Source organism: Nocardia sp. FBN12 (assembly GCF_054031145.1).
In genome coordinates, this window is the sequence record NZ_CM132926.1 from 2,564,574 (window position 1) to 2,622,244 (window position 57,671).

49 protein-coding genes and 7 pseudogenes (2 of these 56 cut by a window edge) are annotated in these 57,671 nt (G+C 64.5%); 34 read left to right on the top strand and 22 right to left on the bottom strand.

From position 1 onward, the window contains the following. The 4 genes from ACWZHB_RS12460 to ACWZHB_RS12475 all read right to left on the bottom strand — a co-directional run. Window positions 1-276, bottom strand: partial view of an NAD-binding protein gene (locus ACWZHB_RS12460; RefSeq protein ID WP_427908094.1) — the 5' portion only. Its footprint begins 132 nt before the window's first position; 276 of the gene's 408 nt are visible here — the first part of the coding sequence; it begins with the start codon at window positions 274-276; the stop codon falls past the left edge of the window. Continuing rightward, complete coding sequence (locus tag ACWZHB_RS12465) at window positions 176-1,054, bottom strand: hypothetical protein (protein ID WP_427908095.1); 879 nt, start codon at window positions 1,052-1,054, stop codon at window positions 176-178. The genes ACWZHB_RS12460 and ACWZHB_RS12465 overlap by 101 nt, the downstream gene beginning before the upstream one ends. A gap of 23 nt (window positions 1,055-1,077) precedes the next feature. After that, entirely contained in the window at window positions 1,078-2,346 is a 1,269-nt protein-coding gene (locus ACWZHB_RS12470) for an alpha-hydroxy acid oxidase (protein WP_427908096.1), read from the bottom strand. A gap of 240 nt (window positions 2,347-2,586) precedes the next feature. After that, on the bottom strand, window positions 2,587-3,276 hold the full coding sequence (locus ACWZHB_RS12475; RefSeq protein ID WP_427908097.1) for an SMP-30/gluconolactonase/LRE family protein: 690 nt from the start codon (window positions 3,274-3,276) through the stop codon (window positions 2,587-2,589). 621 nt (window positions 3,277-3,897) lie between these two features. Here ACWZHB_RS12475 and ACWZHB_RS12480 point away from each other — a divergent pair. The 4 genes from ACWZHB_RS12480 (at window position 3,898) to ACWZHB_RS12495 (ending at window position 8,667) form a co-directional block, all read left to right on the top strand. Then, on the top strand, window positions 3,898-4,926 hold the full coding sequence (locus tag ACWZHB_RS12480) for a DUF3068 domain-containing protein (protein ID WP_427908098.1): 1,029 nt from the start codon (window positions 3,898-3,900) through the stop codon (window positions 4,924-4,926). A 121-nt stretch (window positions 4,927-5,047) separates the two neighbouring features. Further along, window positions 5,048-6,199: a thiolase family protein gene (locus ACWZHB_RS12485; RefSeq protein ID WP_427908099.1), complete on the top strand. Its 1,152-nt coding sequence runs from the start codon at window positions 5,048-5,050 to the stop codon at window positions 6,197-6,199. A gap of 130 nt (window positions 6,200-6,329) precedes the next feature. Beyond that, window positions 6,330-7,829 carry an AMP-binding protein gene (locus ACWZHB_RS12490; RefSeq protein ID WP_427908100.1) on the top strand — a complete coding sequence of 500 codons (1,500 nt, stop codon included), beginning with the start codon at window positions 6,330-6,332 and terminating at the stop codon, window positions 7,827-7,829. Continuing rightward, on the top strand, window positions 7,822-8,667 hold the full coding sequence (locus ACWZHB_RS12495; protein WP_427908101.1) for an enoyl-CoA hydratase: 846 nt from the start codon (window positions 7,822-7,824) through the stop codon (window positions 8,665-8,667). The genes ACWZHB_RS12490 and ACWZHB_RS12495 overlap by 8 nt, the downstream gene beginning before the upstream one ends. A gap of 522 nt (window positions 8,668-9,189) precedes the next feature. Here the strand turns inward: ACWZHB_RS12495 and ACWZHB_RS12500 are convergent. After that, on the bottom strand, window positions 9,190-10,620 hold the full coding sequence (locus ACWZHB_RS12500; RefSeq protein ID WP_427908102.1) for a short-chain fatty acyl-CoA regulator family protein: 1,431 nt from the start codon (window positions 10,618-10,620) through the stop codon (window positions 9,190-9,192). 155 nt (window positions 10,621-10,775) lie between these two features. Between ACWZHB_RS12500 and prpD the strand changes: the two genes are divergently transcribed. From prpD to ACWZHB_RS12520, 4 genes and pseudogenes are all read left to right on the top strand, one after another. After that, window positions 10,776-12,278 carry a 2-methylcitrate dehydratase PrpD gene (gene prpD / locus ACWZHB_RS12505; RefSeq protein ID WP_427908103.1) on the top strand — a complete coding sequence of 501 codons (1,503 nt, stop codon included), beginning with the start codon at window positions 10,776-10,778 and terminating at the stop codon, window positions 12,276-12,278. Further along, entirely contained in the window at window positions 12,278-13,192 is a 915-nt protein-coding gene (prpB, locus tag ACWZHB_RS12510) for a methylisocitrate lyase (protein ID WP_427908104.1), read from the top strand. The genes prpD and prpB overlap by 1 nt, the downstream gene beginning before the upstream one ends. Continuing rightward, complete coding sequence (locus ACWZHB_RS12515) at window positions 13,192-14,316, top strand: bifunctional 2-methylcitrate synthase/citrate synthase (protein ID WP_427909147.1); 1,125 nt, start codon at window positions 13,192-13,194, stop codon at window positions 14,314-14,316. The genes prpB and ACWZHB_RS12515 overlap by 1 nt, the downstream gene beginning before the upstream one ends. Window positions 14,317-14,392: 76 nt before the next feature. Then, window positions 14,393-14,539: pseudogene (locus ACWZHB_RS12520) on the top strand (biotin carboxylase N-terminal domain-containing protein); the annotation flags it as partial. Between the two features lie 647 nt (window positions 14,540-15,186). Here ACWZHB_RS12520 and ACWZHB_RS12525 read toward each other — a convergent pair. Next, window positions 15,187-15,987 carry an SDR family oxidoreductase gene (locus ACWZHB_RS12525; protein ID WP_427908105.1) on the bottom strand — a complete coding sequence of 267 codons (801 nt, stop codon included), beginning with the start codon at window positions 15,985-15,987 and terminating at the stop codon, window positions 15,187-15,189. A gap of 282 nt (window positions 15,988-16,269) precedes the next feature. On the opposite strand from ACWZHB_RS12525, the gene ACWZHB_RS12530 reads away from it, so the two are divergent. The 4 genes from ACWZHB_RS12530 (at window position 16,270) to ACWZHB_RS12545 (ending at window position 20,443) form a co-directional block, all read left to right on the top strand. Then, window positions 16,270-18,441, top strand: coding sequence for an acyl-CoA dehydrogenase (locus tag ACWZHB_RS12530; RefSeq protein ID WP_427908106.1), 2,172 nt, complete (start codon window positions 16,270-16,272; stop codon window positions 18,439-18,441). Window positions 18,442-18,444: 3 nt separating this feature from the next. After that, window positions 18,445-19,275 carry an enoyl-CoA hydratase-related protein gene (locus ACWZHB_RS12535; RefSeq protein WP_427908107.1) on the top strand — a complete coding sequence of 277 codons (831 nt, stop codon included), beginning with the start codon at window positions 18,445-18,447 and terminating at the stop codon, window positions 19,273-19,275. 58 nt (window positions 19,276-19,333) lie between these two features. Next, a complete protein-coding gene (locus tag ACWZHB_RS12540) occupies window positions 19,334-19,627 on the top strand; it encodes a hypothetical protein (protein ID WP_427908108.1) in 294 nt (97 codons plus the stop codon). Between the two features lie 237 nt (window positions 19,628-19,864). Next, the gene (locus ACWZHB_RS12545) at window positions 19,865-20,443 is read left to right on the top strand and encodes a TetR/AcrR family transcriptional regulator (protein WP_427908109.1); all 579 of its coding nucleotides are present in this window, start codon (window positions 19,865-19,867) and stop codon (window positions 20,441-20,443) included. Window positions 20,444-20,477: 34 nt separating this feature from the next. On the opposite strand, the pseudogene ACWZHB_RS12550 reads toward ACWZHB_RS12545, so the two are convergent. From ACWZHB_RS12550 to ACWZHB_RS12560, 3 genes and pseudogenes are all read right to left on the bottom strand, one after another. Next, window positions 20,478-22,027: pseudogene (locus ACWZHB_RS12550) on the bottom strand (long-chain-fatty-acid--CoA ligase). Window positions 22,028-22,325: 298 nt separating this feature from the next. Next, window positions 22,326-23,059: pseudogene (locus tag ACWZHB_RS12555) on the bottom strand (transposase). A gap of 105 nt (window positions 23,060-23,164) precedes the next feature. Continuing rightward, window positions 23,165-23,863, bottom strand: coding sequence for a TetR/AcrR family transcriptional regulator (locus ACWZHB_RS12560; RefSeq protein WP_427908110.1), 699 nt, complete (start codon window positions 23,861-23,863; stop codon window positions 23,165-23,167). A 199-nt stretch (window positions 23,864-24,062) separates the two neighbouring features. Here ACWZHB_RS12560 and ACWZHB_RS12565 point away from each other — a divergent pair, with 199 nt between their 5' ends. The 3 genes from ACWZHB_RS12565 to ACWZHB_RS12575 all read left to right on the top strand — a co-directional run bounded on the left by ACWZHB_RS12565 (window position 24,063) and on the right by ACWZHB_RS12575 (window position 26,162). Then, window positions 24,063-24,899, top strand: coding sequence for an SDR family oxidoreductase (locus ACWZHB_RS12565; RefSeq protein ID WP_427908111.1), 837 nt, complete (start codon window positions 24,063-24,065; stop codon window positions 24,897-24,899). Between the two features lie 194 nt (window positions 24,900-25,093). Further along, on the top strand, window positions 25,094-25,525 hold the full coding sequence (locus tag ACWZHB_RS12570; protein ID WP_427908112.1) for a hypothetical protein: 432 nt from the start codon (window positions 25,094-25,096) through the stop codon (window positions 25,523-25,525). Window positions 25,526-25,772: 247 nt separating this feature from the next. Further along, complete coding sequence (locus ACWZHB_RS12575) at window positions 25,773-26,162, top strand: hypothetical protein (protein ID WP_427908113.1); 390 nt, start codon at window positions 25,773-25,775, stop codon at window positions 26,160-26,162. Between the two features lie 344 nt (window positions 26,163-26,506). Here ACWZHB_RS12575 and paaI read toward each other — a convergent pair whose 3' ends face one another. From paaI to ACWZHB_RS12595, 4 genes are all read right to left on the bottom strand, one after another. Further along, entirely contained in the window at window positions 26,507-26,932 is a 426-nt protein-coding gene (paaI, locus tag ACWZHB_RS12580) for a hydroxyphenylacetyl-CoA thioesterase PaaI (RefSeq protein WP_427908114.1), read from the bottom strand. A gap of 86 nt (window positions 26,933-27,018) precedes the next feature. Then, window positions 27,019-27,333: an EthD family reductase gene (locus ACWZHB_RS12585; RefSeq protein ID WP_427908115.1), complete on the bottom strand. Its 315-nt coding sequence runs from the start codon at window positions 27,331-27,333 to the stop codon at window positions 27,019-27,021. Beyond that, the gene (gene paaZ, locus ACWZHB_RS12590; RefSeq protein ID WP_427908116.1) at window positions 27,330-29,375 is read right to left on the bottom strand and encodes a phenylacetic acid degradation bifunctional protein PaaZ; all 2,046 of its coding nucleotides are present in this window, start codon (window positions 29,373-29,375) and stop codon (window positions 27,330-27,332) included. The genes ACWZHB_RS12585 and paaZ overlap by 4 nt, the downstream gene beginning before the upstream one ends. Before the next feature lie 104 nt (window positions 29,376-29,479). Then, window positions 29,480-30,091, bottom strand: a complete 612-nt coding sequence (locus tag ACWZHB_RS12595) for a TetR/AcrR family transcriptional regulator (RefSeq protein ID WP_427908117.1) — start codon at window positions 30,089-30,091, stop codon at window positions 29,480-29,482. Window positions 30,092-30,205: 114 nt separating this feature from the next. On the opposite strand from ACWZHB_RS12595, the gene ACWZHB_RS12600 reads away from it, so the two are divergent. From ACWZHB_RS12600 to paaE, 9 genes are all read left to right on the top strand, one after another. Then, on the top strand, window positions 30,206-31,426 hold the full coding sequence (locus tag ACWZHB_RS12600) for a thiolase family protein (protein ID WP_427908118.1): 1,221 nt from the start codon (window positions 30,206-30,208) through the stop codon (window positions 31,424-31,426). Next, on the top strand, window positions 31,423-32,157 hold the full coding sequence (locus ACWZHB_RS12605; RefSeq protein WP_427908119.1) for an enoyl-CoA hydratase/isomerase family protein: 735 nt from the start codon (window positions 31,423-31,425) through the stop codon (window positions 32,155-32,157). The genes ACWZHB_RS12600 and ACWZHB_RS12605 overlap by 4 nt, the downstream gene beginning before the upstream one ends. After that, window positions 32,154-33,035 (top strand): 3-hydroxyacyl-CoA dehydrogenase family protein, encoded by an 882-nt coding sequence (locus ACWZHB_RS12610; RefSeq protein ID WP_427908120.1) that lies wholly within the window; start codon window positions 32,154-32,156, stop codon window positions 33,033-33,035. The genes ACWZHB_RS12605 and ACWZHB_RS12610 overlap by 4 nt, the downstream gene beginning before the upstream one ends. Continuing rightward, complete coding sequence (locus tag ACWZHB_RS12615) at window positions 33,032-33,829, top strand: enoyl-CoA hydratase/isomerase family protein (RefSeq protein ID WP_427908121.1); 798 nt, start codon at window positions 33,032-33,034, stop codon at window positions 33,827-33,829. The genes ACWZHB_RS12610 and ACWZHB_RS12615 overlap by 4 nt, the downstream gene beginning before the upstream one ends. A gap of 108 nt (window positions 33,830-33,937) precedes the next feature. Continuing rightward, window positions 33,938-34,882, top strand: coding sequence for a 1,2-phenylacetyl-CoA epoxidase subunit PaaA (gene paaA / locus ACWZHB_RS12620; protein WP_427908122.1), 945 nt, complete (start codon window positions 33,938-33,940; stop codon window positions 34,880-34,882). Window positions 34,883-34,886: 4 nt separating this feature from the next. Then, window positions 34,887-35,255 (top strand): 1,2-phenylacetyl-CoA epoxidase subunit PaaB, encoded by a 369-nt coding sequence (gene paaB, locus ACWZHB_RS12625; RefSeq protein ID WP_427908123.1) that lies wholly within the window; start codon window positions 34,887-34,889, stop codon window positions 35,253-35,255. A gap of 10 nt (window positions 35,256-35,265) precedes the next feature. Beyond that, window positions 35,266-36,183: a 1,2-phenylacetyl-CoA epoxidase subunit PaaC gene (gene paaC, locus ACWZHB_RS12630; protein WP_427908124.1), complete on the top strand. Its 918-nt coding sequence runs from the start codon at window positions 35,266-35,268 to the stop codon at window positions 36,181-36,183. A 2-nt stretch (window positions 36,184-36,185) separates the two neighbouring features. Beyond that, window positions 36,186-36,710, top strand: coding sequence for a 1,2-phenylacetyl-CoA epoxidase subunit PaaD (paaD, locus tag ACWZHB_RS12635; protein WP_427908125.1), 525 nt, complete (start codon window positions 36,186-36,188; stop codon window positions 36,708-36,710). A gap of 1 nt (window position 36,711) precedes the next feature. Further along, entirely contained in the window at window positions 36,712-37,812 is a 1,101-nt protein-coding gene (gene paaE / locus ACWZHB_RS12640; protein WP_427908126.1) for a 1,2-phenylacetyl-CoA epoxidase subunit PaaE, read from the top strand. 538 nt (window positions 37,813-38,350) lie between these two features. Here paaE and ACWZHB_RS12645 read toward each other — a convergent pair. Next, window positions 38,351-38,836 carry an Lrp/AsnC family transcriptional regulator gene (locus ACWZHB_RS12645; RefSeq protein WP_427908127.1) on the bottom strand — a complete coding sequence of 162 codons (486 nt, stop codon included), beginning with the start codon at window positions 38,834-38,836 and terminating at the stop codon, window positions 38,351-38,353. Window positions 38,837-38,992: 156 nt separating this feature from the next. Here ACWZHB_RS12645 and pdhA point away from each other — a divergent pair, with 156 nt between their 5' ends. From pdhA to ACWZHB_RS12675, 6 genes and pseudogenes are all read left to right on the top strand, one after another. Further along, window positions 38,993-40,111: a pyruvate dehydrogenase (acetyl-transferring) E1 component subunit alpha gene (gene pdhA / locus ACWZHB_RS12650; RefSeq protein WP_427909148.1), complete on the top strand. Its 1,119-nt coding sequence runs from the start codon at window positions 38,993-38,995 to the stop codon at window positions 40,109-40,111. 4 nt (window positions 40,112-40,115) lie between these two features. Then, window positions 40,116-41,120, top strand: coding sequence for an alpha-ketoacid dehydrogenase subunit beta (locus ACWZHB_RS12655; protein WP_427908128.1), 1,005 nt, complete (start codon window positions 40,116-40,118; stop codon window positions 41,118-41,120). Then, on the top strand, window positions 41,117-42,427 hold the full coding sequence (locus ACWZHB_RS12660; RefSeq protein ID WP_427908129.1) for a dihydrolipoamide acetyltransferase family protein: 1,311 nt from the start codon (window positions 41,117-41,119) through the stop codon (window positions 42,425-42,427). The genes ACWZHB_RS12655 and ACWZHB_RS12660 overlap by 4 nt, the downstream gene beginning before the upstream one ends. Continuing rightward, on the top strand, window positions 42,428-43,810 hold the full coding sequence (gene lpdA / locus ACWZHB_RS12665) for a dihydrolipoyl dehydrogenase (RefSeq protein WP_427908130.1): 1,383 nt from the start codon (window positions 42,428-42,430) through the stop codon (window positions 43,808-43,810). Window positions 43,811-44,071: 261 nt separating this feature from the next. Continuing rightward, on the top strand, window positions 44,072-45,094 hold the full coding sequence (lipA, locus tag ACWZHB_RS12670) for a lipoyl synthase (protein WP_427908131.1): 1,023 nt from the start codon (window positions 44,072-44,074) through the stop codon (window positions 45,092-45,094). A gap of 207 nt (window positions 45,095-45,301) precedes the next feature. Next, window positions 45,302-45,519: pseudogene (locus ACWZHB_RS12675) on the top strand (S-(hydroxymethyl)mycothiol dehydrogenase); the annotation flags it as partial. Between the two features lie 295 nt (window positions 45,520-45,814). On the opposite strand, the gene ACWZHB_RS12680 reads toward ACWZHB_RS12675, so the two are convergent. From ACWZHB_RS12680 to ACWZHB_RS12700, 5 genes are all read right to left on the bottom strand, one after another. Then, window positions 45,815-46,888, bottom strand: a complete 1,074-nt coding sequence (locus ACWZHB_RS12680; RefSeq protein ID WP_427909149.1) for a Glu/Leu/Phe/Val dehydrogenase family protein — start codon at window positions 46,886-46,888, stop codon at window positions 45,815-45,817. Between the two features lie 797 nt (window positions 46,889-47,685). Beyond that, window positions 47,686-48,582: an alpha/beta fold hydrolase gene (locus ACWZHB_RS12685; RefSeq protein WP_427908132.1), complete on the bottom strand. Its 897-nt coding sequence runs from the start codon at window positions 48,580-48,582 to the stop codon at window positions 47,686-47,688. Next, window positions 48,579-49,739 carry a M20 family metallopeptidase gene (locus ACWZHB_RS12690; protein WP_427908133.1) on the bottom strand — a complete coding sequence of 387 codons (1,161 nt, stop codon included), beginning with the start codon at window positions 49,737-49,739 and terminating at the stop codon, window positions 48,579-48,581. Before ACWZHB_RS12690 ends, ACWZHB_RS12685 begins: the two co-directional genes overlap by 4 nt. Beyond that, window positions 49,736-51,178: an aldehyde dehydrogenase family protein gene (locus ACWZHB_RS12695; protein ID WP_427908134.1), complete on the bottom strand. Its 1,443-nt coding sequence runs from the start codon at window positions 51,176-51,178 to the stop codon at window positions 49,736-49,738. The genes ACWZHB_RS12690 and ACWZHB_RS12695 overlap by 4 nt, the downstream gene beginning before the upstream one ends. Window positions 51,179-51,212: 34 nt before the next feature. Next, window positions 51,213-52,778 (bottom strand): GMC family oxidoreductase, encoded by a 1,566-nt coding sequence (locus ACWZHB_RS12700; RefSeq protein WP_427908135.1) that lies wholly within the window; start codon window positions 52,776-52,778, stop codon window positions 51,213-51,215. A gap of 131 nt (window positions 52,779-52,909) precedes the next feature. Here ACWZHB_RS12700 and ACWZHB_RS12705 point away from each other — a divergent pair, with 131 nt between their 5' ends. Together ACWZHB_RS12705 and ACWZHB_RS12710 are read left to right on the top strand one after the other, a co-directional pair. Then, window positions 52,910-53,401, top strand: a complete 492-nt coding sequence (locus ACWZHB_RS12705) for a GbsR/MarR family transcriptional regulator (RefSeq protein ID WP_427908136.1) — start codon at window positions 52,910-52,912, stop codon at window positions 53,399-53,401. A gap of 11 nt (window positions 53,402-53,412) precedes the next feature. After that, a pseudogene (locus tag ACWZHB_RS12710) lies at window positions 53,413-53,621 on the top strand (IS3-like element ISMysp3 family transposase); the annotation flags it as partial. On the opposite strand, the pseudogene ACWZHB_RS12715 reads toward ACWZHB_RS12710, so the two are convergent. After that, window positions 53,621-53,799, bottom strand: a pseudogene (locus tag ACWZHB_RS12715) (transposase); the annotation flags it as partial. The pseudogenes ACWZHB_RS12710 and ACWZHB_RS12715 sit on opposite strands and share 1 nt — an antisense overlap. Window positions 53,800-53,845: 46 nt before the next feature. Between ACWZHB_RS12715 and ACWZHB_RS12720 the strand changes: the two are divergent. After that, window positions 53,846-54,295: an integrase core domain-containing protein gene (locus ACWZHB_RS12720; protein WP_427908137.1), complete on the top strand. Its 450-nt coding sequence runs from the start codon at window positions 53,846-53,848 to the stop codon at window positions 54,293-54,295. A 9-nt stretch (window positions 54,296-54,304) separates the two neighbouring features. Beyond that, window positions 54,305-55,178 (top strand): annotated as a pseudogene (locus tag ACWZHB_RS12725) (IS701 family transposase); the annotation flags it as partial. A 128-nt stretch (window positions 55,179-55,306) separates the two neighbouring features. Here ACWZHB_RS12725 and ACWZHB_RS12730 read toward each other — a convergent pair. Continuing rightward, window positions 55,307-56,587, bottom strand: a complete 1,281-nt coding sequence (locus ACWZHB_RS12730) for an MFS transporter (RefSeq protein WP_427908138.1) — start codon at window positions 56,585-56,587, stop codon at window positions 55,307-55,309. Between the two features lie 142 nt (window positions 56,588-56,729). Then, window positions 56,730-57,671, bottom strand: partial view of an MFS transporter gene (locus ACWZHB_RS12735; protein WP_427908139.1) — the 3' portion only. 348 nt of this gene lie beyond the right edge of the window; only the last 942 of its 1,290 coding nucleotides appear in the window; its start codon lies off the right edge, out of view; its stop codon occupies window positions 56,730-56,732.

Consider the following 57,671-nt stretch of genomic DNA (forward strand, 5'->3'; position numbering starts at 1 on the left):
CAGGGCCTTGATCTCGGCGCCGCCGCTGTCCTGATCACCGGCGCGGATGATGATGCGCGTCGCCGCCGCGACGCCGTGCGTTGCCACCGCGACGGCGAGATTGTCGCGCTCGACGGAGCCGACGGCCGCGATCGCGGTAGCCTTGTCGACCCGAGCCTTGTCCAGGAGTGCCCGGTCAATTCCGTGCCCGACGATGGTGGGGATCCGCAGGTCGTCGATGACCCGCAGGCCGGGCGCCGCCGGATCGCGCTCCACCGCGAGGACCGGCACATTCATTCGAGTGCAACTCGATGCACAGCCGGGCGCCGACCTGCCCCAGCCCGACCACCACGACGTGGTCGCGACGAGGTAGCGACCGTGGCCCGACCAGTCCCAACAGACGCGGCCCGATCGACCGGTCGACTACACCTGCGGTGAACATGGCCGTGAAGACGACGGTGATCAGCATCAGGATCGGCGACAGGACAAGGGTAACGGGCAGATGCGGCACCTCGGCCGGGCCGACCGTGGTCACCACCCGCACCGCGTCGTAGAACGCCCGCGCGGGATGGCGCTGCTCACCGAGCACCATCAGACACAGATCCAGTGCCACGACAGCACCGAGCCCAGCCATTCCGTACACCATGGTGCGCGCACCGACATCGGTGGTCCGCAGGAATCCGGTGAGGTGTGTCGCCACGGTCGAGGCCGCCGTCGACAGGGAACGCCGTCGGCCGCGAGCGTCACCGACACAGATGTCGACCAGGTGCGGAAGCGCCAGATCGGCCGGCGAGGTCACCTCGCACTGCGGGAGCAGCCGGTGGAGTTCGTCGCCGATGGTCCGGTCGAAAATCGTCACGAGGATCGACGCGTTCGGCGCGAAGTGCGCGCAGCCCAACGCGAACCGCAGGGCGCGGATGTCGTCGTGGACCATTACCGCAACCATCGCCGTCTTCTCCGACAGCGTCGAGCGCAGGTCGACGTCGAGCGGTTCGAGCAGATGGATCACCGACGTGCCCTCGGCCGCCAACGATTCCGCGACCCGACGCGCCGTGGGTGTGTCGCCGATGAGCACCGGCGACTCCCTATCGACCCTGGTCACTGCCCGCGCGGTTTCAGCGAGACGTGCTCGGTGCCGAGACTATCGGCCTCGACCACACCGAGCAGTTGCATCGTCCGCGTGAACTCGGTGGCGAAGATCTCCAGCATGCGGTCGACCCCCTGTTCGCCGGCCGCCATCAGCGCGTACAGATAGGGTCGGCCGACCATCGCCGCGGACGCGCCGAGGGCACGAGCGGCCACCAGATCAGCACCGGTCCGCACGCCGGTATCGACGAGCACTTCGCATCGGTCGCCGATCGCGTCGACCACGCGGGGCAGCAGTTCGAGCGGGGTGGGTGCCCGATCGAGCTGTCGCCCACCGTGATTCGACACCACCACCGCGTCGGCACCGAGGTCGGCGACCATCCTGGCGTCCTCGACGCTCTGGATTCCCTTGATCACCAACTTGCGCGGCCAGCGCTCACGCAGCCACTGCAGATCCTCGGCCGTGGCGCTCGGATCGAACATCCGGCCGATCAGTTCCTCGACCGTGCCGTCGAAGCTGCTCATCGCGGCGAACTCGAGCGGGGCCGTGGTGAGGACGTTCATCCACCACGAGGGTCGCACGGCCATGCCGGCCAGGGTGCGCAGGGTGAGCGCCGGCGGGATCGTGAGCCCGTTGCGGATGTCGCGCATCCGCGCTCCGCCCACCGGTGTGTCGACGGTCAGGACCAGCGCCTCGTACTCTGCCTTGGCTGCTCGTTCGATGAGCAGCTCACTCGCCTCGCGGTCTTTCCACAAGTAGAGCTGAAACCATTGGCGCGCGGTCGGCGCGCAGGCGCGGACATCGTTGAGATCGGTGGTCCCCATCGTGGACAGCACGTAGGGGATGTTGGCGCGGGCCGCGGCCCGGGCCACGGCGATCTCGCCCTCATGGTGCATCATCCGGGTGAAGCCCGTCGGCGCCAGCACGAGCGGAAGGGCCGCGCGCATACCGAGTACCTCGGCGGAGGTGTCGATGCTCGACACATCGCGCAGAACCCGCGGTTGGAACTCCACGTCGTTGTAGGCGGCGCGAGACCGGCCGATGCTGATCTCCTGCTCCGCCGCACCGTCGACGTAGTCGAACACCGAACGAGGGGTCCGACGCCGGGCGATCAGACGCAGATCCTCGATCGTGTGGGCCCGCTCGAGGCGGCGCGTGCGCGCGTTCAGCTCTGGAGCGCGAAACTTCAACAGCGGCAGGATCTCCGAAGGACGCGGGAGTCGGCGCTGTGTGCGCGGCGCGCTCGGTAGCGCGTCGCCGTGGGGGTCGAGGGTCGTCACTGACTTGCTCCTTCGTCGTTCCGACCGCTGTCGTCGGCATCGCCCTTCGGGCTGGCGACGCGGCGGCGGTCGAACCAGAGCGCTTGGTCGCCACACGGGGCGCACCGCTGTGGGTCCACAGCGATCTGGATACGTCTACATCGAGGTCGAGATCGGAGTCCGCGCTCGCTACCCGGCGCCGCGGCTCGCCTGTCGAGTGAACCACACAACCACCCTTATGCACAATGATTGTGTCACAATCTATTCGATCAATAGCTCCGCGTATGTTTTTGGAGACCGCACCTGGCCACGACCTCGACGATGCCGTGCGGGCGCAGCAGTGCAGCGATACGACGGCCGCGCAACGGTCCGGCGTGGCTGAACTGCATGCTCACAAGCTCGATGACGAGCGGCACCGACATCGCGGGGGTCCGCGCGGGCACGGCGCGGCCCGGTCCGCCACGACGACCAGCTGGTGTTCTTGCAGCCGTTCCTCTCGCACCGCGCTTCACCGCCGTTAGACATACTCCGCCGCTGCGACACAATTGCCGCACAACATCGTGCATAACTCGGCGCGGGAGCAACGGTTGCGATATCGAGGCATTTGTGTTCGGTGGCGATCTCACGCTGCGGGGTTCCGTCGGGTCCCACGAGCACGGCACGGCATCCGGTGGGGTCGGCGACCCAGATGCCTTGACCGGGGACAGCGCAGAGCCCGTCGGGAGAGAAGTCCGGTGAGATGAGGGTGAGATCGGCCGCTGGGCGCGCGGAGGCGAAGGTGCCGTCGACGCGGGGACGGAAAGCCGTCAGCGCCATCGCGAACGATTCGGCCACAACGATCTCACCGTCGTCGTTGGAGGTGATCCCGTTGGGAAACATCACCGGTTCGTCGGTGGCCTGGGCGATGCTGCCGTCCGGACGCACGAGATAGAGGTGGGCGGGGCGGACCAATTGCAGAGCATCTGGGTTGTTGTCGGCCCACAGACGACACCGACCTCGCCGTCACGCTCGGGGAGCCTCGCTCCGTCCGCGACTCGGTGAATCTCAGTTCGTCGATGAGGGTTCGTCGGCTTTCCCGGTACCGATCATCGCGATAGCTCCTTTGCCGTCGGTGTCCAACAAACCAATTGCAACAGCCCAGCATGTTCTATGTCAAACAACATATAGATAGCGAACAGCTATCGTCGCTTCAGGTCGCAACGCGAGTGGGAGCGCCCGGCCGGTCAAGGCAACTTACAATGTGCTGGTTGACATAGAGTTGGTCGACGTGATGTTCTATCGAGGGCGCAGCAGTGAAAGCGCCGGAGAGATGCGCGAGAGTCGATATCCCGCGTGCCGCGTCTTCTGATCACAACGAGTTGCCGACTGCCGGCGCCTCGCCAGGAAAGGACGACGGCAATCAGGGCCGGCGAGATCGTGAGCGTGCCGCTCGAGGTGTCGTGATCGGCGAGCAGAAGATGCCTGTCCGGTGCGTTGAACCGACCCCAGGCTCGCAGCGTCGAGCGAGCCGAGAAATCCACAGAGAAGGTTTACTCAATGACGAGAAGTCTGTTTCGTCGAACTCGAAATGAATTGCCGTCCACAGAAGCCGCTGCCACGAGCAACGCCGGCGGCAACAGTTCTTCGGCCCCGTGGCGTGGGCTTGCGCTGGTCTACAGCCTCGCCGCAGCCGGCGTTGTCGCGCTGGTCGCCGCGGTCCTGATCCCCACCGTGATCGTCGGCATGCTGATCAAGCTCCCCGCGGAATTCGACAGTGTCACGGTGGCGCGAGGTTCGGGTTCGCTGCTGGACCCGGCCTCGATAGCAACCGGTCAGGCGGCGGTCGAGAAGGACGTGCCGCTGGAGGTGACAACGGAGTCGCGAGCCGTCGCGGGCAACGACGAGTCCATCAGCGTCCTGCAGGTCACCGGCACAGTGAGACGGACCGATCGCCAAGGCGAGGGAGCGGTCCTGAGTACGTCGAAGGACTGCGTGGCGCTGGATCGCTCGACTGCAACCCCGGTGGCGTCGACTGCGTGCCCCGGCGATGGCGCGAGCGGTCCGCGCGGGCTGCAGTACCAGTTCCCCTTCGATGCGGACAAGCAGGACTATCAGTACTTCGACACGACGACGAAGACCGACGGTGTTCTCCAGTTCATCGATGACGAGACCGTGGTCAACGGTGTTCGGCTGCTGCACTTCCGAAATTCCGTCGCACCGATCGATATCTCCGGTCACGATCCGGCGACCGGCAGCCTCACCGTTCCGGCTGCCGCCCTTGGACTGCCCGCGCAGGCACCGGCGGTGCAGCTGTCGATGTTCTACACAGCGACTCGTGATATCTGGGCAGAACCGGTCACCGGCTCGATCGTGCGGTTCGCCGAGCAGCAAAAGCGCTACTACGCGCCCGTCGGCGGCTCGCCCGAAGTGATGACAGTGGTCGACATGCAAGTCCAGTTCACACCCGAAACCGAGAACAGCCTCCTCGCCGATGCCGAGGACGGCCGCCGAACAGTGGATCTGCTCGAGCGCTGGATCCCGATCGGACTGGGCATGACCGGAATTCTGACGCTGGCGGGCGCGGGAGTGCTGTGGTCGCGGCGCCCACGCAGCACCTCCTGACATCGCACTGGTGTCGCTTCTTTCGCCGGGGCGCACACCGGCCATCACTACCGCCTCCGCTCGTCGGCCGCAGCCACCGCGAATAGCGCAATCGTTCCCAGCACCCGAGGAGACTCTTCCCATGACCGGCAGCACTACACGCGTAGCTATCGTCAGCGGCGCCCGCACCCCGATCGGCCGTGCAGGCAAAGCATACGCAAATATCCACCCCGCGGATCTGCTCGGCGCCTCGCTCAACGCCGCCGCCCTCAGATCAGGACTCGACGACCCCGGACGCATCGACCAAGCCCTGGTGGGCTGCGTCTACCAAGCCGGCGACCAATCGATGAACATCGGCCGCAACGGCTGGCTGGCAGCCGGACTGCCCTACACCGTGCCCGCCAGCACCATCGACACACAATGCGGATCCTCCCAACAGGCAGCCAACCTGGGCGCGGCTCTGATCATGGCGGGACAAGCCGACCTCGTCATGGCCGCCGGAGTCGAATCACTGGGCCGGGTAAAACCCGATCTGAGCAGCCACGGCGGTCACCCATACCCGCAATCGCTTCTCACACGATACAAAATGCCACACCAGAGCACCGCCGGTGAAGCTGTGGCCAAACACTACGGCGTGACCCGTGCGCAGTCCGACGCAGTCGGGCTACGCAGCCACCTACGAGCGGATCAAGCATGGAACACCGGGCGCCTCAAACCCCAATCGGTCGAAATCGAGATCGACGGCACCTCGTTGCTCGAACGCGACGAAGGAATCCGCGCCGACTCCACCGACGAGAAGATGGCCGCGCTCACACCCGCCTTCGACAAGAACGGGATCATCACCGCCGGGTCGGCCAGCCAGTTCTCCGACGGGTCCGCAGCGCTACTGCTGGCCTCCGAGCGAGCTGTCGAGCAGTACGGACTCGAACCGATCGCCTGGATTCGTCGAGTGGTCTCGGTCGGCGTGGACCCTGACCTGATGCTGGAAGGACCGATCGTGGCCACCCATCGCCTGCTCGATACGCACCGGATCTCGATCGACGACATCGACCTCGTCGAAGTACACGAAGCCTTCGCCGCGGTGGTCTGCGCGTGGCAGAGCGTCTACAACGTCGACATCGAGCGACTCAACGTCAACGGCGGCGCCATCGGAATGGGCCACCCGTTCGGCGCCTCGGGTATCCGGCAACTGGTGGACCTGGCCCACCAACTACGCACGACCCGAGGCACCGCGCTGTCGGTCATGTGCTGCGCGGGAGGAATCGGAACGGGCACACTGCTCGAATCCGCCTGACCAGCCACCCAAACAAGGCACCACCGACCCAACCGAAACACCAAACACACCTTTTAAAGCCTATGCTAGGTGACATAGAGTTATCATTCTTGCATTCTCTGTGTCGAACGAGACCAAAGGAGGTCATCAGATGGACGCTGCCGATCTGGGGCAGGTATTGGCAAACAGTCCTGTCGAGCCGTACGTACGGATCTTGCGTCGGCTGGCCGAGGAAGCGCCCGACTTCGTGGCGGTAACTTGCGAGGATGACTCGATCAGCCGAAGCCAGCTGGAGCGTCGGTCCAATCGCATGGCGCGGGCATACACCGAACTCGGGGTGGGATTCGGCGAGTACGTAGCGATCGCGCTGCCCAATGGCGTCGACTACTACGTGTCGTTTCTGGCCGTGCTGAAGGTCGGCGCGGTGCCGATGCCGATCTCCTACCGGCTACCGGTTTCCGAACGGCAAGCGATTGTCGACCTCGCCGACGCAAAGCTCATCGTCGGAGCCGATCCGGACGATCACCCTGGCCGCGCCTGTCTCGCAGCCGACTTCGAGCCCGATGACTCGCTGAGCGAGGAGCCATTGCCCGAGGTGGTGTCACCGGCATGGAAAGCACCGACGTCGGGGGGAAGTACCGGTCGTCCGAAGATCATTGTCGCCGGCACGACAGCCGAGGTCTCACCCGCGCTCAACGCAATGGTCTTCCAATACGGATCCCAGGACGTGCAGCTGGTCGCCACGCCGCTATACCACAACTCCGCCGTGACGAGCTCGATCGGAGGCTTGCTGCTAGGACAGCATGTTGTGGTGATGAAGCGCTTCGATGCCGAACGACTGCTCCAGCTCGTGGAAGAGCACCGGGTCAGCTGGATGCTGCTGGTACCTACGATGTTGCATCGGATGCACCGGGTGCTCGAGTCCGGGGCCGAATACGATCTGTCCTCGATCAGGATTCTGTGGCACATGGCCTCCAAGTGCCCCGAGTGGTTGAAGCAGGCGTGGCTGGACCGGGTGGGTCCGGAGAAGGTCCTGGAACTCTACGGCGGTACGGAGCTGCAGGCGGTTGCCATCATCACTGGCACCGAATGGCTCGAACATCGGGGCTCGGTCGGGCGGCCGGTCATCGGCGAGATGAAAATTCTCGACGCCGATGGCACCGAAGTTCCACCGGAGACCGTCGGCGAGATCTTCATGCGTCGGCCCGAAGGCCAGCCACCGACCTACCGCTACATCGGTGCCGAGTCCAAAGACGTCGACGGCTGGGAGTCGCTGGGAGACCTGGGATGGAAGGATTCCGACGGCTACATCTACATCAGTGATCGTCGGGTGGACATGATCGTCAGCGGCGGCGCGAACGTCTATCCCGCAGAAGTGGAAAACGCCCTTGACGCTCATCCGAAGATCCTCTCGACGGTGGTGGTAGGCCTGCCCGACGAGGATCTCGGGCAACGGGTGCACGCGCTGGTGCAGGCCGAAGTGGGCACCACGCCCGAGGAGCTGATCGAGTTCCTGGCCGACAAACTCGTCCGGTACAAGATTCCGCGTTCGGTGGAGTTCATTGACAGCCCGCTGCGCGACGACGCGGGCAAGGTCAGGCGCAGCAAGATGCGTGAAGAAGCCATTGAGAGGATGAAAGCCGATGCCTGACAACGAGTTCGAGCGGATTCGCTACGATATCCCGGCGCCGGGGGTCGCACGGATCACCCTCGCACGCGCGGAGCGGCGAAACGCGCAGGACTATCAGATGCTGCATGAGCTCGATACAGCCTTCCAAAAGGCTGCCCTCGACGACGACGTGCAGGTTCTCGTCCTGGCTGCCGACGGTCCGCACTTTTCCGCCGGCCACGACCTGACCAGCGTCGCATGCGCTGATGAGCTCGAGACCCGAACCATGACCGGAGGATTCCGCCAGCCCGGCCAGCACGGCCCCATGGTCAATGAGGAGGAGATGTACTTGGGGATGTGCTGGCGCTGGCGCAACATGCCCAAGCCCACTATCGCCCAGGTTCAGGGCAAAGTGATCGCCGGCGGACTGATGCTGGTATGGCCGTGCGACATGATCATCGCTTCTGCCGACGCCACATTCTCCGACCCGACAGTCGCATTCGGCGTCAACGGCCACGAATACCACACCCACCTTTGGGAAGTGGGACCGCGCAAGGCCAAGGAGATGCTGTTTCGCGGCCATGCGCTCACGGCAGCCGAGTGCGAAAAGCTCGGCATGGTCAATCACGTTGTCGCCCGAGACGAACTCGAGAGTTTCACGCTCGCCATCGCCGTGGAGATCGCAGCCCGGCCTGCAATGGGATTGAAACTCGCCAAACTATCGGTCAATCAAGGGCTGGAAGCGCAGGGCCAATACACTGCGATGCAGGCCGCGTTCGGCCTGCACCAGCTCGGCCACGCCAACGCCCGTGTCGTCTTCGACGGATTCCCCGTCGACCCCTCGGGAATCGAGGTCATCCGCCAGCTCTCCAAGGGCTGATACCCAAAGACTGCCTGTCGGTGTCGCGGTCGGTGGCCCGGCAGGTCTGCCCGCACTCAGGTGCGGCGGCCGGGTGGGGCTGTCTCAGGCGCAGCCCCACCCCGCCGAGGTTTATGCCGATCGCGTCGGGCCGCGCTCAACAGCGCCGCTGTCGTCTGCGCGGTGAAACCGAGCAGTAGAGCCCTGGTTACCTGTACTGGGATCCCGACCGTGGCTCGCGCGGTGGGGGCAGTGCGGCCGAGTTGAGGTCACTGGTCGGTTCCTATGCCGATCCGACATCCGGAATCGGTTGGTGCTGCGCAGCGATCCGCCCGAACGTCCGATGGGCCGTGGTCGCGATACCTGCCAATTAACTTCGCCAAGGTAGCCGGTGAGTGCTGACAAATCTGAGGTACTGCGAGGGAAGGCTCCGCTCCCCCACGGATCGCGTCCTAGCTACACGTATATGGACGGGCAATGTCCGTGACCACTGCTGTCTGAGCGGTGGCCACGGACATTTGTCGTAGATGCGGGCGATAAACTTCACTCGGCGGGGGGAAGGTCGGCGGGTGTGTACGGGATGTTGGCAGCACGGTTGCCGTCGACGCGGATAGCGCGGCCGATCTGCGGGAACGCCCGCTGTGCGCACTCGGGACGTTCGCACACCTTGCACCCGGCACCGATCGGGACCGCGGTGGCATCATCGCGCAAAGGCAGTCCATGCGAATACACCAGCTTTTCGGCGTAGGCGATATCGCACCCGAGGCCGATCGCGAAATCCCTTTTGGCGGACAGAAACCCCGGTGTGCTCTCGTCGGTGGTGCGGGCCAGCCACAGATACTTACGACCATCGGGCATCTGCGCGATCTGTGTGCGGATACGTCCTGGTGTGGTGAACGCGTCGTGGACCACCCACAGCGGGCAACTGCCGCCGGCCCGGGAGAAGTGGAAAGCGGTAGCGGACTGACGTTTCGAGATGTTGCCCGCCCGGTCAGTGCGTACGAAGAAGAACGGCACACCACGCTGACCGACTCGCTGCATCGTGGATAACCGGTGACAGACAGTCTCGAAACCGACTTCGAACATCGACGACAACAGTTCGATGTCGTAGCGCAGCTCTTCGGCCGCATTGCGGAACCGGGTGTAGGGCAGGATCAGCGCTCCGGCGAAATAGTTGGCCAGGCCGACCCGTAACAGGTCACGGGATTCGGCGGGCATGGTCACCGTGGCGGTGATGGCTTCGATGGTGTGGCTATAGGTCAGGAAGGCCAGCTGGGTGGCGAGCTGGAAAGCGCGCTGGCCGGCCGAGAGTCTACGCGCGAGCGTGACATGGTGTGCGCCGGGATCGAAGACGCGCTTCGGGCCGGGATCCGTCGGTGCGTCCGAGCGGATCGTGACGGTGATGCCGTACCGCTCGCGCAGCAGCCGGGTCAGTTGCAGGTCCAATCCACCGATGCTGAGCCGGTTCTCGGTGAACATGGATTCGGCGGCAAGGTCGAGCTCGGGGATATGGTTGCGGCGATCGTAGAAGAAGTCACGCACATCCTCATAGGGCGTAACCGCCGCTGCTCCTGCTACCGAACCCTCGAAGCCGGCGGAGATCTGCTCGATCTGCTGTGTCGCGCCGCGCAGCTTGCGGTGCAGATTCACCAGCAGGTGCGCGGCGGCGGGCACCCGCGCCATAAGGTCCTCGAGTTCGGCATTGCTGATGCCAGCTGTGTCGGGATCTTCGACGAACACGTCGTGTAGATCGGCAAGCAGCCGCGCATCGATATCAGTCGCAAAGAATCTCACGTCCAAGTCGAAAGTGGCGTTGAGCTTGAGCAGTACCGGCACAGTCAGCGGGCGCTGATCGTTCTCCAGCTGGTTGATATAGCTCACCGATAGCTCGAGCAGTTTCGCCATCGCGGTCTGCGACAGGCCGTGTTGGTCGCGCAGTGTGCGCAGCCTTGCGCCCACGTACATCTTCTGCATAACTCAAATCTAGCACTCACACTTTTTACAATATTCACAACTTTGCAGTATGGCTTCCACAAATTTCGGCGTCTGTGAGCCATTTTGTCTGCTCATCTATCTGTGTAACGTGCGGAAAGTACTGGTGAATATTCGACGCCTGGAGGCCAACCGCTGTGAAGCACCATCTCGCCCGAACGCACCGCTCCGCCGAGGACTTCCCGCGAGAAGAACACCTCGCGTGGCGGATCGCCGAGGTTGCCGCCGATGCGGTGCCAGTGGCCGCGGAGACCGAGGAGATGATCGTCAACCGGATCATTGACAACGCCTCGGTGGCCGCGGCCTCGATCACCCGCCGGCCGGTCGCCAACGCTCGCGCGCAGGCACTAGCCCACGCCTACGGGCCGGGCGCGGCCGTGTTCGGTGTGCCCGGCCGGTTCTCGCCGGAATGGGCCGCCTGGGCCAACGGCGTCGCGGTCCGCGAACTCGATTTCCACGACACCTTCCTGGCCGCGGAGTACTCGCACCCGGGCGACAACATCCCCTCGATCCTGGCCGCCGCCCAGCACACCGGCCGCAGCGGCGCGGACCTGATCCGCGGCCTGGCCACCGGCTACGAGATCCAGGTGGACCTGGTGCGCGCGATCTGCCTGCACGAGCACAAGATCGACCATGTCGCCCACCTCGGCCCCTCGGCCGCGGCAGGCATCGGCACCCTGCTGGGCTTGGACACCGAGACGATCTACCAAGCGATCGGGCAGGCCCTGCACACCACGACCGCCACCCGGCAATCGCGCAAGGGCGAGATCTCGAGCTGGAAGGCCTACGCCCCGGCCTTCGCCGGGAAGATGGCCGTCGAGTCCGTCGATCGCGCGATGCGCGGTGAAGGAGCCCCCTCGCCGATCTGGGAGGGCGAAGACGGCGTCATCGCCTGGCTGCTCGGTGGCCCGAACGCGGAGTACTCGGTGCCGCTGCCCGCACCGGGTGAGGCCAAGCGCGGCATCCTCGACACCTACACCAAGGAGCACTCGGCCGAGTACCAGAGCCAGGCGCCGATCGACCTGGCGTTCCGCTTGCGCGAGCGGGTCGGTGATCTGGACCAGATCGCGACCGTCGTGCTGCACACCAGCCACCACACGCACTACGTGATCGGCACCGGCTCGAACGATCCGCAGAAGTTCGATCCCCAGGCCTCGCGCGAGACCCTCGATCACTCGATCATGTACATCTTCGCGGTCGCCCTGCAGGACGGCACCTGGCACCACGAGCGTTCCTACGCCCCCGAGCGCGCGCAGCGCCCCGACACCATCGAGCTGTGGAACAAGATCTCCACCGCCGAGGACCCGGAATGGACCCGGCGCTACCACTCCACCGACCCGAACGAGAAGGCTTTCGGCGCCCGCGCCGAAATCACTTTGAAGAGCGGCGAAGTGATCGTCGACGAGCTCGCTGTCGCCGACGCCCACCCGCTCGGCGCTCGCCCGTTCGCCCGTGAGCAGTACATCGCGAAGTTCCGCACCCTGGCCGAGGGCGTCATCGACCAGGCGGAGCAGAATCGTTTCCTCGATGTCGCCCAGCGCACGCCGGAGCTGATCGCAGAGGAGCTGGGCCAGCTGAACTTCACCGTCTCCGACGAGGTCCTGGCCCGCGCGCCGAAGCTGCCGAAGGGGCTGTTCTGATGAGCGGCCTGCTGGCATCGTCGGCGTCGGTAACCGACAAGCGCAGCGCGTTCCGGGCGGGCCTGGCTTCGGACCGGATCCAGCGCATCCCTGGCGCGTTCAATCCGTTGGTGGCCAAGCTGATCCAGGAGATCGGCTTCGAAGGCGTCTACGTCTCGGGCGCGGTGGTGTCCGCCGATCTGGCCCTGCCCGATATCGGCCTCACCACGCTGAGCGAGGTCACCGAGCGCGGCCGCCAGATCGCCCGGGTCACCGACCTGCCGGTCCTCATCGACGCCGACACCGGCTTCGGCGAGCCGATGAGCGCGGCCCGCACGGTCACCTTCCTCGAAGACGCCGGGATCGCCGGTGCCCACTTCGAAGACCAGGTCAACCCGAAGCGGTGCGGGCACCTCGACGGCAAGGCCGTGGTCCCGGTCGAGGAGATGGTGCGGCGCCTGCGGGCGGCGGTCGCGGCGCGGCGCGATCCTAACTTCGTCGTCTGCGCCCGCACCGACGCCGCTGGCATCGAAGGCATCGATGCGGCGATCGACCGGGCGAAGACCTATGCCGACGCGGGCGCGGATCTGATCTTCACCGAAGCCCTGCGCACCCCGGCAGATTTCGAGAAGTTCCGTGCCGCGGTGGACATCCCGCTGCTGGTGAACATGACCGAGTTCGGCAAGTCCGAGCTGATCCCGGCCTCGACGCTGGAGAAGATCGGCTACAACGCGGTGATCTACCCGGTCTCGACGCTGCGGTTGGCGATGTTCGCCGCCGAAGCCGGTCTGCGCGAGATCTACGAACAGGGCACCCAGTCCGGTCTGCTCGACCGGATGCAGCACCGCAGCCGCCTCTACGAACTGCTGCAGTACGAGCGCTACAACGAATTCGATTCCGACATCTTCAATTTCGCTCTGAGAAGGGACCAATGATGACGGACCTCGCCGTTCCGGCCATCTACAAGGGACTCGCCGGTGTCGTCGTCGACACCACCGCTATCTCCAAGGTGGTCCCGGAGACGAACTCGTTGACCTATCGCGGCTACGCCGTGCAGGACTTGGCCGCGAACTGCAGCTTCGAGGAGGTCGCCTACCTGCTCTGGCACGGTGAACTCCCCGATAATTCCCAGCTCACGTTGTTCTCCCAGCGTGAGCGGGACTCGCGCCGAGCCAATCGGTCGCTGCTGTCGTTGATCGCCAAACTTCCCGAGAATTGCCACCCGATGGACGTGGTACGCACCGCCATCAGCTACCTCGGTGCCGAGGACCCGCAAGAGGACGACAACTCCGCCAAGGCCAACCTGGCCAAATCGATGCGGATGCTGGCGGTGCTACCCACGATCGTGGCCGCTGATCACCGCCGTCGGCACGGTCTCGACCCGATCGAGCCGCACTCGAACCTCGGCTACGCCGAAAATTTCCTGAACATGTGTTTCGGGAAGGTGCCCGCGCCGGAGCTGGTGAAGGCGTTCGAGATCTCGCTGATCCTCTACGCCGAGCACAGCTTCAACGCCTCCACTTTCGCGGCCAGGGTGGTCACCTCGACCCTGTCCGATATCTACAGTGCCGTCACCGCCGCCATCGGCGCGTTGAAGGGCTCGCTGCACGGTGGCGCGAACGAGGCGGTCATGCACGACATGCTCGAGATCGCTGATCCCTCGCTGGCCGAGCAGTGGATGCGCAACAAGCTCGCCAACAAGGAAAAGGTGATGGGCTTCGGGCACCGGGTCTACAAGAACGGCGACTCTCGGGTACCGACGATGAAGAACGCGTTTCTCGATATCGCGGCCGCGACCGATGGCGCCAAATGGGTGCAGATGTACGAGACCCTCGAACGCACCATGGACGAGGCAACCGGCATCAGGCCCAATCTCGATTTTCCCACCGGGCCCGCTTATTACCTACTCGGGTTCGATATCGAGGTGTTCACCCCGATCTTCGTAATGAGCCGAATCACCGGCTGGACAGCGCACATCATCGAGCAGGGTGAGGCCAATGCGTTGATCCGCCCACTGAGTGAATATGTGGGCGTGCCGCAACGCGCGTTCGTGGACTGACCACTCGACACCTCCTTCGGCGGCTCGCACGACCGTGCAGGCCGCCGATCTCGTTTCGGCGCGCCTTCGCGCCCCGATCCGACAAGTCGACCGACATGTTCTCCAAGTCCCGGTCGCCATCCGCGGTGAGATCGCCATCCGCGCGTTCCGTGCCGCCTACCAACTCGGCGCGAACACCGTTGCCGTGTTCATCGCTGACAAAAGGCGAGCTCATAGGCTGGAAGGCTCCTCGCGGTAGCGCCGAGACACCCTCAACAGATCACTGTTCCCCGTTTTCGACCACCGAATTCCTCGCCCGCCGTGACAAGTACGGCGGGCGAGGCCGTCGGCACTCCAGTTCTAATTCGACCCGCGCCATGACAAGGAACACAACGTCACGCTCGAGAAGGGCGTCACGCTGCACATGCGGCCCGAAGCCATCTCCGATCCCGACGAACGCATCGCACCGTCGAGCGCCTACTCAACGGACAGTTGTGGCAGTGCTGGTGGATTGTGCCGACAGGGCACGGGCGCAGAAAACTGGCGTGATCAGCGGAGTCTCTATCAAAAGAGGTCGAGCAGGTCGACAGCGGTGACCTACTGTTCGCGGTCACCGACAATCAGTCCGAAGGCAGCGCATGAATCCCGGGCAGAGGGAATGGCAACGCCGCTCTCACCACCCGAATTTGCCTATCCGGGTCACCTGTGTCCGCAGGTCAGTTGCTGATGCGGGTGGAATCGCCGCCGGACCACGTCGGCCGGATTCTTCGACAGTCGGTCGTCTGCACCCAGACCCGGCCGCCCGCAGCAAACAGAAGCGGGCTGTTCCGGCGAATTTCGCCGGAACAGCCCGCTGATCGCATCCACCAAAACGTGCGGAGCCGTGGCCGTTCAGTCCTGCGGGGACTCCGTCTCAGGAATGGAATCCAGCAATGCCTGCATCCGCATTTCGACGTAGGGTCGCATCATCCCGTCGGTATGGATCCACAGCTGTCGGGCTTCCATTCCCGCGATCACCATCTCTCCCACGGAATCGATGCTGACACCGGACTCGAGGAACGCGACCGTCTCCTCCGGCGCCGCGCGGCGGGAGTTGGTGAGACCGATCGTATTGTTGATGATCTGCGTGTTCACCGGCCCTGGGCACAGTACAGCGACTTCGATCTTGTGCGGTGCAAGTTCGGTGCGCAGTGATTCCGACAGCCCTACCACGGCAAATTTCGACGTTGTATAGAGAAAACCCGGGCCCGCCACGAGACCGGCGCCAGAAGCCGTGTTGACCACGTGGCCCGCCAGGCCTCGCTCCATCATTCGGGGCACAAAAGTCTTGATGCCGTTGAAAACACCGTTGAGGTTGATCCCTATGGCGAGATCCCACTGATCGTAACGAACAGTGTCCATCGCCACACTCGGCGCAATGCCGGCGTTGTTGAACAGCAGCGTCACCGGGCCGAGCTCGCTCTCAGCCTTGTCCGCGACCGCAGCGAACGCGTCGCGATCACGCACATCGAGCTCATATGCCGCAGTGGCCGTAGTGGCACTCAACTCGGATTCGGCCCGCGCCAGCGCCTCGGTGTCGATATCGGCCAACGCCAGCTTGACGCCCTTGCGAGCCAACGCCCGTGCGATCCCCAGGCCGATGCCCTGCGCTCCGCCGGTGATGAAGGCCGTAGCGCCATCCCATTCAGTCATCAGACCGATGTCCTTTCCCCGCGCAATGCCTGCGCTGCATCGAAATTGCTTCCTTACGCGAACAACTGTACGAAGATGGCAAGTCTATGTCAATCAACACAGTCTCCCGGGGAAGACACCGAAGGGCTCGTTCACCTGCCCTTGCCTATGTGTTGGGCAGCATAGTATCGTTCACTGAACATAGACTTGGGCGTGACGCGGTCCTTTTGTCGCCAGGTGGCTTCATCCCCTGCGCACCGCGCATGTCTGCCACTCACTTCCCAACACACTGCGAGGAGCACCATGGCGATTGCCATCACCCCGGACCACGAGAGCATGTCGGCGGCAGCCCGGGCCTGGGCCAAGAAGAATGACGTTCTTCGACTGACCCGCCTCCTGCTCGAAGGCACCGAGAACGAACAGAAAACCGATTCACTGTGGGCGCAGTCCGTTGCGATGGGCTGGCCCTCACTGCTGGTGCCCGAGGAGCTGGACGGAAGCGGACAAACCCTGGCCGAAGCCGCCGTCCTGATGGAAGCACTCGGTGGAAGCTGTGCGCCGCTGCCACTCATGGGCACACTCGCGGTCTCCTCACTGCTCGATCCCGCTGACGACAGTTCCCGGTTGCTGCTCGAGGGGATCACCAAGGGTGACGTACGGATCGGTATCGCGGCACGCGCCATAACAGCCACTGCCGACGCGGTGACAGGCGGCGATCTCGGGCCTGTCGAAGGTGGACGGTCGGCGACGCATCTGGCCATGATCGCGGGCGACGACGTGTTGATCGTCGCTCGGACCGTGGCCGGAGTCAGTGAGCGGATCCGGGCCGGATTCGATCCTTCCCGCGACACGAGCCAGTTCGCCCTGCACAATGTCGCGCTGTCCGAGGTGCTCGTCGTCATCCCCGGCGCGGCCGAACGCCTGCGGGCCACTGTCTCACTGCTGGCTGCCGCCGACGCAGTGGGTGTGGCTCAGGCATGCCTGGCGATCGCTGTCGAGTACGCCGCCACGCGTGAGGCATTCGGTCGTGTCATCGGTTCGTTCCAGGCCGTGAAACACCACTGCGCCGACATGCTGCTCGCAGCCGAGGTGAGCACCGCAGCCACCTGGCGTGCAGCGAACTCCTCGGACAGCGAGCACTTCTCCGTACTCGCAGCCATCGCCTACCGGTTGGCCGGCCAGGCCGCGCTGCGCTGCGCGAAGACGGCGCTGCAGATCCATGGCGGGATCGGTTTCACCTGGGAACACGACATCCACCTCTATCTGCGACGGGCAGGTGCCGGGGCCGCAATCCTCGGGTCCAGCGATGACATCGTCTATGCGGCGGGCCGCGCAGAGACCGTGCTGGCGCGGCCGGAGTCGCGAGTGTCGCTGCCACCGGAGGCAGAGGCGTTTCGGGCCGAGGTGGCCGCCTTCCGAGAGAAAGTTCTCAGCTCTCCCGAGAGCGACCGCCATCAGCTCATCGTGGATGGCGGGTACCTGTACCCGCACTGGCCCCGACCCTACGGTCTGGGTGCCGACCCCATTCAGCAGCTGGTGATCGAGGAGGAGACCCGCGACCTCGACCGGACGAGCGCGCTCGGGGCAACTCACTGGGAGCTGCCGATCATTCTGCCCACCGTGCTGGCGTTCGGCACCGCCGAACAGCAACAGCGCTGGATGAATCCGACGATGCTCGGCCAGACCCGCTGGTGCCAGTTGTTCTCCGAGCCGGGCGCCGGCAGCGACCTGGCTGCCCTGCGTACCCACGCTGTGCGCTGCGAGGGTGGCTGGAACGTCAGTGGACAGAAGGTCTGGACCAGCGATGCCCATCACGCCGATATCGGGTTGGCGCTGGTGCGCACGAATCCCGATGCCGCGAAACACAAAGGCATCACCTGCATGGTGATCGACCTCAAATCAGAGGGAGTGACCATCCGTCCGCTGCGCCAGATCACCGGCAGCTCCGAATTCAACGAGGTGTTCCTCGACAACGTGTTCGTACCCGATGACAACGTGATCGGAGACGTCGACAACGGTTGGGTGGTCGCCCGCGCGACACTGGGTTTCGAGCGTGTCAGCCTCGGTGTGGCGACCTGGAACAACGGACCCGAATGGGAAGAGCTGATGCGCCGCGCCGCGTCCGTCGCGGCTGACCGCCCAGAGCTGGTGCGTAAAGCCGGTGAGATCGCCATCGCCGCCGAAGGCGCGAAAGCACTGGCACAACGCTCGGCTTTCCGCGCGGTGCTCGGGCAGCCCGCCGGAATCGAGGGAAGTATCGCGAAACTCCTCGTAGCCGAGCACGCTCATCAGGTCGGCGATTTCGCGCTCGAGCTGCTCGCCGAGGACGCGGCCTTCGCCGACAACGAAGCCCGCTATGCGACCACCTTGTTCTTGCAATGTCGCATGGCGACCATCGCGGGGGGCACCTCCGAGGTCCTTCGCAACCTGCTGGCCGAGCGCGCTCTCGGTATGCCTCGTGAGCGTGGGGTGTAGCGGGTGCCCAACACTGCCGACGATGACGCCCACGACGCAGTGGACCTCGTGACTGGGCCTCCGCATTTCATCGGGCTCACCGTGACCGCGTATTCGGGTTGTGTTCGTATCCGGATGAACCGGCCCGCGGCGCGGAACTCACTGACTGTCGCCAGCACCGTTCAACTGCTGGCGGCGGTGCGCTGGGCCTTGCGGTCCGGTGCCAGAGTCCTCGTCCTCGAAGGTGACGAACAGGCGTGGTGTGTCGGTGGCGATATCGGCGAGTTCCATCGTGCTCCCGATCGCGGTGACTACATCGACGAGCTGGCAGAAGTACTGCATCGTCTGGTCAGCGAGCTCACCCGGGCGGATGCCATCGTTATTGCCGCGATCGACGGAGTAGCCGCAGGCGCGGGCATGCCATTAGCCGCCGCAGCCGACATCCTGATCGCAAGCGAACGGGCACGCTTCACCCTCGGGTACAACAAGATCGGACTCACACCCGACGGCGGGACCACATTGTTGCCCGCCACCATGGGGCTGCATCGAAGCCTGTATCTGGCGCTGCGCAATCCGATCCTCACCGCCGAACAGGCGCACCGGTATGGATTGGTGGCGGAGGTCGTCCCGGAGGGGCAGCTCGACGGTGCCGTCGATGCGATCGTCGGAGCTCTGGCAAACGGCCCGGGGCGAGCAATGGCACAGACCAAGCACCTGATCCGTGGCCAGGCGACAGCACACGCCGAATCGGCCATGCGCCTGGAAGCCCTGGCGGTGCGACGCGCCGCTGACACCGACGAAGCGGGCGAAGGAATCGCCGCGTTCCTGCAAAAACGTGCCGCGGACTTCACCTGACCGCGAGCCACTGAACAACCAGCACACGACAACGTGGCTGGAACCCCAAGGAGAGAAAATGTCAGTCGAAGGAACCTGGGATATCACCCTTCGCGCACAGCAGGGCAACCGGCCCGCGCGATTGCACCTGGTCGGTGGAGACAACCCGTCGGGCACCATGGCCTCCGACGAAGGAACGGCCGAATTGCGGGACTACGCCGTCGACGGAAACACCGCGACCTGGAAGGTCGGCATCACCGTGCCGATGCCGTTGACATTGGCGTTCACAGCCACCGTCGACGGCGACACGATCAGCGGCAAAGCTAAGGTCACCGCGTTCATCAAGATTCCGTTCGACGGCGTCCGGGTCTAAGAAGACTCAGTCTTCCTGGCGGACGAGCACCAGGACATCCATCCAGCACTCGCCCGCCAGGAAAGCCTGCACGAACGATATACAGACAGCCGCCCCGCGCCTACGCGATGGCCCCAGGATTCGATCGAAAGGCATCGCCACATGGCTACAGACAGCCGCGGCCTCGTCACCCCGCCCGCCAAGGCAACGATCGCGAGTCAGCTGCAGGGCACAGCCACCTCCTTCTCGGCAGGTCCAGTGCAGAGCGCGCACATCCTGGCCACCGCCGGCTCAATATTCGCCGCGCGCGGCTATCACGCGACCACCATGGACGATGTCGCCTGTCGCGTCGGTGTCAGTAAACCCGTTATCTACAAACACTTCAGCTGCAAGCTGGATCTGTATCTGGCGATTCTTCGCCGACATATCGACACCCTGGTAACCAAGATCCGGTCAGCGATGCACTCCAACGAAGACAACCGCACGAAACTCTCGGCGGCGGTCAATGCCTTTTTCGACTTCGCGGAAAACGGCGTCACCGGGTTCGCTCTTCTGTTCGACACTCACGTCGCCGACGAACCCTCTGTTCAATGGCATCTCCGACAGCTTACGACCGGCTGCACCGAGGCAGTGGCCGAGGTGGTCGCCGCCTCCGGACTCGACACGAAACGGGCGCAACTGGTGGCTGCGATGCTGGTCGGGATGAGCCAGTCCGCAGCACGTGACTGGCATGCGGGACGTTTCCCGATCAGCAAATACGACGCCGTCGATCTGATCGTGACCTTGTGCTGGTCGGGACTGTCCCGGACCAGGAGCCGAACCTCGGCCCCTGCGTGAGGGCGAACGACCGCCGCACGCAGGGGCATGGACCTCAGTTCACATTCCTGTCGAATCGCCGCCAGTACCTCGCTCGCAACTCTCGCTTGAGGATCTTGCCCGCAGCAGAGATCGGCAACTCGGGCACTATGGCTAAGCTGCGAGGCAGCTTGTAGTTCGCGAGCATCGTGCGGCAGTGGTCGGCCAGTTCCTCGACACTCAAGGATGCTCCCGTGGCCAAGATAACCACCGCGTGGACCCGCTCGCCCCACCGTTCGTCCGGGATGCCGATGACGGCACACTGCAGAACCGAGGAATGCTGCGCTACCACGTTCTCGACCTCCGCCGAATATACGTTCTCGCCACCGGTGACAATCATGTCTTTGATGCGGTCGACTACGAACACGTATCCCCGATCGTCCATATATCCGCCGTCACCCGTGTGCATCCATCCGCCCCGCACGGCAGCCGAGGTTTCCTCTGGTTTCTGCCAGTAGCCCTGCATGACATGACCGCCCCGCACGACGATCTCGCCGACGACGCCACGCTTGACCTCACGATCCTCGTTGTCGACGATTCGGACCTCCGAGTGCGCGGCCGCCCTGCCAGCCGAGCGGATCAGTCCAGGATCGTCATGGTCGTCTGGAACCAGCAGCGTGGCTACCGGGGCGAGTTCGGTCATGCCGTAAGCCTGGGTGAATGAGGCGTTGGCGATGCGCGCTCGCGAGCCCGATTCAATGCAGCCGCGGAGATCGAGGAGCCGCCATAGACAACGTTGCGCAGGCTTGTCAGATCCGCTCCGGCCGCTTCGGGCGCGTCCACAAGCATCTGGACCATCGTCGGAACCAGCAGCGCATCGGTGACGCCGAGCCGCTCCACAGCGTCGGCAACTCCTGCCGGGGTAAAGCTGGGGATCATCACGTGCGTCGACCCCGTGAGCAGCCCGACACTCCAGGTCAAAAGGTCGGCCAGGTGAAACATCGGAGCGGCATGCAGCAGAGTACCGTCCCTCGTCAGCAAGCCGGTAGTGACCATCGAGCCCATCGACGAGGTGAGCAGGTTCCCATGGGAGAGCATCACCCCTTTGGGCTGGCCGGTGGTGCCTCCGGTATAGAAGACGCCGAACAGGTCGGCCCCACCCCGCCGCGCATCGTCGGCGGCGCTCGAATTCGCGACGATCTCCTCATAGCTCACTGTGCCGTCAGGGATCTCGCCATCACCGGCATAGATGATTGTGCGCAGGCAAGGAACTTGATCGACCAGCGCGAAGATCATGCTGGAGAAATCGTCATCGACGATCAGAATCTGAGTACCGCAGTCGGCGAGAGAGTATGCGATCTCCTGCACGCTCCACCGGGTATTAACCGGGTTCACCACACCACCGGCCCACGGCACAGCCAGCAAAACCTCATGGTAGCGGTCTGAGTTGAGCGCCAGGATACCGACACGATCTCCAGCGCTGATTCCGAAATCGACCAGTCCCCCGGCGAATCGCGCGATTCGCCCAGCCGATTCACCGACCGTTGTGCTTCGGTGTGCGCAGATGGTCATGGCTCTGTCCGGAGACAGCATTGCCGCGCGGTGGATGGACTGTGTCAGATACATAGCAACTCCGAATGGCAGCAGGGGAGACCGCCCGAACCCTTCTTGCCGGATCCGGGATGCGGTCCCATCAGTGTCGAATACGCCCAGCAGAACAATCGGGCCGTCGAGCCGGGCATCGACTCGGAGCCAGACGCAGCGACCATTCTTTTGTGTTGCTGGACACACCGATAGAATCATTCGGATCAAGTCTATGTCAATCATCACAGACGGAAAGGGCCGAATTCGCCCGAGTTGCGTAGCTAAGGGATGTCCCGTAAGTCCGGGATAGTCGCGTCGGACCCAGCTCCGTACACCCGTGTCAGTGGGCGTGGGCGAGGTTGGCCAGTGTCGCTACCCCGGCCATCGCGACACTGACCCCGTCACCGCGTAGACGGCAGTCGCGCAAGATCTTCCAGGTCTTCATCCGGGCGAAAGCATGCTCGACGCGGGCACGGACCGTGCGGTGGGACTTGTTGTGCGCCTGTTTCCATTCCGGAAGCTCGACACCCGGTGACCGGCGGTGCGGAATGATCAAACCGGTGCCCTGGTAGCCGCCATCCGCGATCACTACCGCATGACGGCAGGTGTCGGCCGCACCGGACTCGGCCCATGCCCGGCAGTCGTTACGGTTGCCCGGCAACGGTTTTCCGAGCGCGACGACGAGTTCGGTGTCAGCGTCGATCACGACCTGATGGTTGGTCGACTACCGGTAGTTCTTACTCGGCACTGCGACCTTGTGATCTCGGGTCGGGACCAGGGTGCCGTCCACGATCAACACCGCACCACGCCGGAACCGGGCGCGGGGCCGCAGCGCCAACGCCGGCCCCAGATCCTCGATCACCCGGGCCGCGGCCGACTTCGACACCCCGAACACCGCCGCGACCTGACGCATCGTCAGATTCGTGCGCCAATAGGTGGCCACCAGCAGCACCCGATCTTCGAAACACAACCCCCAAGGTCGACCCCTAACGGCCGATCAGCGCCCTCGCACCGCAACTGGGTGATCAGGCGAGTGAACGTGCGTGGCCGCAGCCCGGAGAACAACTCCACCATCACTGGATCGGACACCGAGATCACCACCGATAACGCGATACTGGTTGCTGCTCAACGACTTACGGGACATCCCTTAAGCCCAGGCCCCTCTCCAGGTCCAGGTCATCACGTCCGCTTGCGGTCGCTCTTCTTTGCCGTCGCTTTGACGGTGCCCTTACGGGCCGTCCGCTCGGCAACCTGCGGTGCGGCGGTTCCCGCCTGAAGCAAGCGCTCCTGGCTGTCGATCAACGCGGCCAGCGCATTCAATGCACGTTCCAGATCGACGCTGTCGGGATCAATCTGCCATTGCAGCTGGATTCCTATCGCGGCGCCGCTGATTACGGCCGCGAGGTCGGCTTCCCGCACCTCGGCCACAGCTGGATCCACACCCTCTGGCCGTTGAATCCGGAACCATTGCTGCAACCCTTCGCGGCGCTGCGAAAGGAAGTCGCAGTACTGCTCATGTAGCGCGCCGGTACTGTTCATTGCCTCCGTAAGGATCATGAACAGCATTCTCGGACTGAGCTGCTGCAGCATGTCCGCGTAGTCCGCCATGACTTGCGTCATGCTGGGTAGTTCTGGATAGCGTTCCTGTGGCATCGCCCGGCCGATGGCTCGCTCGACGACAGCCATAACCAAGCCGTCCTTGTTCTTGAAGTGCCAGGGGATCGACCCGCGACTGATACCGGAACGTTCGGCGATGTCCACGAACGAGGTTCGATCATATCCACGCTCGGCGAACAGTTCCTCCGCAGCGTCCATGATGCGTCGGCGACTCTCTTCGCCGATCTCGTCGATTCGTCGCTGCTGACCGGGTTGATTCACGGGGTCATCCTACTTCCTGGACTTGCATGCCCGGCAACTCACTGTTGATCGACATAATCCATGCCAGGGCCGCCCTACCGAACCATCGACTCTATGCCGGTTGACATAGAGACTGTTGTGCTGTTCTCTCGATGGTGCGGGTGCGCGACGTTGTGGCTACCGCCACACCACACCCGACGCACTCAGAAAGGGCCGAGACATGCAACCCCTCGCTGGCCGAACGGCCTTCATCACCGGCGGCGCCAACGGCATCGGACTGGGAATCGCACGAGCGTGTGCCCGGCAAGGCGCCAAAATTGCCATCGCAGACACCGACCGAGAAGCCCTCGAGGCCGCCAAGGGTGACCTCGTTGCGCTCACCGAAGCAGAGGCGTATCACCTCGATGTCCGGGACCGCGATGCCTTCGAGCGCACCGCCGACAAGGTTGAGCAGGCGCTGGGACCAGTGACACTTCTGTTCAACAACGCCGGTGTCTCGGACTCGACCTCACCGCGCAAGATGAACTTCCGCGCCTGGGACTGGGTGATGGACGTCAACCTCAACGGGGTGTACAACGGCATCCAGACCTTCGTGCCACGCATGCTCGACCGCGGCCACCGAGGACACATAGTCAACACCGCCTCGGTCGCAGGACATATCGTCGCCGGTTCCGGCTTCCTTTATCACACATCGAAGTTCGCGGTCGTCGGGCTGACCGAGTCCCTGGACGCCGAACTGGACAGCTACGGAATCGGTGCCAGTGTCTTGTGCCCTGGGCAGGTGGCCACCAACATCGTCAACAACACCATCCGCATGCGACCCGACGGCACCCCACCCCATTCAGCGAAGGTCGCCGCGATCCTCGCCGATGTACAACAACAACTCAACGATAGAGGAGCCGACCCAGACGTGGTCGGCGAGATGGTCTTGGCGGGTATCGAACGCGACAGCCTCTACATCTTCACCGACGACAACTACCTTCCCCTCATTCACCGGCGGACAGCGGCGATCGTGCAGGCTATGGCCGACGTTGGCGCGAATTCGGCGCGACAGTAACCCGAGTAGATGTCTCCGACCACTAGCTTCGATAACTGGGTCCGGGAACCATCTCCGCTGTCGCCGATGCTCAGCCCCTACATAGATGTGCAGTCGATGGGATCCCCCCGACTACGGGCGGAGCACGGTCGAAGCGTCCGCCATGCGAGGTCGGCACGCGCGGAGTCCACACCCCCTATTACGAGGATGAATGCATGGTTGACGCAGAGCCCAAGGGACCGCTCCCCCGCGACCGACGGGCACCAGTGGACGTACCGCTGACACACTTCGCAGAATTCTCACAAATTCGAAAGGTCCTTCTCCTTACCGGAGCGCCGATCGCGTTCGGCATGGTGGCAGGCTTTGCACTGAACACTTGGGTTCCCCTGTGGTGGGCCATGCAAGCTCTCGGCGCGCTCGGCGCTGTAACCTCGGGCCGAGAACACACCACAAGGTTCGGGGCAGCAGGCAGGGGAGCGGTCGTGGGCGCCGTCTTCGCCCTGACCGTCCTGGTTGTTGGTGCGATTACCACCGGCAGCGAGGATATCGTCACGCTGGGAGAGCCAGCGGGCTTCGTGACAATCGCGATCATCGCATCTGCAGGTCTACACACAGCTGGAGTCCGGCGGCTCCGGATCGCTGGCTGATGTGCGGAGCACGGTGTACGCCGACACTCGCACTGTCCTTGCTGGAGCGCCAGCGCCCGTCGAGGTTGCCTACACGCTCGTCCTGGAACCACCAGCAACGCAGATTCAGTTGAACGCCTAGCACATCAACCGGAGCAGGCGAAGGCCCTACCGTACCCATTCCTAGGCGCGCACAACCCGATGCTGGAATACCTCGTCTGCGAATTACCGCCGACGTCAAGGAGCGCACCGCCACCCTGACGCCGCGGTGTACAGGCCGACGACGACGCTGCCCTACGAGGAAAAGGCGCCCTGGAAGAGCGAATACGAGCGCGAGCAGGCGGCGTGGAACCGGATGACCAGCACCATCGGCATGGGCGCCAGCATCGGCACCCTGGTCGGCGGGCTCACCGGTGCGGGCGTCGGATGCGTCCTGGGCGGCATCGCGGGTGCGACAGTTGCGGCCGCCACTATCGTCGGCATGTTCGGGCCGTTCATCCCCGCCGCGGCCGTCGGCTGCCTCGGCGGAATCCTCGCCATCGGCGCACTGGGCACCGTCACCGGTCAGTTGCTGGTGACCGCGCCCGTCGCCATCCTGGCTGCCGCGCAGTACTTCACCACTATCAATTCCCCGATGCCGTCCGCACCGGCGAAGTGATGTCCCCGCGTCCCACCCACCCGCCGCGCCGATGGGTGGGACGTGAGCACGGTCAACCTCGAAGCGCCTGCCCGAGCGGTTCTTTCGGTGCGGCCGGCTGACATATCGGCATAACCGACGAAGATGGCTGATTCGGTCTCCACCTGAGAAGTCGAGGATCGGTAGCGGACCCGCGGCGTCGATTCCCAGCCGTTGTCCTCGCCTCTGAGGTAGTGGTCGAAGAAGCGCTGCAGGTCCGCACGGTTCGCCTCGTCGTAATACCCCCGGTTCTCGAGCGGGTGGCGACGGCGACCGGAGAGCCGGTGGCACCGGGGTGATTCGGCCGCGCACAGGCTCGGCTCCTTCTATCTCGGCAGCGATTCACTGATGAGACGGCTGTCACCACGAAACTCTGCCACTACGAAATCCGCGGCGTCGGTGACGGTGACGTCGTAGATGCCGTTGCGGCCGAACGTGGACCGCTCGACCGCGGTCGCGGTCAGGACCGCGCCGAGTTCCGTCGACCGCAGGAATCGGATGTCGGCTCGTGCGGAGACAGCGGCTTGGTGGCCGCTGTTGCACGCCAGCGCAAACGCAGTGTCCGCGAGCAGAAAGACGTATCCACCGTGGGTAATTCCGTGCCCGTTGACCATGGCGTCGGTGACGGTCATCGTCACCGACGCACGGCCTTGTTCGAGTTCAAGCACCTCGATACCTAGGGCTTGGGACGCGGTGTCGGCGGCAAACATGTCACGGGCGATGCTGAACTGCCTCTGGTCGGCTGTTGTCATCACAAGCTCCTGGGTGGTTGTTCACCCCACACCGGGGCGAGTGGCGGCAGGACTGTGCCTGCGACCACCTGCCCGCCGCGTGGTGGTCAGTGAGTGACCGACTCGAGGCTTTGGGTGTACATTGTCACGCCACCGGTAGCGAACTTGCGGACATCGCGCCCGGCTTCGCGCATCTCCGGCGACGCCAAGCCGCTCCTCAGGTCTTCCTCGTTGTCGAACTGAAGATGCGCCACGGCGTAGTAGGCCGGAGCCGATCCGTCGATGGAAGAGCATTTGCCCCAGGTGAATCCGGACAGTCCGGGCACCTTGGCCGCCAACGGGATGTGGGTAGTGCGGTAGTACTCGTCGAATGCGGCGGGATCGTCTGGAATTCCATAGCAGACTGCGATCTGGTGAGTCACTGGCCTTCTCCGTTCGGCTTGGCAACGAGAGTGAGCACGTCGTAGGTGGCGACGGGATCGCCGTTCTGGTTGGTAACGACGGCATCCCAGCGCACCTCACCGTAGTCGGCACTGGCGCGAGGAGTGATCTGCTTCGCGGTGAGGGTGACCGTCAACGTATCTCCGGCTTTGACCGGGGTCAGGAACCGCAGGTTGTCGACCCCGAAGTTGGCCAGGACCGGGCCTGGCGCCGGGTCGACGAACAGACCCGCAGCGAGCGAGACCACGAGATAGCCGTGCGCGACGATGCCGCCGAAAAGCGGGTTGGCTGCGGCAGCTTCGGGGTCAGTGTGGGCGTAGAAGGTATCCCCGGTGAACTCGGCGAAATGTTCGATGTCGGCGAGTTCGACCTGTCGCGGCCCGCCTACGATGGTGTCGCCGAGCGTCAGCTCGGCCAGGTTCTTGCGGAACGGATGAACCTCGCCTTCGATCTTGTCGGCCCCGGGCACCCAGCGCCGCCCCACTGCGGTGAGAATGTTGGGTGTGCCCTGAATCGCGGTGCGCTGCATGTGATGCAGAACGCCGCGGATGCCGCCGAGTTCCTCACCTCCGCCCGCGCGGCCGGGGCCACCGTGGACGAGCACCGGCAGTGGCGAGCCATGTCCGGTGGATTCACGGGCATCCTCGCGGTTCAGGACGAGGACGCGACCGTGGTATGGGGCCAGACCGAGAACGATCTCACGGGCAATATCGGTGTCGGCGGTGACCAGGGAGGCGACCAGGCTGCCCCGGCCTCGAGCGGCGAGCTCGATCACGTCGGAGGCATCGCGGTAGCCGATGACGGTGCTGACGGGACCGAACGCCTCGACGTCGTGCGGTTCGGTGGCGTCGCGATCGTCGCATCGCAGCAGGATCGGGGACAGGAACGCTCCCGTCTCGGCGTCGGCACCGACCACTTCGACGTTGTCCGGGTCGCCGTGCACGATGCGCGCGCTCTTCGTCAGCGCGCGAATGGATTTGAGCACCTCGTAGCGTTGTTCCAGGCTTGCGAGGGCACCCATCGTCACACCCTCGGCATCGGGTGCGCCGACAACGATCTTGTCCAGGCGGGCACTGGTCGCGGCGACTACGTCGTCGACCAGATGCTCTGGGACAAGGGCGCGCCGGATGGCGGTGCACTTTTGCCCGGCCTTGACTGTCATCTCCGTGACCAACTGCTTGACGAAGAGATCGAACTCTTCACTTCCGGTGGTGACGTCCGCGCCGAGGATAGAGGCGTTGAGCGAATCGGCCTCGGCGTTGAAGCGCACGCCGGCTCCGACCACGTTCGGGTGCGCGCGCAGCGTCGCTGCGGTGTCGGCGGAGCCGGTGAAGGCGACGGAATCCTGGCCGCCGAGGTGGTCTAGCACGTCGTGGGCACTGCCGCACAGCAACTGGACCGACCCCTCGGGCAGCAGCCCGGACTCGACGATGCGGCGGAACACCAGCTCCGTCAGATAAGCGGACTGGCTAGCAGGCTTGACGATCGAGGGAACGCCGGCGATGAAGGCCGGAGCCAGCTTCTCGAGGAAACCCCAGACAGGGAAGTTGAATGCGTTGATCTGGACAGCGACGCCGCGGCGCGAGGTATAGATGTGCTGGCCGAAGAAACTGCCCTTCTTGCCCAGCGGCTCGGGACCGCCGTCGAGGTGGACGGTGTCGTTGGGGAGCTCACGTCGGGCTTTGCTCGCGTAGCTGAGCAGTGTTCCGAACCCGCCGTCGATGTCGATGGCCGAATCGCGTTCGGTTGCGCCCGTGGCGGCCGACAGGGCGTAGAACTCACGCTTTCCGGCCATCAGGGTGGCCGCGAGCGTTTTCAGCGCGGCAGCGCGCTCATGGAAGGTCAGCTTCGCCAGCGCCGGGCCGCCCACGGTGCGGGCGTAATCGATCATGCCGGGCACGTCCACGCCGGTCGACGAGATCCGGGCGACCTCGTGGCCGTCTACTGCACTGAGCAGCGGGGTTCCCACGTCGGGCGCGGTGTGCCAGCGCCCCTGTACATAGCTCTGAAGCAAATTGCTCACGAGGTCTCCATATCCCACCGTACGTTCGGTCAGTAATTACCATCCGTGAACACCGCGCTCCTGTCAAGGGGGCGGACTCGCCCTTCAGCCGAAGAGGTGGGCGCTCAGGTGCGCCGCAGGCCGTCGAAGACGATCGCAACAACCGTGTCGGCAAGGTTGTCGACCCCGCCATCTGCGCGCGGGCGGTACCACTCGACAATCGAGTTGACCATACCGAAGGTCAGCCTGCTGACCAGCGCGGAGTCGATTCCAGGCGGCAAGTCCCCCTCGCGTTCCGCCGCCAGGACGAGTTCGGTGACGAACGCGTCGAATTCCCTGCGGCGTGCCAGCGCCCGGCGCTCGACAGCGGTGTTGCCGCGCACGCGCAGGAGCAGCGTCACGTACGGCAGCTCCGCAACGAGGACCTCCACACTGCGGCGGACCAAGTACTCGAGCCGGTCGATGTACGGACCGGTGGTAGCACCAGCCTCTACGGTGACGGCGAACAGTGCGTTCAGTGCTCGCGAGAGTGCCAGTTCGAGCAGTTCGGCTTTGCCCGAAACGTGGTGATAGATGGCCGACTTGGAGATCCCCAGACGCTTGGAGAGCACCTCCATACTGGTGCCGTCGTAGCCCTTGTCGTTGAACACCTTCACAGCGACCGCCAGAAGCGAGTCGACGTCGTATCCAGGCCTGCCCGGACGTCCCGTTCGTTGCACTACGCGCGCCGATGTCATCGGTCCATCTTCGCTTACACACGCTTGCCGGACCGCTATGGCTGCAACACACCCTTGTTACCAACCGAATGTTCAGTTAATAATTAAAGGACGGACGCAGATGAGGAGCACAGGATGGGTGATGTTTTTCTGGTCGACGGCGCACGGACGCCGCAGGGCCGCTACGGCGGCGCGCTGGCGGAGGTGCGTCCGGATGATCTGGCGGGACTCGTGGTAGCGGAGGCGGTACGCCGCGCCGGGGTACCCGGCGACGCGATCGACGAAGTGATCCTGGGCGCTGCTAACCAGGCAGGCGAGGACAACCGCGATGTCGCTCGGATGGCCGTGCTGTTGGCCGGTTTACCCGACTCGGTTCCTGGATTCACAGTGAACCGGTTGTGCGCGAGCGGCTTGACCGCCGTCGCGCAAGCTGCGGCATTGATCCGCAGCGGTGAAGCCGACATCATCGTCGCCGGCGGCGTGGAGTCGATGACTCGGGCGCCGTGGGTGATAGCCAAGCCTGGAACCCCGTGGGCACGACCCGGCGAGGTCGCCGATACCTCGCTGGGATGGCGGTTCACCAACCCGAAGTTCGCCGAAGCAGACAAGTCCATCCCGGCCGATGCAGCACCAGAGACCCGTAAGATCACCCTGTCCATGGGCGAGACTGCCGAAGAGGTCGCGGCGCTCGAAGGCATCACCCGCGAAGAGAGTGATGCCTTCGCCCTGCGCAGTCACCAGCGAGCGATCACCGCGGCGGACGCCGGTCACTTCGAACGCGAAATCGTGCCGGTCCCGCTGAAGAGCGGAGCGCTCGAAGCTGACGAGACACCGCGGCGCGGAACCACGATCGAAAAGTTGGCGTCGCTGAAGCCTGCCTTCCGCAAGAACGGCATCGTCACAGCCGGCTCATCGTCCTCGCTCTCGGACGGCGCCGCAGCGCTCGTCGTCGCGAGCGAGAAGGCGGTGGCCCGTTACGGCTTCACCGTCCGCGCGCGGATCGTCGGGTCCGCCAGTGCCGGAGTTGCGCCGCAGATCATGGGCCTCGGACCGGTTCCCGCCACGAAGAAGGTGCTCGCTCGCGCAAAATGGTCGATCGCGGACTTGGACGCGGTCGAGTTGAACGAGGCCTTCGCAGCTCAATCCCTCGGTGTGATCCGCCGACTGAAGCTGGACGAGGCGATCGTCAATGCCGACGGCGGTGCCATTGCCCTCGGTCATCCCCTCGGTTGCTCCGGTGCACGGATCCTGCTGACACTGCTCGGACGGATGGAGCGTGAGCAGGCTCGCCGCGGTCTGGCAACCCTGTGCGTCGGCGTCGGGCAGGGCACCGCGATGCTGATCGAGGCACCATGACGCACTTCGTCACCCTCGATGTCGATGAACGAGCCGATCGCGTCGTCGTGACCCTCGATCGTCCGGCGCAGCGCAACGCGATCACCACCGAGATGATCGACGAACTGCACGCCGTATGCACTCGCATCGAGGCCGACCCGAAGCTCCTGCTCCTCACCGGTCGTGGTGAGCACTTCGCCGGTGGAGCCGATATCGGGCAGCTCCGCACCCGCACTCGCCATGACGCGCTCGCCGGGATCAATCGCATCCTGTTCGACCGCATCGGACGCCTGCCACTGCCCACCGTGGCTGCGGTCAGCGGATTCGCACTCGGCGGCGGCGCAGAATTGGCATACGCGTGTGACATCCGAATCGCCACCACCACAGCGAGGTTCGGCAACCCCGAACCGGGACTAGGCATCATGGCCGCCGCCGGCGCCACATACCGGCTTCCCCAACTGGTCGGGGCGTCGGTCGCGAAGCAGGTGCTGCTCGGCGGACACGTCCTCGACGCCGACACCGCGCTCCGCACCGGACTGGTTCTCGATGTCGTAGAGCCGGGAAACCACGTCGACGCCGCCCACCAGCTACTCGACCGTATCGCCCGCTCGGCCCCGCTGGCGCTACGACTGACCAAGACCATCATCAATTCACCGGGCACACACCCGTTCGCCGACGACATCGCCCAGGCCGTGCTGTTCGAGACCAGGGACAAACACGACCGCATGACCGCCTTCCTGGAGAAGAAATGACCGAAAAACAGATACCGGCCCGCGTCGCCGTGATCGGCGGCGGCCGAATGGGCGCCGGCATCGCGCAGGTGTTCGCCACCGTCGGCAGCGAAGTCGTCATCGCCGAAACCGGCGATCAGGCCGCCGCCCGAAACCGTGTCGCGACTGGACTGGGTCGTGCGGCCGAACGCGGCAGGCTCGCCCACTCGGCCGTCGACGAGATCCTCGGACGCGTTGCTACCGTCGCGTCCCCCATGGAGATTCATCCGGAAACAGACCTGGTCGTCGAGGCAGTTCCCGAGAACCTCGATTTGAAGGCCGGCGTGCTGAAGGCGGCCGAGAAGGTAGTCGGCCCAAGCACCGTGATCGCCAGCAACACCAGCTCACTGTCGATCAGCGAGCTCGGTGCGGGCCTCGCGGACCCGACCCGGTTCCTCGGGATGCACTTCTTCAACCCGGTCCCCGCATCCGACCTGGTCGAGATCGTCACCGCACCCGCGACCTCCCCGTCCGTGGTCGACAAGGCCGTGGCCTGGGTGAGCTCACTGGCGAAGGTGGACGTCGTCGTCAACGACTCCCCCGGATTCGCCACCAGCCGCCTGGGTGTATTCCTCGGCCTCGAGGCCATCCGGATGCTCGAAGACGGCGTCGCCAGCGCCGAGTCGATCGACCGGGCCATGGAGCTCGGCTACCGGCACCCGATGGGCCCGTTGCGCTCGACCGACCTCGTCGGCCTCGACGTCCGGCTGGCCATCGCCGAACACCTCACCGCCACCCTCGGTCCGCGCTTCGAACCGCCGAAGCTGCTGCGCGACAAGGTTGCCCGAGGCGAACTCGGCCGCAAAAGCGGACGCGGATTCTACGACTGGACCACCCCGAAGAACGGAGAACGGGCATGACCGTTGCAGAGACCCCCACCGTGACCGTCGACGTCGACCAGGCACTGGCCACCGTCACTCTCTCCCGGGCCGCCGCCTCCAACGCGCTCGACCGCGTCACCAAGGAGTCGCTGCTCGACGCGCTCCGGCAGGTCGGGGCCGACGTCGAGGTGCGTGCGGTGCTCTTGACCGCGCAAGGCCGGAACTTCTGCGTCGGGCAGGATCTCGGCGAGCACGTCGAAGCCCTGCGCGCCGACCCGCAGTCCGCGATGAATACCGTCGGTGAGCACTACAACCCGCTGCTGAAGGCTGTCACCGAACTGACCGTTCCCGTCGTCGTCGCGATCCGCGGTGCTTGCGTCGGCGCCGGACTCGGACTGGCACTCGCCGGTGACATCCGGGTCGCCGGCGAAGGCGCGAAGTTTGCCACCGCGTTCACCGGGATCGGGCTCGCCAGCGATTCGGGCCTGAGCCACACCCTCGTCCACGCGGTCGGCGCCAGCCGGGCCGCCGGTTTGATGCTGCTCGGCGACCGCTTCGGCGCCGCCGACGCCGCCGCATGGGGACTGGTGCACCGAGTTGTCGCCGACGACGACGTCGAGACCGTCGCCCGCGAACTCGCACTGCAGCTCGCACACGGCCCCACCCAGGCCTACCGACAGGTCAAAAGCCTCCTGAACGCCGGTGTTCCCGGCCTGACCGAGGCCCTCGACCGCGAGCAGATCGCACAGCAGACACTCGGCGCCAGCGCGGATCACAGCGCCGCGGTCGAAGCCTTCCTGGGCAAGTCGCGACCGATCTTCACCGGTCACTGATCCCCGTCTGTGCACTCGACCGGCAATGTCCGCCCCGAACCTTGCGTGCGGACAGACGGTCACGGATACTATTACTGACCGAATATTCGGTATTGAAATGAGGGCCACATGACATCGTCGGCAACTACGGACGACCTGCGGGACCTGTTCGACGACACCATCGCGCACGATCAGCGGATCGAGCCTCGCGACTGGATGCCGGACGACTACCGCAACACGCTGATCCGGCAGATCGCGCAGCACGCGCACTCGGAGATCATCGGTATGCAGCCCGAGGGGAACTGGATCACCCGCGCGCCGTCGCTGCGCCGCAAGTCGATATTGCTCGCGAAGGTGCAGGACGAGGCCGGGCACGGGTTGTACCTGTACTCCGCAGCCGAGACCCTCGGCGCCAACCGTACGGACCTGACCGAGAAGCTGATCACCGGGAAGCAGAAGTACTCGTCGATCTTCAACTACCCGACGCTGACCTTTGCTGATGTCGGTGTCATCGGGTGGCTCGTCGACGGAGCAGCCATTTGCAACCAGGTCCCCTTGTGCCGCACCAGTTTCGGACCGTACGGGCGGGCGATGATCCGGGTGTGCAAGGAGGAGTCGTTCCACCAGCGGCAGGGCTTCGAGCTGCTCATGACGATGATGCGCGGCACCGACGCCCAGCGCGCCATGGTTCAGGAAGCGGTCGACCGCTGGTGGTGGCCGGCACTGATGATGTTCGGTCCGCCCGATGATCAGTCCCCCAACACCGAGCAATCCATGACGTGGAAGATCAAGCGGCACACCAACGACGAACTGCGGCAGCGCTTCGTCGACATGAGCATCCCCCAGGCCGAGGCGCTCGGGGTGACCTTCCCCGACCCGGACCTCGTGTGGAACGCCGAACGCGGCCACCACGACTTCGGCGAACCCGACTGGAGCGAGTTCATGGACGTCATCAAGGGCAACGGTGCCTGCAATGTCGAACGCATCACCAACCGTCGCGCCGCGCACGAGGGCGGCGCTTGGGTCCGCGAAGCAGCAACGGTCTTCGCCGCCCGTGAACGAGAGGGCTCGTAGGACCATGACCGACACGGAGTTCACTGCTGAAGACGGCCATGGAGCCGTTCCCACCACCGACGTGCCGAACCGGCTCGCCCCGGCCCCGGTCAAGGCGGACTGGCCCCTGTACGAGGTGTTCGTCCGCGGCAAGCGCGGCCTGAACCACGTTCATGTCGGTTCCTTGCACGCGCCGGATGATGCGATGGCACTGCACCATGCTCGCGACGTCTACACCCGCCGCAACGAAGGTGTGAGTATCTGGGTCGTCCCGTCGGTCGCGATCGTCGCTTCCAGCCCGTCAGAGAAGGACCCGTTCTTCGCTCCTAGCGGGGACAAGGTCTACCGGCATCCGACGTTCTACGACATTCCCGACAACGTCCCCCACATGTGAGGCGCACACCATGATCGATCACGACAACGCCTACGGGGGCCTCGTCGACGAAGACAACCACGGGCAGTGGGCCTTCGGCACCAGCTTCGACGACCCACTCGCCGGCGTGGACACCACCGTCCCGGACGACGTCGACCTCGGCGCCCTGGCCAGATACTGCTTGTCACTCGGCGACGACGCTCTGATCTCTTCGCACCGACTGTCCGAATGGTGCGCCCGAGCCCCCGAGCTCGAAGAAGAGATGGCCCTGGCCAATATCGGCCTGGACCTGCTCGGCCAGGCGCGACTGTTGCTCGCCCGCGCGGCCGCCGCCGACTCCAGCGTCGTTCCGTTCATCTCCGACTCGTCACCCGTGCCCGCTGAGGACGCCTTGGCGTTCTTCCGCACAGATGCCCAGTTCCGCTGTGTCCGTCTGTGCGAGCTCGACAACGCTGACTTTGCTGAAACCATCGTGCGCACCCTGGTCCTGTCGACCTGGCGGCTCGCTATATTCGCCAAGCTACGCGACAGTCGTGACCCGGTCCTGAGCGCGGTGGCCGCCAAGGGTGTCAAGGAACTGACCTACCACCGCGACTACGCTGCTCGTTGGACCGTCGTTCTCGGCTGCGGCACCGACGAATCCCGTCGCCGGATCCGCACGGCGCTCGAGTTCGTCTGGCCCTACACCGCAGAGCTTTTCGTTCCCACCGAGGACGAACTGGCGCTCGCTGCCAGCGGCGTCGGAATCGACCCCCGGACGGTGCGCGAAGAGTTCGACGCGGTGACAAGCCACGTATTGCACGCAGCGGAACTCGAGACGCCCGGCGGTCCGACGGTCGGCACGGTCGGCGGACGGGCCGGCCGACTCGGTCTGCACACCGGGGCCCTGAGCGTGTTGCTGGCCGAGATGCAGTCCGTCGCACGCGCGCATCCCGACGGGTCGTGGTGACTATGACCACCGCGGCCCGAACCAATACCCAAGGCATCGAGAACGCGCGGGCACTCGTCGAGTCGGTCCTCGACCCCGAGATGCCGATGCTGACCCTGGCAGATCTCGGTGTCGTCCGCGACGTCGCGGTCGACCCGGACGGTGCTGTGGTGGTCACCATCACGCCCACGTACTCCGGATGCCCCGCACTGGCAACCATGCGCGCCGACATCGAACATCTTCTGTACCAGCACGATTACCGCCGGGTTCGGGTCGACACCAGCCTCACCCCGGCGTGGAGCAGCGACTGGATCACCGAATCGGGGGTGCGCAAGCTGCGCGAAGCCGGATACTCCACACCGGGCACCGCGCCCACGGCGCGGGGCCCGGTGCCGCTCACCCTGACCAATCGGCGCCGCGCCGTCGCCTGTCCCCAGTGCGATTCCCCCCATACCGAACTGGTCTCGGAGTTCGGAGCCACCTTGTGCAAGGCGCACTACCGATGCCTGGCCTGCCTCGAACCGTTCGACCATGTGAAAGAAATCTGACATGACCACCACCGCTGAGTCACCCGATATCCGCCGCGCTCCACGCAATCGCGACTTCCACCATCTACAGGTTGCCGACGTCGAGAGTCTCTGTGACGACGCAGTCGCCGTTACTTTCGAAGTCCCGGACAGCCTGGCTGCGGAGTTCGATTTCCAGGCTGGACAGTCCCTGACTCTGCGCCGCACCATCGACGGCGTCGAGCATCGCCGGTCGTACTCCATCTGTGCACCCGTCGGCGGTTCGCCCCGCGTCGGCGTGCGGGAGGTGCCGGGCGGGCTGTTCTCCACCTGGCTCGTCCGTGACGTCCGCGCCGGTGACGTCGTCGAGGTTCAGACACCGGCCGGCAACTTCGTCGTCGACCCTGCCGTCGCTGGCAGGCACCTGCTGATCGCCGCGGGCTCGGGCATCACGCCGATGCTCTCCATCGCGGCATCGGTCCTCGCGAACCCCCACTCGTCGGCAGTGCTGCTCTACGGCAACCGGCGCACTCGCTCGGTGATGTTCGCGGAGGAGATCGCCGACCTCAAGGATCGCTACGGCACCCGACTCGAAGTCGTCCACGTACTCTCCCGCGAACCCCGCGATGTCGAACTGTTCACCGGCCGCCTCGATGCGGATCGCCTCCGCAACATCGTGTCAGCGGTCGTACCCGTGGCAGATATCGACGACGTCTGGCTGTGCGGCCCCTATGGCATGGTCACCGACGCCCAGACCGTCCTCGGCGAGTTCGGCATCGACAGCGCACGCATCCACCACGAACTGTTCTTCGTCGACGACGTGCCGCCCCCGCAACAGATCCACCGCGAGCCGGGGGTCGAGGGCCCCTCCAGCGAGGTCACCATCGTCCTTGATGGCCGCAGCACCACCGGCACCCTGCCGCGCGACCAGAACATCCTCGACGCCGCCGAGGCCATCCGCTCCGATCTCCCCTTCGCTTGCAAGGGCGGCGTCTGCGGCACCTGCCGCGCCAAGGTCACCACTGGCGATGCGCAGATGATCCGCAACTATGCACTCGACGACGATGAAGTCGGCGCTGGATTCGTACTCACCTGCCAAACCCTGCCCTGCAGTGATGCCGTCACCATCGACTTCGACGCCTGAAACCGCTCGGCCTGTACCCGCGCAGCGAAATACCAGATGCCGGAAGCTGTCTCGCCTCGAGGTTTCCTCGCCTTCTCGGAGGACTCCGAATGTGGTCCGATAGGACCCGGACGGAGCCATCGTGGCAGCACCGAGGGGCACCCGGACGGGTTTGCGTGAGAACGTCGCCGAGCTCGAACGGGTCTACGTGGTATTGCGTTCAGCGAGTGCATATTTCGCCTCGGAGCTCAACCTGATCCGGAGGTGATCGTGCGGTTCGTCACCGACCACCCGCAGCACTCGTTCGAGCTCGCATTGCCCCATCCAACGGAATCAAAAAAATCAGCTCTCCCGACTATCGGGGCCACCTCGCAATCACATCCGCCTGGTCGACCTGGCAACACCAAGCGCGGCTGTCCCGCTACAGGCGACGAGAACCCTGTCCAGCTGAGCGCCGGTGCAGTCCTAACAGGCCGGTGGGGTCATGATGACTTCACATTCGCCGGGCGTCGAACAGCAATCGGCCAGATCAGCGCTATGCCCGTTGCGGCTGCGCTCGTCATTCTCCCTCGCTGAGCCATGTCGGTCCTGGTCCGTTGTCCTCATCGAAGATGAGCCACGTCCGAGTGGACTGCACGCCGTCCAAACTCTGCAACCGATCCAGTACGAGGGTGCGCAGGCTGGAATTGTCTGGTGCGCGGACCAGCACCAGCACGTCGAACTCGCCTCCCAGTAGGGAGAAATGCTCGACAAACGGCAGCGTTCGAAGACGCGTGGCAACACCTTTCCACGAGTCCTGACGTATCGATAGTGCAATGAACGCGGACGCACCGAAGCCCGCCCGCCCGTGAGCGATGCGGGTGGTGAACCCATCGATGATCCCCGCCCCTTGTAGTCGCTCGATCCGCACGTAGGCATGGGCCCGAGAAATATGCGCCTTCTCCGCGAGCGATCGCATCGAGATCCTGCCGTCTTCCACCAGGAGCTGGATGATTCGCCGATCGACCCTGTCCAGTTCGTGGTTGTCATCGGTGTTCACTGCCATTCGTCCATCCTGAGTGCGGCCATCGCATAGCGAGTGGACATTGTGCTATCGGTTCCTCCCATCTTAGACAATATGTCGTCGAAATTCGATTGCTGGTTGTGGTAGTGACATCACATTGCGAGCATTGGTCGACACAATGCATTCTTGGAGGTTGATGTGACGCTCGTGGAACGTGCGCCTACGCAGGAGTACAGGCAGTACTTGCCCGCGGACACCGTGGTTCAGTACCTGAGTCCAGCGGGTGAATCTATGTCGAGCGAAGCTCGGTACCCACGCCCCGACGATGCTCGCCTCGTCGATATGTACCGAAACATGGTGCTGGGCAGACGATTCGACCAGCAGGCGACAGCACTGACAAAGCAGGGACGCCTCGCCGTCTATCCGTCTTCGCGTGGTCAGGAAGCGTGCCAAGTCGCGGCTGCGATGAGCATGCAGCCGTCGGACTGGATGTTCCCCACCTACCGAGACTCGGTGGCACTTGCGACCCGCGGTGTAAAGCCAGTGCAGATCTTGAGCATGCTCGCCGGCGATTGGCACTGTGGGTATGATCCGGCTGCCCACCGCAGTGCCCCGCAGTGCACTCCCCTGGCCACTCAACTGTTGCACGCGGCCGGCCTGGCGTATGGCGAGAGCCGGAAGGGCAACCCCACGATCGCGGTCGCGTTCTGCGGCGATGGTGCGACCAGTGAGGGTGATTTCCATGAGGCGTTGAACTTTGCGGCCGTGTTCAAGGCGCCGGTGGTATTCCTGGTTCAGAACAATGGATTCGCGATCAGCGTGCCACTCGCCCGGCAAACCGTTGCACCGAGCCTGGCGCACAAAGGAATCGGCTACGGGATCGGTTCCGAACAGGTGGACGGGAACGACCCTGTCGCGATGCTCGCGGTGATGGATGAGGCCGCGCGGTTCGTCCGGGCAGGCAATGGACCTGTGATCGTCGAGGCACACACTTACCGCATCGACGCCCACACCAACGCGGACGACGCGACCCGGTATCGCGACGCCGCCGAAGTCGAGCAGTGGCTGCAGCGTGACCCACTTCTACGCCTGGAGGCATATCTGCGAGGTAAGGGCATGATCGACGATGGCTATGTTGCCGACCTCACCGCCGAAGCAGAGGCTCAAGCTGCAGCGCTCCGGGACGGCATGAACGCCGATCGCCCAACTGACCCGCTCGATCTGTTCCGCCATGTCTTCGCCGAGCCCACTCCGCAGTTGCGTGAACAGCAGGCCCAGGTACAAGCAGAACTCGCAGCCGAGATCGAGGAGAACTGACATCGTGCCCACACTCACCATGGCACAGGCGCTCAATACAGCATTGCGGGATGCCCTCACCGCGGACGAGAACGTTGTCGTCTTCGGCGAAGACGTCGGCACCCTCGGCGGCGTGTTCCGAGTTACCGATGGGCTGACCCGTGACTTCGGTGAAGACCGCTGCTTCGATACACCGCTGGCCGAATCCGGCATCATCGGATTCGCGATCGGTATGGCCATGGCTGGATTCAAGCCGGTCGTCGAGATGCAGTTCGACGCATTCGCCTACCCCGCATTCGAGCAAATCGTCTCCCACGTCGCCAAAATTCGTAACCGCACCAAGGGTGCGCTGTCGGTTCCGATGGTCATTCGCATACCGTTCGCCGGCGGGATCGGCGGCGTCGAGCACCATTGCGATTCCAGCGAAGGCTACTACGCACACACCCCAGGTCTGAAGGTGGTTGCTCCAGCGACCGTCGAGGACGCCTACACCTTGCTGCGGCACGCGATCGACGACCCCGACCCCGTGATCTTCCTCGAGCCCAAACGACTGTACTTCTCCCGAGCCGACGTAAAGCTTGTCCAGGGCGCACCGTTCGGGACGGCTACGGTGCGGCGTGCGGGTAGAGACGCCACCCTGATCGCGTACGGTCCGTCGGTCGCGGTTGCACTCGAGACGGCTGAGGCTGCTGCGGCCGAGGGTCACGACCTCGAAGTGATCGACTTGCGTTCGATTGTCCCGTTCGACGATACGACTGTGATGACATCGGTGCGCAAGACCGGACGGTGCATCGTGATCCAGGAGGCGCAGGGTTTCGCCGGCGTGAGCGCAGAGATCGCTGCTCGTGTTCAGGAGCGATGCTTCCATCACTTGCATGCACCGGTATTGCGGGTCAGTGGATTCGACATCCCTTACCCTGCCCCGAAGCTCGAACGCCTGCATCTGCCCGGTGTCGACCGAGTGCTCGACGCCGTCGACAGACTGCAGTGGAATGACATCGCCGACACCCGTTGGGCGGTGACCGCATGAGTGACCAGGTATTCCTGCTCCCTGATCTCGGTGAAGGACTGACCGAGGCCGAGATCTTGGAATGGAAAGTGAAGGTCGGCGACACCGTCGTCATCGATCAGGTAGTAGTCGAGGTCGAAACCGCCAAAGCTTCTGTCGAGGTGCCTATTCCGTTCGACGGGACGGTCGTGGCCCTGCACGGAGACGAAGGTGCCACACTGCAAGTTGATACCCCCTTGATCACAGTCACCAGAACCGGAACCTCACCGACTACCCCCTCGGCGCACGAACAGTACCGAGAGGAGGAGCGCGCAGGATCGGGCAATGTGCTGATCGGCTACGGGACCAGCGACGACACCCGCAAACGCCGAAGGCGCGTCGGTTCTCGCTCCACGACAACCCCACCGGCAAGTACGACCCGTCCTACTATCCCAGCTCCGCTGCACAGTGCGGCCACCACCGATTCCAGCCGCGTGATCTCGCCGATCGTGCGAAGCCTCGCCGCCGAGAACGCGATCGACCTTTCAACCGTGATCCCCACAGGGTTCGGCGGCGTGATCCGCCGCGCTGACGTCGAGCAGGCGATAGCAGGAGCGCCTGGGCCACTCACTGCGGCGATCCGCATGACCAACTCCGATCAGCGGGTCCCGCTGAAGGGGCTGCGTAAGGCCGTCGCGGACAAACTTTCCACCAGTCGTCGGGAAATCCCCGATGCGACGACGTGGGTAGACGTGGACGCCACCAACCTCATCCAGGCCCGCCGCTCGATCAATGCCAGTCTCGCGGAGAACGAGCAAATCAGCCTGCTGGCATTGCTCGCACGGCTGACCATCGCAGCGTTGCAGCAGTTCCCGGAGCTCAACGCCACCGTCGACACCGCTCGTGCAGAGATCATCCAGTTCGGCAGCGTGCATCTCGGAATCGCGGCGCAAACACCACGTGGTCTGGTCGTCCCTGTGGTCGAAAGCGCCGACAGCCTCACCACGGTCGAGCTCGCACAGCAGTTACGGGCAACCACGGTGCTCGCCCGTGACGGCAAGCTTCCCCCAAACCGCCTGACTGGGGGCACTTTCACCCTCAATAACTACGGAGTGTTCGGAGTAGACGGTTCGACGCCCATCATCAACTATCCTGAGGCGGCCATTCTCGGCATCGGCCGCATCATCGATAAACCCTGGGTAGTCGACGGCGAGCTGACCGTTCGCAAGATCACCCAGATCTCTCTCAGCTTCGACCACCGCGTCTGTGACGGTGGGGTTGCCGGCGGATTCCTGCGATTGTTCGGCGACTACATCGAGAATCCGATCGCTGTGCTGGGGAGGCTCTGAATGACTGTGACACAGAGCGATGTCCTCATTCTGGGGGGCGGATCCGGTGGCTACGCATGCGCAATTCGTGCCGCTCAGCTGGGCCTATCGGTGACACTGATCGAAGCCGACAAGGTCGGCGGCACCTGCCTGCACCGGGGTTGCATTCCCACCAAAGCCCTGCTCCACGCCGCCGAGGTCGCCGACACCGTACGGGATAGTGCGGAATTCGGGGTTCGGGCAGCCTTCGAGGGCATCGATATCGCCGCTGTCCACAAGTACAAGGACAACACCGTCGACCGCCTGCACAAGGGCCTGAGCGGACTAGTTGCACATCACAAGATCAGCGTGGTCAACGGACACGGGACCCTTGTTGGCGACCGGACTGTCGACGTCGAGGGAACCCGGTACACAGGATCCTCTGTCGTCTTGGCTACCGGCTCGCACGCACGCACTATTCCGGGCATCGAGCTCGGCGACCGCATCGTCACAAGCGATCGCGCACTGGAGCTCGATTACGCACCGAAGTCCGCGATCGTGCTCGGCGGAGGCGTCATCGGGGTCGAATTTGCCAGTGTCTGGGCATCATTCGGCGCAGATGTCACAATCATCGAAGCGCTCCCCCGCCTTGTCCCCGCTGAAGACCCATGGTGTTCGAAGCTGCTCGAACGGGCCCTGCGCAAGCACGGAATTTCGAGCCTGACGGCGACCAAAGTCGCGGCCGCGAAGGAGTCCGCCAACGGGGTCGTTGTCGAACTCGACGGCGGTCAGCTACTCGAGGCAGAGGTACTGCTGATGGCAGTCGGGCGTGGACCACGCACCGCCGACAGCGGCTTTGCCGAGCAAGGGATCACTCTCGAACGCGGCTTCGTCGTTACCGATGAGCGCCTCCGCACCAGTGCCGACGGTGTCTACGCGGTCGGAGACATCGTCGCTGGGCTTCAGCTCGCGCACCGCGGCTTTCAGCACGGAATCTTCGTGGCAGAGCAGATCGCCGGACTCGACCCCGTCCACGTCGACGAGCACCTGATTCCCAGGGTGACGTACTCGCATCCTGAGGTTTCCTCTGTCGGTCTGACGGAAGAAACCGCCCGCGAGCAACACGGTGAGGTCACATCCGTTGTCTACGATCTCGGGGGTAACGGCAAAAGCCAGATCCTGAGAACGGCTGGAGCCATCAAGGTCGTCCGGGCCGGAGATCGCGACAGCCCCGGGCCCGTAGTGGGTGTACATATGGTCGGTGATCGCGTCAGCGAACTGATCGGTGAAGCGCAGCTCGCGGTGGCGTGGGAGGCGCTACCCACAGATATCGCGCGATTCGTGCACGCACACCCTACGCAGAACGAATCGTTCGGAGAGGCGATGCTCGCGCTCGCGGGAACTCCGCTGCACTCACACAGCTGATCGTCCGGGGGTGGAGGTCCGGCCCCGCCAATCGAAACCTCCACCCCGTTCGACGAGCCTCCACAGAGCCACCCTCACACGGTTGGTACCGAAACGATCTACAAAATCAACCGAACCCGATCTCGAACTCGTCGCTGAATGCCCGGTAGAGCGCATTTCACGGCCGTCTCGAATGATTCGGTGGTGGACGAAATCGTCTCCGATGAACAGTGAGCTCTATCGGAACCAATTGGGTATCGCGATCCGGAAGAAGACACACAAATGGATGAACAGATCGGGAAACCTCCAACAGCGGGACGAAAGCTGCTCCGGCTCGAGATCCGAAACGCGGAAACTCCGATCGAACACAAACCCGATTGGATCCGCACCCGCGCGAAAATGGGCCCGGCGTACACCGAGCTCAAGGGGCTGGTCAAAAAAGCGGAACTGCACACGGTCTGTGAGGAAGCCGGGTGCCCTAACATCTACGAATGCTGGGAGGATCGCGAGGCCACGTTCCTGATCGGCGGTGAACAGTGCACCCGCCGTTGCGACTTCTGCCAGATCGGCACCGGCAAGCCCGCGGCTCTCGACCGCGAGGAGCCGCGCCGCGTGGCCGAAAGCGTCAAGGCCATGGGCCTGCGCTACTCGACGATCACCGGTGTCGCCCGCGATGATCTGCCCGACGGTGGAGCGTGGCTGTATGCCGAGACGGTCCGACAGATCCACGCGCTGAACCCCGGCACGGGTGTCGAGAACCTGATCCCAGACTTCAACGGAAAACCTGACCTGCTCGCCGAGGTGTTCGAGTCTCGACCGGAGGTCCTAGCCCACAATCTGGAGACTGTCCCCCGCATCTTCAAGCGGGTCCGCCCGGCCTTCCGCTACGAGCGGTCCCTGGGCGTCATTACCGCGGCTCGCGACGCCGGTCTGGTCACCAAGTCGAACCTCATTCTCGGCATGGGCGAGACGCCGGAGGAGGTCCACCACGCGATGGTGGATCTACACGAGGCCGGCTGCGACATCATCACGATCACCCAATACCTGCGCCCGTCGCCTCGGCACCATCCGGTCGAGCGTTGGGTCAAGCCGGAGGAGTTCGTCGAGCACGCCGAGGCCGCCGACGAGATCGGTTTCGCCGGTGTCCTGTCCGGGCCGCTGGTCCGCTCGTCGTACCGCGCCGGCCGCCTCTACGCGCAGGCGTCGGCGCACCACGGTCGGGCTCTTCCTGCGAACCAGGCCCACCTCGCCGAGCAAAGCGCCATACGGCAAGATGCAACGTCGGCGATCGCCCAGAAGCGCTGATCGAATGCCGGGCACCGGCCTACGTGGAATCGCGGTCTCGCTGCCCGCGGCTGTCCGTGGCCGCGTCCGACGCATGACACACCGACCTCACCTATCGCGAGCTGGCATCAACGATAAGTTCCCGTTCCTGCTCGGCTACGAAGCGGCCGACACAGTCCGCTGTCCGGAACTCACCGGCGGACTCGCCGATGTCGACATCGATGCCGGCCCTTGATCGACTTCTTCTCCCGGGGCGGGTCGCTCAATCCTCCTGGTACGGCGACTGTCTGCCGGATCGCGACTTCCCGATGCTGATCAACCTGTACCTGCAGAGACGACTGCCGCTGGACGCGTTCGTCACCAAGCACATCACCCTCGACAAGGTGGAGCAGGCCTTCCCCGCCATGCACGAAGGCAACGTGCTGGGGTCGACGATCCTACCGTAGGCGGGCGGCTTCGTATCGATAAGGTGGTGACCTCTGGATCCCTCCAAAATGCCCCGTATCTGGGCGAAGCCACCTGCGCGCCCGTGTTGGTGCACCCCGACAACCACCCGCTCTGGCAGCAGACACATTCAGGCCAGGAGTACTGGTCGCTCACGACGCACCGGGTCCATCCGCAGACGCCTGCTCACGGCTCCCAGCGCACGCGCGTCTACACCGGCAACACCACGAATGACGCGCCAGTTTGGACCCGGTACGCCGCGGTCGTAGCCGGGTGGACAGCTGATAGTCGGCAGCGCTACCGGTCGGTGCTGCGGTTGCTGCGTGCGTCACCGAGGCGCCGGTTCGCGAGCGTCAGTGCGGCTTGGTCCGTGGTAGTGGCATTCGTCTGAGCGATTGCGTACACCTCCGCCAGTGTGTCGCCGATACCGCGAGTGCGCTGTTCGACGGTGTCCTTGTCCCAGCCGAGAACCTCGCGACCCACCAGATGTAGTGCCCCGCCAGCGTTGGTGACGAAGTCAGGGGCATAGAGAATTCCACGCTCGCGGAGAATCGTGCTGGCGTGCCCGTCTGAGAGGATGTTATTTGCGGCTCCGACGACAGCACGAGTGGGTAGTTCGGCTGCGACACGACGGTCGATGACCGAACCCATCGCGCAGGGGGCGAAGATGTCGCAAGGCGTGCACAGGGCCTGGTCGACTCCGATAACGGTGTGTCCGAGTTCTTCTGCCCACGCCAGGCGCTGGGCATCGGTGTCGCAGACGATAAGGCGAGCTCCTGCCTTCGAGGCGAGATCTGCAACGACGCCGCCTACGGCCCCGAGTCCCTGGACAAGAATCGTGAGTCCGTAGAGGTTGCCCATCTGATGATGCGCGGCGGTGGCTTTCAGTGACTCGAACACACCGAGCGCGGTGTTGTGAGCGCTCGATCCAGCGCCTCCGCGCTCAGTCGACCTGCCGAACACGAAGCTGGTTGCGTCGTTGAGGGCGTCCATGTCCGCAGAGTTCGTATTTACATCTGGACCGGTGAAATAATTGCCCTCGAGCTTGTCGATGTTCTCCGCATGCAGGGTCAGAATTCGAGCCCATGTGGTGTCGTCGATCTCGTGCCGGGGTGCCGGTAGCGCGATCACGGATTTACCTCCTCCCATAGGAAGATCGCTTACGGCCATCTTCAGCGTCATCGCTGCTGCCAAGTTTCCTGCATCTTCGATTGCGTCCGCCAGGGATGCGTACTGTACTGCGCGAGTTCCGCCCGCAGCCGGTCCGAGCTGTGTCGAGTGCAGGCGGACGACGAAAAACGCTCCGGTTTGTGGGTCGTAGCGGGTCACAGTAAGTTCCCCGTCCCACGTCAATGCGTCGTCAAAGTTCATGGTGTTCACTTCCGTTCGGTGTTCGCTCCGGCCTGGGACGCACGCCCATCAGCGGTCCGGGTGGTCTGGCAGCGTCGCTGTTCGTCCGCCCACCGGTCGCATCCAGGTACTGACCCGCGGTATCCGTAGGTCAGTGGGAAGGAAAATTCGGTGGTGCGGCGCATCCAACGACTCCACGAGCGTCAGGCCTGCCTTCAAATACATTGTGTTTGCTAATAGTCACAAGCGAGAGATCTGATTGCAATAACCTTGATTAATACGAAGACGTTTGGCCCTTAGCGATTGCCCTTCCAGCCGAATGCCTCACCGCCTTGTCAGCGGCTATACCGTGATGGACAGATGGCAAAAGACCGACATGACACCTTTGGCTTGCTGAAAGGTGGGCTTGAGCAGTTGTCGTCGCGCTCAGGCCACCAGCCCGTCCGACGACTGCCGATGATCTCTGGGTGTCGGTCTGGAAAATCGTCAGTGAATGCGTTTCTCGGCAGTATCATTGAACCACAACAAATTCTGTGCATGCGCGCTGAAATGTGCGACCGACCAGGTCGTCATGACACGGGTAAACCGACCGTGGTCATTTTCCCGCATCGTCGTTTCGCCGAATGCGCTCCACCAGCGATTCGCTGAGCAGATCCGCCACGCTGTCCGCTCCGGTTTCGCCCCATCCGCGACGGCGGCCTCATCGGCGAGGAATCGGTACCCGAACCCCGGGTCTTCGCGAAAAAAACCGCTCAACCCGTTCGGCCGTGTACCTAGGCACCATCGGGGTGGACACCGAGGCAGCCGGTGCCACTGTCTTAGACGCTCTTCTCATCCGCCGACAGTGATGCGACCAAGTCGCGAAGGATGTCGACGAGCAGTTCAGGATCCTGCAAGGGCACGGCATGGCCGCTGCGTGTTGCTTCCAGCAGGCGGCTATTCGGCACTGTGGGCAGCCAGGCCTCGTACGCCGTGCGGATCGCGGTGCGCGCCTTTCGTTCTGCGGCGCCGACCGCCTGCGTGCCGATCACCGCGATCACCGGAACATCGAGTGAGGCCGACGGCATGGAGCGCAGCGCGGTAGGTACGCCACGTAGCTCGTACCCGGATTGGTGCCAGGTGGTCGGAGAGCTGAGCTCGTCCAGCAGTTCGCCACGCAGTACCGCCGGCAATGTGGCGAGCACACGACCGAGTTCGCCGCGGCCCGCTTCGAGTGACCTGCGCAGCGCGCCGGTGCGAGCCTTCCTCGCCTGCATCGTGGCAGCGATCCGGCTCAACAGGACAAAGACGGAGCTGCGCATGATTCTCATGCCTTCGTGGGTCGCGTCGACCAGTACCAGAGCGGCGACGCGGTCCGGGTGACGCGCAGCAAACAGGCGTATCAGCACACCGCCCCAACTGTGGCCGACGAGGATGAGCGGCCCGTTGGCGCCAGACTGCTCGAGTACGGCTTCCAGGTCGAGAAGAGCATCATCGACGGTCGTGTCCTGGGCCCTGTTCCCAGTACCGTATCCGACGCGGTCGTAGGCGACGACTCTGGCGAAGGCGGCAAGGGGCGCCCGAACGAGACTCCAGGCGCTGCTGCTGGCCGCGATGCCTGCCTCGAGGACGATGGTGTAGTCCCCGCTCCCCATGGCCGTCCAGTGCATACGGCGGTTATGGCGTGTTGCCCAGCCTTCTTCGCCAGTTACAGGGCTGCTGTTCGTATCCGTCATCTGCCACTCTCCGTTGCTCCAGGGCTCTGGTCGAGCGCGGCCAGCGCGATGTCGATGGCGGTCCAGGCCATCCCGATCGCTCCATCGAGGACCGCCCGGTCGGCCGTTGCGGTGATACAAGCGGCCGCGAACTCGGGCTGATGATTGACTGCCGGGGCGCAGTCGAGGCCGAGCATCGGATGGATGGTGGGTACGACGTGCGAAACGTTGCCCATGTCGGTGGCCGCGCCCACAACACTGCTCGGGAGGTCTGGGAAGGACCGCCCGAGGGCCTTGGCGTTGGCCACCCACAGTGCCAGCAGATCCTGGTCGGGACGCAGGTCGGCATAGTCGGGGCCTGCTGGTGTCGTGGACAGTTCACAGCCTGTGGCCAGGGCGCCGGCTTCGAAGCAACGGTGCACGCGGTCGGCCAGCGGTTTCAGGGTGTTCAGGGTGTCCGTGCGTACCATCCACCGGCCGCGGCTGACATCCGGAATGATGTTCGCTGCGATCCCGGCTTCGGTGCTGATGCCGTGGATGCGGTCGGAGGCGGAGGTTTGCTGACGCAGCAACGCGATGCCGACCTGAGCGAGGGTCATGGCATCGGCTGCATTGACACCGAGTTCGGGGTAGGCGCCGGCGTGCGCCGGCTTGCCGCGGTAGGTCACGTCGAACTGGGTGATGGCCAGACCGGGCATCGCCGCCATCTCGACGGCTGCGGGATGAACCATCATGGCGGCGCGCAGCCCGTCGAAAGCGCCCTTTTCGAGCATGAGAACCTTGCCGCCGCCGCCTTCCTCAGCCGGAGTGCCAAGCACGCGCACGGTCAACCCGAGTTCGTCGACCAGTGGCGCGAGTCCGATCCCGGCACCGACCGCCGCGGCGGCGATGATGTTATGGCCGCAGGCATGCCCGATCTCCGGCAGAGCGTCGTACTCCGCGCAGACCGCGATGTGCGTGGGACCGCTGCCGATAGTCGCATCGACTGCCGTAGGCAGGTCGTAGCAGCCGTGCTGGACGTCGAACCCTGCGTCGTTCAGCGCGTCCGCGACCCATCGGCTGGCCCGATGTTCCTCGAAGGCAAGTTCCGGGTGCGCGTGGATGCGATGTGAAAGGTCGACCAACTGGTTGCCCACCGCGCGCACGCGCCGCGCTGTGGCGTCCTTCATGGTGGTCATCGACTCGCAGCCGGGGAGGCAGGGGCAATATGCACCGCGGACGGCCGGGTAGCGGCATCATAGGCGGCGCGTGCACCGGTGGCCCCCATCCCGCTGTCGCCTGCGGGCTCGTACAGTCGCTCGGGGCCGCCGCCCTGCCATTGGTTGACCCACACGACACCTGCTGGAAGTCGCGTGGCTGCCGCGATGTGGTCAGGGTCGTCGGTGTACACGGTGGCGGCGAGGCCGTACTGTGATTCGGCTGCCCGCGCCAGTCCTTCTTCGAAGCTGCGCACGACGACAACGGGTGCGATCGGGCCGAACGTCTCTTCGGTCATCACGAGCATGGTGTCGTCGACGTCGGTGAGCACTGTGGCCGGGTAGAAATAGCCGGACCGCTGCGGAACCAGTCCCCCGGTGCGAATAGTGGCACCCTTGTGAACTGCGTCGTCGACGTGCCGTCGGACGATATCGCGCTGGCTTTCGTCCACCAGCGGCCCGAGCACCGTGGCAGGCTCCATGCCATCGCCGAGGGTGAAGGTCTGCGCCTCGGCGACCAGCGCGTCGATGAACTCGTCCGCGATCTGCTCATGGACGTAGATCCGTTCCATAGAGGTACAGATCTGGCCGGTGTTGATGAAGGCGCCGAATGCGACCGCCCGCGCCGTCGCTACCGGATCCACGCCGGCATCGATGACCACCGGGTCCTTGCCGCCAAGTTCGAGTACGGATCGGCGCAGACGGCTGCCAGTCGCGGCCCCGACGCCTCGACCGGCAGCGACCGAACCGGTGAAATGCACGAGCTGAATGTCCTGATGTCCGGCGAGCGCCGCTCCAGCGCGTCCGTCACCCAGCACAAGGTTCACAACGCCAGGCGGCATACCGGCAGCCTCAGCCAGCTCGACCAGGCGCACAGTCGAGACGGGAGAGCGCTCGGAAGGCTTGACTACCACGGTATTTCCGGCGGCGAGCAGCGGGCCGATCGCGGTCAGGACCATGGTGACAGGGAAGTTCCACGGCGTGATCACCGCGGTGGCGCCTAGCGAGTGCCTGACGATGTCGGTCCGCGCTTGGTCCGGTCCGATCACCGTCTCGGTGAACGAATAGGCGAGCGCCTGCGCTGCGGCGGCTTTCAGCCCCGCTACGCATCCTTCGATGAAGGATCGCCCGACCGCGACCGGCTTGCCCATCTCACGGCATTCCAGTTCAGCCAGCTCAGCGACATCTTCGTTGATCGCGTCGGCCCAAGTGTCGATACGGTCCACGCGTTCGGCGACGGAGAGCGCGGCCCACTGGGGATGTGCCTCGACCGCGGCTGCTACTGCTTGACCGACGTCGTGTGCGGAGGCCGCGCCGAAGCGCGCGAACCCCTCTTCGGTGGCGGGATTGACCACGGTGAGGATGTCCCGGTCGGCGGGCTCCACCCATCGGCCACCGATGTAGTGCTGCAGGTTTTTCATGTTCGTTGCCGTTTCTGTTCCGTATTGGACGATTTCAGCTATCGAGCCGGTCGGCCATGAGTTCGCCGGCCATGATGGTGGCGAGGTTGGTGTTGGCCCTAGGCACCGAGGGGAACACCGAAGCGTCCACGACGCGCAGCCCCTGCACGCCCAGCACCCGGCAGCCGGAGTCGACGACCGTGTCCGCGGCATCGGGTGCGCCCATCCGACAGGTGCTCGTGCCGTGCTGGGCGTCGATGATCGTGGCCAGCAGGTAGTCGTCGAGATCGCGGTCACTGGTGAGGACCTCGAACAGCGGCTGGTTTGCCTCCTCGAGCGATCCGGCGAGGATCGGCGATGCTTCCTGACTGCGGCCCAGTTCGACGAGGGCCCGCACCCCTTCCCGCAGCGTGGCCAGATCCCGGTCGTCGGACAGCATCCTCTGTTCGACACGCGGGTGGACGCGGGGATCGGTGGACACCAGAGCGAGTTCACCGCGCGAGTGCGCCTGGTTCAGCCAGACGCCGAAGGCGCCGGCGTGTGTCTCGGTGTCGGCGGCGGCCATCGCCAGCACGTTCTGGTTGAGCGAGGTGAAGAGCAGATCGTTCGAGTGCGTGCCCGACTCGCTGGACCAGCGCACACAGACGTTCGTGTGCCGGTCGTGCGGAGACTTGATGGTTGCTTCGGGCCGCAGCGGTATCGAGAGCAACACCATCGCGTGGTCCTGCATACCGAGTCCGACTGGGAGATTCTGGCGGACGTCGATTCCCAGACCCCGCAACTGGGCAGCGGGACCGATGCCCGAGCGCAGCAGAATGGCCGGCGAGTGAATCACGCCCGCACTGAGGATCACCTCGTTCGCGTACTCGGTGACCGTGGTCCCGTCGACCACCATGTGGACACCGACGGCGCGGTCTCCCTCGAAAACCACGGTATCTACCAAGGCATCGCCGCGGATGGTGAGGCCGCTCAGGGCACGAGCGGGTTCGAGATAGGCGTCGTTGACGCTGACCCGAAGCGAGTCACGGGAGTTGATCGGGTACGGCGATACACCGGTGGCACCGGGAGCGTTGACGTCGGCGGCCCACTCGAAGCCGGCGGCGAGGGCTGATTCGGCCATGGCCCGATCCACAGCCCCCCACTTGTCCTTGGGGGTCCGATAGATCGGAGTCGGGCCGCCGCGGCCGTGATACGGCTGGTCGCCGAAGTCCTCGTCGTCCTCCGACTTGGCGAAGTACGGCAGGACATCGTCCGGCGCCCACCCTTCGCAGCCGAGCCGGGCCCAGTCCTCGAAGTCCTCCATCGGGGGCCGTATCGCGATCTGACCGTTGATCGATGAACTTCCACCCACACCGCGGCCACGCCAGTACGGCACCTGCGGCTGCTTCTCGGTCCGCGACGAGTCCAGACCCGTCCAGACCAGATCCGCCGAGGCCGCGGGATCCATCAGGGCGACAACCGGATTCGGCGAGCGCCACACCTGCGGCATCTGGGCCGAGCGGTAGTCGGGGCCTGCCTCAACCAGCAGGACTTTCCTACCTCGAGCTGCGGCGCGGGCAGCAAGGACAGCACCCGCCGACCCCGCGCCCACCACGATGAGATCCCAATCGCGCTTTGCCATATCTTCCATCCCAGGATGCGATAGCCGTCACACACCGGAGTTTCCGGCGCGGATGCATGCTAATATGTCACCCCAACTAAGTTCAGTCAATAGTGAACATTCATTTTTTTCCGTACGGAGGGGAGATTTAGATGTCGGAAGGCCCAGTCCACAGCGAAGCCGCCGACAACCGGCAGCTCATCGAGGACTTCGGACTGCGGATTGGCACGGCGATGGGATGGCCGCCCATGGCGGGACGCCTGGCAGGCATACTCATACTGAGCCCGGCCCCCATGACCCTCGCAGAGCTGCAGCAGGCGCTGGGCGCCAGCAAGGGCTCGGCATCGGAGATGACCCGCCTGCTCATAACCAACGGCACGGTCGACCGGATCAAGCTGCCGGGCGTTCGCCAGGCCGTCTACGAATGGCGCGACGATGCCTGGGTCGGCTGCCTCCAGCACCAACTCGACCAGACCAAGCAGCTGCTGGCGCTCGCGGAGGCGGCACAGGAGCATGGCAGTCGTCTGCCTTCCGCGCAGCAGACGCGGCTGCTCGACATGCGGGCCTACTACGCGTTCATGGTGGAGCAGCTGCAACGGCTGGTCGAGGAATACAAGCCTCAGCGGCATCCGGACCAGGGGTAACCCGGACAGCGCTGCTGGTCGCGGATTTCACCTACGTCAGACTGTTGACCGGCGCGTTCGTCTACACAGCGTTGCGATCGACGCCTACGCCGGCCGGATCCCGGGCTGGGAATGCTCGACCAGCAAGACCGCAGTCTTCGTCGAGTCCGCGATCCGCCAGGATGCGACGGTCCGCACTCGTGACGGGCACTCATTGTCGGGCCACACCATTCATCATTCCGCGCGAGTGGCGGGATCAATGCGCATCCGCACGATGACGACGGTGGTCAACGCGCGGTTCAGGCGGCGGTCGCCGCCGCGATTGAGCCTGTGTCGCACCGTGTTTCCGGATGATGCGGGGATAGGCAGGTTCCGACGAGGGCGGCGAAGGCAGCCTCTGAGGTTCCCCTGAAGTAGTGGACATCCGAGATAGCGGGACCATCGGTCCCTGAAAGGAAGTTCACCATGCCTCGTCCGCGTCGATCGTATTCACCGAGTACCGGGTCGAAGCCGCGCACCGAGTCCACGGATTGTTGCGGTCGATGGGTGCGACGGGATTTGCTGGGACAACGCCGGCGCGGATCGCTGCGGTCGACCTTCAAGCACGAATGCTATTACCGGCACAGCTTCGCCACGAAAGCTGAAGTTGTTGCCGCGGTTGACAACTGGACGCGGTACTCCAATCATCGGCGGCGGCACTCGTCTATCGGGATGCGTTCACCCATCGATTATGAGTTGTCACTCAAGGCTGCCGCTCAGGCAAGCGAACCCCGTCCACCTATTCGGGGGAACCCCAAACTTACCGAGGACCTCGTGACCAGCGTAGTGGCGACGGGCCGTGCGAACCTGACCGATGCTCAATGGATGCGGCTGGTGCATTTGCTACCCCGGCTCGAGAAAACCGAACCAATCTGACAACGAGTCCTTGAGAAGGGTGTGAAATATCTTGGGGTGCAACGGCAATACTCGGTTCCGGCAAGGCGGATCGACAACTGCCAGCTGGAAGTCTTGTGCGCCTGCGCCACCAGAAGAGGCCGCACGCTGATCGATCGGCAACTGTATCTGCCGAAGTCGTGGACCGAGGACGCGCACGCTGGCGGGAGGCGAACGGCCCGATAGCGTGGAGTTTGCCACCAAGGCCACCCTCGCCAAGAAGATGCTCGCACGAGCATTGGACGGCGGGGTTTCGGCCCGCTGGGTGACCGCGAACGAGGCCTACGGCGGCGACTACAAGTTCCGGACCTGGCTCGAAACCCGCCATCGGGTACGTGGTGGCGGTGCCAGGTAGCCAGACTATCCCGATCACCGCGGGCTGCACCCGTGCCGACCACCTCGTCACGCAAGCACCGCCAAAGGCGTGGAAGCGCCTGAGCTGCGGTGACGGAGCGAAGGGACCGCGCATGCTCGACTGGGCGGTTACGTCGTCACTGCCGGTCTGCGAGTGGACCACCGCAGGCTGGAGCCGCTGGCTACTCGCACGACGACGGGCCCTCACCCCGAACAGCAAAGGCGACTTCGAGATCGCCCACTACAGTGCTATGCACCCACCGGCGCCAGCGACCACACCCTCTTCCGGGTCGCCGGCGCCCGCTGGGCCATCGAGGACTGCTTCCAGACCGCGAAAACCGAGATCAGCCTCGACCACTACCCGCCGATACGACGCCTGGTACCGCCACATCACCCTCGCCATGCTCGCCCAAACCTACCTCGCAGTCACGCAGCCATATCCCCAAACGCACTGGCGGCGAACTCCTCTCGCTCACCCTCGGCGAGATCCGCCGTCGCCTGGCACACGTGATCGCCCACCGCTCCGACCGCACTGCCCATCTGGCAGTGGTTGACCTGGCGCCGTCGGCACCAATACCGAGCCAGGAAAGCCCACTACCAGCGGAGATACCAATTACATAGCCAATTGCGGCTGGAGTACTAGGGACGCGGGGCCTGCGGGCTACCAGTCGAGCGCAGAATGGTTCTTCCGTTCTCGGACGAGCGCGCGACGCGGGTAAGCGCCATTGCGGCAAGTGCGGCGATCATCAGCGGCACGGTGACCGCGAGGTACATGGCACGGGCGTCGACCACGTTCAACGCGTAGCCCGCGACGACGGGCGCCATAATGGCGCCGCCTCGTCCGACACCCAGCATTGCGCCGTACCCCTTGGCCCGTGCGCGCAGGGGGTACACGGCGGTCGACGTTGCGACGTACCCGGTCAGGGCTGCGAATACGGTGCCACCGAGTATCGCGGCCAGCCACTGCGCGACGGGACCGTCGAGTGCGACTGCGAACGCGGCGACTGCCACACTTGCGATCACCGCGGCCGCCGCGGCGATCCGTGCGCCGAGGACTCGCACGCCGAGTGCACCGTAAACGCATCCTCCGATGACCTGACCGACCCCGACCATGATTCCGGCGAAGGCGCCACTGTCGGTGCTGCCGCTCACGTCCGAAATCAGCTGGGGGGTCCATGTTCCGATGAAGTAGTAGGCGGCGGCGATCATCGAGTAGCCCGAGGCGAGCAGGAGAGTCCGATAGCGGAGGTCGGGTCCGAGGAGACGCACGTCGACGTGGGTCTCGGAGGTCGTCTGCACGAAGTCGGTTGATTCGCGGAGGAGCACCGCAGTCAGGACGAGCGACAGGCAGCCGGCCGCAGCGCCGATCCAGAACAAGCCCTGCCACGCGCCACCTGCCATGGACATCAAGCCGGCCGAGGCGAAACCGGCGAGCATCGTACCGATTGGCGAGCCGATCATGATGACTCCCAGCGCCAGGCTGCGCCTGTTCTGAGATACGACTTCCTGGCCGAGCACGATGATGACAACGCTGATTGTTCCGATTGCGGCGCCGGTGACCAGGCGGCTCACGAGCAACGTCGCAAATCCTGTCGACAATGCGGAGCCTGCCAACCCGATCGTGTTCACCGCGAGCCCGGCGATCAGTACCCGGCGCCTCCCGAAGACGTCCGCGAACCGCGCGAGACCGATCGCGCCGATCGCCATGCCTGCGAGCGCAGCGCTGAGCAGGTATCCCTTCTGTGGGTTGGTGGCGAAACCTTCGGGAAGGTGAGGGAGCGTGAACCCTACGACGAGAAGGTCATATCCGTCGATCATGTTCAGGACTGTGCATAGTGCCACGATTACGACCTGGTACGAACGTGTATGTGGTTTCCTCACAATATTTTTCGCTGGAGCACGGTCGGTAGCATCACTCATGGCGGGCTGGGTCCATTCGTTGGATCGGCGGTACGGGCGGTGGCACGTCCGCGATGCCGGAAAGCGGGTTGGTACGGTCCGATTCGGCGTGCGCCGAACAGCAACGGGATCTGAGGTCAGGAGGCCGGCGCGGCAAGGAGACTCACGCGCTCGAGGCGGGCGGCGTCCCCTGCGGGTATGCAGCGGCGGCCTCGGTATCCGGACGCCTGGACGTCCGCACGGCGATCAGCAGCAACGCCATGGCCATCAGACCGGCGACACCTGCGAGCGCGAGCGCCACGCGATAGGAACCGAAGACATCGTAGGCAAGTCCCCACGCCGGAGCGCCCAGCGCGAGACCGACGCAGTTGCCGACGATCATCGTGCCGTACACGGCCGAGTAGCGTTGCGCACCCACGCACCGGGTGATGACGAGCGGTGCTGCGATCGTCGGCGCCGCGAGGGAGAGGGCGGCCACCGGCAGTAGGAGGTAGTAGCCGATCGTCCCGCTGTCGCCGAGCAGCGACAACCCGGGCAAGCCCACCACGTATGCGAGGCTCAGCAGGCCGAGCATCGTGTGAATTCCCCAGCGGTCGTTGATATAACCGAGCAGCGGCTTCACGACGAGGCTGAACACCGAGTAGTAGGAAACAAGTGCGCCGGCCATGGCTGGTGACAGGCCGTTGGCGCTGAACACGGCGGGCATGATCGCCGCGAAGGCCCCTTCGAAAGAGAAGATGGCAGCCGCGATCGTCACCAGGACGACCACGTTACGGATGCCGGCTCGCATAACTTTTCGCTGCTCGGCGGCCACCGTCCGAGGCGCATTCGTGCCGGGGATCGGAGGGTTCGAAATGAGGAAGATTCCCGGCAGCACTGTCAGCATCGCGATCAGGGCGGCAATGGTCAGCAGACCGGCTCGCCACCCCACTGCTTCGAGGAGAGGAGGAAAGACGAAACCCCAGGCGAACCCACCCAGACCCATTGCCGCCATGACGCCACCGAGCACGGTCCCACGCCGCTTGTGCAGATGCCACCCGACCACAATCGTCGTAGCGGCGAGGCTAGTGCATCCGCACAGGCCGATACCGACGGTGATCGACAG

What these genes read in the sequence shown, in the direction of transcription:
- ACWZHB_RS12485 (WP_427908099.1), top strand. Translation starts at nt 5,048, where the DNA reads ATGACCGGCAGCACTACACGCGTAGCTATCGTCAGCGGCGCCCGCACC.
- ACWZHB_RS12490 (WP_427908100.1), top strand. Translation starts at nt 6,330, where the DNA reads ATGGACGCTGCCGATCTGGGGCAGGTATTGGCAAACAGTCCTGTCGAG.
- ACWZHB_RS12495 (WP_427908101.1), top strand. Translation starts at nt 7,822, where the DNA reads ATGCCTGACAACGAGTTCGAGCGGATTCGCTACGATATCCCGGCGCCG.
- ACWZHB_RS12500 (WP_427908102.1), bottom strand. Translation starts at nt 10,620, where the DNA reads ATGCAGAAGATGTACGTGGGCGCAAGGCTGCGCACACTGCGCGACCAA.
- prpB (WP_427908104.1), top strand. Translation starts at nt 12,278, where the DNA reads ATGAGCGGCCTGCTGGCATCGTCGGCGTCGGTAACCGACAAGCGCAGC.
- ACWZHB_RS12515 (WP_427909147.1), top strand. Translation starts at nt 13,192, where the DNA reads ATGACGGACCTCGCCGTTCCGGCCATCTACAAGGGACTCGCCGGTGTC.
- ACWZHB_RS12525 (WP_427908105.1), bottom strand. Translation starts at nt 15,987, where the DNA reads ATGACTGAATGGGATGGCGCTACGGCCTTCATCACCGGCGGAGCGCAG.
- ACWZHB_RS12530 (WP_427908106.1), top strand. Translation starts at nt 16,270, where the DNA reads ATGGCGATTGCCATCACCCCGGACCACGAGAGCATGTCGGCGGCAGCC.
- ACWZHB_RS12540 (WP_427908108.1), top strand. Translation starts at nt 19,334, where the DNA reads ATGTCAGTCGAAGGAACCTGGGATATCACCCTTCGCGCACAGCAGGGC.
- ACWZHB_RS12565 (WP_427908111.1), top strand. Translation starts at nt 24,063, where the DNA reads ATGCAACCCCTCGCTGGCCGAACGGCCTTCATCACCGGCGGCGCCAAC.
- ACWZHB_RS12570 (WP_427908112.1), top strand. Translation starts at nt 25,094, where the DNA reads ATGGTTGACGCAGAGCCCAAGGGACCGCTCCCCCGCGACCGACGGGCA.
- paaI (WP_427908114.1), bottom strand. Translation starts at nt 26,932, where the DNA reads ATGACAACAGCCGACCAGAGGCAGTTCAGCATCGCCCGTGACATGTTT.
- ACWZHB_RS12595 (WP_427908117.1), bottom strand. Translation starts at nt 30,091, where the DNA reads ATGACATCGGCGCGCGTAGTGCAACGAACGGGACGTCCGGGCAGGCCT.
- ACWZHB_RS12600 (WP_427908118.1), top strand. Translation starts at nt 30,206, where the DNA reads ATGGGTGATGTTTTTCTGGTCGACGGCGCACGGACGCCGCAGGGCCGC.
- ACWZHB_RS12605 (WP_427908119.1), top strand. Translation starts at nt 31,423, where the DNA reads ATGACGCACTTCGTCACCCTCGATGTCGATGAACGAGCCGATCGCGTC.
- ACWZHB_RS12610 (WP_427908120.1), top strand. Translation starts at nt 32,154, where the DNA reads ATGACCGAAAAACAGATACCGGCCCGCGTCGCCGTGATCGGCGGCGGC.
- ACWZHB_RS12615 (WP_427908121.1), top strand. Translation starts at nt 33,032, where the DNA reads ATGACCGTTGCAGAGACCCCCACCGTGACCGTCGACGTCGACCAGGCA.
- paaA (WP_427908122.1), top strand. Translation starts at nt 33,938, where the DNA reads ATGACATCGTCGGCAACTACGGACGACCTGCGGGACCTGTTCGACGAC.
- paaB (WP_427908123.1), top strand. Translation starts at nt 34,887, where the DNA reads ATGACCGACACGGAGTTCACTGCTGAAGACGGCCATGGAGCCGTTCCC.
- paaC (WP_427908124.1), top strand. Translation starts at nt 35,266, where the DNA reads ATGATCGATCACGACAACGCCTACGGGGGCCTCGTCGACGAAGACAAC.
- paaD (WP_427908125.1), top strand. Translation starts at nt 36,186, where the DNA reads ATGACCACCGCGGCCCGAACCAATACCCAAGGCATCGAGAACGCGCGG.
- paaE (WP_427908126.1), top strand. Translation starts at nt 36,712, where the DNA reads ATGACCACCACCGCTGAGTCACCCGATATCCGCCGCGCTCCACGCAAT.
- ACWZHB_RS12645 (WP_427908127.1), bottom strand. Translation starts at nt 38,836, where the DNA reads ATGGCAGTGAACACCGATGACAACCACGAACTGGACAGGGTCGATCGG.
- ACWZHB_RS12660 (WP_427908129.1), top strand. Translation starts at nt 41,117, where the DNA reads ATGAGTGACCAGGTATTCCTGCTCCCTGATCTCGGTGAAGGACTGACC.
- lpdA (WP_427908130.1), top strand. Translation starts at nt 42,428, where the DNA reads ATGACTGTGACACAGAGCGATGTCCTCATTCTGGGGGGCGGATCCGGT.
- lipA (WP_427908131.1), top strand. Translation starts at nt 44,072, where the DNA reads ATGGATGAACAGATCGGGAAACCTCCAACAGCGGGACGAAAGCTGCTC.
- ACWZHB_RS12680 (WP_427909149.1), bottom strand. Translation starts at nt 46,888, where the DNA reads ATGAACTTTGACGACGCATTGACGTGGGACGGGGAACTTACTGTGACC.
- ACWZHB_RS12685 (WP_427908132.1), bottom strand. Translation starts at nt 48,582, where the DNA reads ATGACGGATACGAACAGCAGCCCTGTAACTGGCGAAGAAGGCTGGGCA.
- ACWZHB_RS12690 (WP_427908133.1), bottom strand. Translation starts at nt 49,739, where the DNA reads ATGACCACCATGAAGGACGCCACAGCGCGGCGCGTGCGCGCGGTGGGC.
- ACWZHB_RS12695 (WP_427908134.1), bottom strand. Translation starts at nt 51,178, where the DNA reads ATGAAAAACCTGCAGCACTACATCGGTGGCCGATGGGTGGAGCCCGCC.
- ACWZHB_RS12700 (WP_427908135.1), bottom strand. Translation starts at nt 52,778, where the DNA reads ATGGCAAAGCGCGATTGGGATCTCATCGTGGTGGGCGCGGGGTCGGCG.
- ACWZHB_RS12705 (WP_427908136.1), top strand. Translation starts at nt 52,910, where the DNA reads ATGTCGGAAGGCCCAGTCCACAGCGAAGCCGCCGACAACCGGCAGCTC.
- ACWZHB_RS12720 (WP_427908137.1), top strand. Translation starts at nt 53,846, where the DNA reads ATGCCTCGTCCGCGTCGATCGTATTCACCGAGTACCGGGTCGAAGCCG.
- ACWZHB_RS12730 (WP_427908138.1), bottom strand. Translation starts at nt 56,587, where the DNA reads ATGAGTGATGCTACCGACCGTGCTCCAGCGAAAAATATTGTGAGGAAA.